The 57042-nt window shown below is 64.8% G+C and carries 52 protein-coding genes (2 of these 52 running past the window's edge); 32 read left to right on the plus strand and 20 right to left on the minus strand.

Translation table 11 applies throughout. The annotated features are described in order from the left end of the window. Both QJT82_RS26405 and QJT82_RS26410 read left to right on the plus strand, forming a co-directional pair. Positions 1–153, plus strand: partial view of a glucose 1-dehydrogenase gene (locus QJT82_RS26405; protein ID WP_028341451.1) — the end only. 690 nt of this gene lie to the left of the window's left edge; 153 of the gene's 843 nt are visible here — the last part of the coding sequence; the start codon falls outside the window, past its left edge; the stop codon is at positions 151–153. Between the two features lie 105 nt (positions 154–258). Then, positions 259–747, plus strand: a complete 489-nt coding sequence (locus QJT82_RS26410; protein ID WP_028341452.1) for an AAA family ATPase — start codon at positions 259–261, stop codon at positions 745–747. Positions 748–919: 172 nt separating this feature from the next. Here QJT82_RS26410 and QJT82_RS26415 read toward each other — a convergent pair whose 3' ends face one another. Both QJT82_RS26415 and QJT82_RS26420 read right to left on the minus strand, forming a co-directional pair. Next, the gene (locus tag QJT82_RS26415) at positions 920–1081 is read right to left on the minus strand and encodes a hypothetical protein (RefSeq protein ID WP_155258551.1); all 162 of its coding nucleotides are present in this window, start codon (positions 1079–1081) and stop codon (positions 920–922) included. Between the two features lie 360 nt (positions 1082–1441). Further along, positions 1442–2683, minus strand: a complete 1242-nt coding sequence (locus QJT82_RS26420; protein ID WP_028341454.1) for an LLM class flavin-dependent oxidoreductase — start codon at positions 2681–2683, stop codon at positions 1442–1444. Positions 2684–2955: 272 nt separating this feature from the next. Here QJT82_RS26420 and QJT82_RS26425 point away from each other — a divergent pair, with 272 nt between their 5' ends. The 3 genes from QJT82_RS26425 to QJT82_RS26435 are packed head-to-tail and all read left to right on the plus strand — an operon-like array spanning position 2956 to position 5747. Beyond that, positions 2956–4362 (plus strand): MFS transporter, encoded by a 1407-nt coding sequence (locus QJT82_RS26425; protein WP_028341455.1) that lies wholly within the window; start codon positions 2956–2958, stop codon positions 4360–4362. 12 nt (positions 4363–4374) lie between these two features. Beyond that, complete coding sequence (locus QJT82_RS26430) at positions 4375–4539, plus strand: hypothetical protein (RefSeq protein ID WP_155258552.1); 165 nt, start codon at positions 4375–4377, stop codon at positions 4537–4539. Between the two features lie 32 nt (positions 4540–4571). Further along, on the plus strand, positions 4572–5747 hold the full coding sequence (locus QJT82_RS26435; protein WP_028341456.1) for a PHB depolymerase family esterase: 1176 nt from the start codon (positions 4572–4574) through the stop codon (positions 5745–5747). On the opposite strand, the gene QJT82_RS26440 is transcribed toward QJT82_RS26435, so the two are convergent. Beyond that, the gene (locus QJT82_RS26440; RefSeq protein WP_028341457.1) at positions 5748–6416 is read right to left on the minus strand and encodes an MBL fold metallo-hydrolase; all 669 of its coding nucleotides are present in this window, start codon (positions 6414–6416) and stop codon (positions 5748–5750) included. It abuts the gene before it with no gap. Positions 6417–6591: 175 nt separating this feature from the next. On the opposite strand from QJT82_RS26440, the gene QJT82_RS26445 reads away from it, so the two are divergent. Both QJT82_RS26445 and QJT82_RS26450 read left to right on the plus strand, forming a co-directional pair. After that, positions 6592–7404: an RMD1 family protein gene (locus QJT82_RS26445; protein ID WP_028341458.1), complete on the plus strand. Its 813-nt coding sequence runs from the start codon at positions 6592–6594 to the stop codon at positions 7402–7404. Positions 7405–7605: 201 nt separating this feature from the next. Beyond that, positions 7606–9213 (plus strand): alpha-amylase family glycosyl hydrolase, encoded by a 1608-nt coding sequence (locus QJT82_RS26450; RefSeq protein ID WP_028341459.1) that lies wholly within the window; start codon positions 7606–7608, stop codon positions 9211–9213. Here QJT82_RS26450 and QJT82_RS26455 read toward each other — a convergent pair. Both QJT82_RS26455 and QJT82_RS26460 read right to left on the minus strand, forming a co-directional pair. After that, positions 9201–10901: an alpha-amylase family protein gene (locus QJT82_RS26455; RefSeq protein ID WP_264641739.1), complete on the minus strand. Its 1701-nt coding sequence runs from the start codon at positions 10899–10901 to the stop codon at positions 9201–9203. The two genes, QJT82_RS26450 and QJT82_RS26455, sit on opposite strands and share 13 nt — an antisense overlap. Positions 10902–11020: 119 nt before the next feature. Next, positions 11021–11449: a hypothetical protein gene (locus QJT82_RS26460; RefSeq protein ID WP_051447919.1), complete on the minus strand. Its 429-nt coding sequence runs from the start codon at positions 11447–11449 to the stop codon at positions 11021–11023. A gap of 259 nt (positions 11450–11708) precedes the next feature. On the opposite strand from QJT82_RS26460, the gene QJT82_RS26465 reads away from it, so the two are divergent. Next, a complete protein-coding gene (locus QJT82_RS26465) occupies positions 11709–12191 on the plus strand; it encodes an MmcB family DNA repair protein (RefSeq protein WP_028341461.1) in 483 nt (160 codons plus the stop codon). A 283-nt stretch (positions 12192–12474) separates the two neighbouring features. Here the strand turns inward: QJT82_RS26465 and QJT82_RS26470 are convergent, their stop codons facing one another. Both QJT82_RS26470 and QJT82_RS26475 read right to left on the minus strand, forming a co-directional pair. Next, positions 12475–13029, minus strand: coding sequence for an ActR/PrrA/RegA family redox response regulator transcription factor (locus QJT82_RS26470; RefSeq protein ID WP_016845514.1), 555 nt, complete (start codon positions 13027–13029; stop codon positions 12475–12477). 134 nt (positions 13030–13163) lie between these two features. Continuing rightward, on the minus strand, positions 13164–14483 hold the full coding sequence (locus tag QJT82_RS26475; protein WP_028341462.1) for an ActS/PrrB/RegB family redox-sensitive histidine kinase: 1320 nt from the start codon (positions 14481–14483) through the stop codon (positions 13164–13166). Between the two features lie 141 nt (positions 14484–14624). Between QJT82_RS26475 and QJT82_RS26480 the strand changes: the two genes are divergently transcribed. The 4 genes from QJT82_RS26480 to QJT82_RS26495 all read left to right on the plus strand — a co-directional run bounded on the left by QJT82_RS26480 (position 14625) and on the right by QJT82_RS26495 (position 18735). Continuing rightward, entirely contained in the window at positions 14625–15419 is a 795-nt protein-coding gene (locus QJT82_RS26480) for an ABC transporter ATP-binding protein (protein WP_035631809.1), read from the plus strand. Then, positions 15416–16240 (plus strand): ABC transporter permease, encoded by an 825-nt coding sequence (locus QJT82_RS26485; protein WP_028341464.1) that lies wholly within the window; start codon positions 15416–15418, stop codon positions 16238–16240. The genes QJT82_RS26480 and QJT82_RS26485 overlap by 4 nt, the downstream gene beginning before the upstream one ends. Before the next feature lie 128 nt (positions 16241–16368). Further along, positions 16369–17697 (plus strand): polyhydroxyalkanoate depolymerase, encoded by a 1329-nt coding sequence (gene phaZ / locus QJT82_RS26490; protein ID WP_028341465.1) that lies wholly within the window; start codon positions 16369–16371, stop codon positions 17695–17697. A gap of 198 nt (positions 17698–17895) precedes the next feature. Beyond that, positions 17896–18735, plus strand: coding sequence for a SprT family zinc-dependent metalloprotease (locus tag QJT82_RS26495; RefSeq protein ID WP_028341466.1), 840 nt, complete (start codon positions 17896–17898; stop codon positions 18733–18735). A gap of 231 nt (positions 18736–18966) precedes the next feature. Here the strand turns inward: QJT82_RS26495 and QJT82_RS26500 are convergent, their stop codons facing one another. Further along, a complete protein-coding gene (locus tag QJT82_RS26500; RefSeq protein ID WP_028341467.1) occupies positions 18967–21225 on the minus strand; it encodes a penicillin-binding protein 1A in 2259 nt (752 codons plus the stop codon). Positions 21226–21473: 248 nt separating this feature from the next. Between QJT82_RS26500 and QJT82_RS26505 the strand changes: the two genes are divergently transcribed. Beyond that, positions 21474–21899 (plus strand): DUF1330 domain-containing protein, encoded by a 426-nt coding sequence (locus tag QJT82_RS26505; protein ID WP_028341468.1) that lies wholly within the window; start codon positions 21474–21476, stop codon positions 21897–21899. A gap of 210 nt (positions 21900–22109) precedes the next feature. Here QJT82_RS26505 and QJT82_RS26510 read toward each other — a convergent pair whose 3' ends face one another. The 3 genes from QJT82_RS26510 to QJT82_RS26520 form a co-directional block, all read right to left on the minus strand. Further along, positions 22110–23336, minus strand: a complete 1227-nt coding sequence (locus QJT82_RS26510; RefSeq protein ID WP_028341469.1) for an ABC transporter substrate-binding protein — start codon at positions 23334–23336, stop codon at positions 22110–22112. Between the two features lie 372 nt (positions 23337–23708). Next, positions 23709–24929, minus strand: coding sequence for an ABC transporter substrate-binding protein (locus tag QJT82_RS26515; protein ID WP_028341470.1), 1221 nt, complete (start codon positions 24927–24929; stop codon positions 23709–23711). Between the two features lie 276 nt (positions 24930–25205). Continuing rightward, positions 25206–25568, minus strand: a complete 363-nt coding sequence (locus QJT82_RS26520; RefSeq protein ID WP_028341472.1) for a DUF1304 domain-containing protein — start codon at positions 25566–25568, stop codon at positions 25206–25208. 184 nt (positions 25569–25752) lie between these two features. Between QJT82_RS26520 and QJT82_RS26525 the strand changes: the two genes are divergently transcribed. Then, a complete protein-coding gene (locus tag QJT82_RS26525; RefSeq protein WP_196238177.1) occupies positions 25753–26277 on the plus strand; it encodes a methylated-DNA--[protein]-cysteine S-methyltransferase in 525 nt (174 codons plus the stop codon). A 365-nt stretch (positions 26278–26642) separates the two neighbouring features. Here the strand turns inward: QJT82_RS26525 and QJT82_RS26530 are convergent, their stop codons facing one another. From QJT82_RS26530 to QJT82_RS26545, 4 genes are all read right to left on the minus strand, one after another. Then, positions 26643–26948 (minus strand): hypothetical protein, encoded by a 306-nt coding sequence (locus tag QJT82_RS26530; protein WP_259266121.1) that lies wholly within the window; start codon positions 26946–26948, stop codon positions 26643–26645. Positions 26949–26988: 40 nt separating this feature from the next. Further along, positions 26989–27363 carry a response regulator gene (locus QJT82_RS26535; RefSeq protein WP_028341475.1) on the minus strand — a complete coding sequence of 125 codons (375 nt, stop codon included), beginning with the start codon at positions 27361–27363 and terminating at the stop codon, positions 26989–26991. A 102-nt stretch (positions 27364–27465) separates the two neighbouring features. Next, positions 27466–28140: a response regulator transcription factor gene (locus QJT82_RS26540; protein WP_035631798.1), complete on the minus strand. Its 675-nt coding sequence runs from the start codon at positions 28138–28140 to the stop codon at positions 27466–27468. After that, entirely contained in the window at positions 28134–29633 is a 1500-nt protein-coding gene (locus QJT82_RS26545; protein WP_281446664.1) for a PAS domain S-box protein, read from the minus strand. The genes QJT82_RS26540 and QJT82_RS26545 overlap by 7 nt, the downstream gene beginning before the upstream one ends. 620 nt (positions 29634–30253) lie before the next feature. On the opposite strand from QJT82_RS26545, the gene QJT82_RS26550 reads away from it, so the two are divergent. From QJT82_RS26550 to QJT82_RS26560, 3 genes are all read left to right on the plus strand, one after another. Further along, positions 30254–30520 carry a hypothetical protein gene (locus QJT82_RS26550; RefSeq protein WP_028341477.1) on the plus strand — a complete coding sequence of 89 codons (267 nt, stop codon included), beginning with the start codon at positions 30254–30256 and terminating at the stop codon, positions 30518–30520. Positions 30521–30897: 377 nt separating this feature from the next. Continuing rightward, positions 30898–32253, plus strand: coding sequence for an HlyD family secretion protein (locus tag QJT82_RS26555; RefSeq protein ID WP_245288749.1), 1356 nt, complete (start codon positions 30898–30900; stop codon positions 32251–32253). Beyond that, positions 32250–34196 carry a glycosyltransferase gene (locus QJT82_RS26560; RefSeq protein WP_259245058.1) on the plus strand — a complete coding sequence of 649 codons (1947 nt, stop codon included), beginning with the start codon at positions 32250–32252 and terminating at the stop codon, positions 34194–34196. Before QJT82_RS26555 ends, QJT82_RS26560 begins: the two co-directional genes overlap by 4 nt. Positions 34197–34411: 215 nt before the next feature. Here QJT82_RS26560 and QJT82_RS26565 read toward each other — a convergent pair whose 3' ends face one another. Next, the gene (locus QJT82_RS26565) at positions 34412–37204 is read right to left on the minus strand and encodes a [protein-PII] uridylyltransferase (protein ID WP_028341480.1); all 2793 of its coding nucleotides are present in this window, start codon (positions 37202–37204) and stop codon (positions 34412–34414) included. Between the two features lie 198 nt (positions 37205–37402). Here QJT82_RS26565 and QJT82_RS26570 point away from each other — a divergent pair, with 198 nt between their 5' ends. The 5 genes from QJT82_RS26570 (at position 37403) to QJT82_RS26590 (ending at position 41618) form a co-directional block, all read left to right on the plus strand. Continuing rightward, positions 37403–38377, plus strand: coding sequence for an aliphatic sulfonate ABC transporter substrate-binding protein (locus QJT82_RS26570; protein ID WP_028341481.1), 975 nt, complete (start codon positions 37403–37405; stop codon positions 38375–38377). Between the two features lie 112 nt (positions 38378–38489). Continuing rightward, positions 38490–39323 (plus strand): ABC transporter permease, encoded by an 834-nt coding sequence (locus tag QJT82_RS26575; RefSeq protein WP_035631813.1) that lies wholly within the window; start codon positions 38490–38492, stop codon positions 39321–39323. After that, positions 39323–40108, plus strand: coding sequence for an ABC transporter ATP-binding protein (locus tag QJT82_RS26580; protein ID WP_028341483.1), 786 nt, complete (start codon positions 39323–39325; stop codon positions 40106–40108). The genes QJT82_RS26575 and QJT82_RS26580 overlap by 1 nt, the downstream gene beginning before the upstream one ends. A gap of 56 nt (positions 40109–40164) precedes the next feature. Beyond that, positions 40165–40674 carry an OsmC family protein gene (locus QJT82_RS26585; RefSeq protein ID WP_028341484.1) on the plus strand — a complete coding sequence of 170 codons (510 nt, stop codon included), beginning with the start codon at positions 40165–40167 and terminating at the stop codon, positions 40672–40674. Positions 40675–40814: 140 nt separating this feature from the next. Then, complete coding sequence (locus QJT82_RS26590) at positions 40815–41618, plus strand: hypothetical protein (RefSeq protein WP_028341485.1); 804 nt, start codon at positions 40815–40817, stop codon at positions 41616–41618. A 260-nt stretch (positions 41619–41878) separates the two neighbouring features. On the opposite strand, the gene mutS is transcribed toward QJT82_RS26590, so the two are convergent. Then, a complete protein-coding gene (gene mutS, locus QJT82_RS26595; protein WP_028341486.1) occupies positions 41879–44608 on the minus strand; it encodes a DNA mismatch repair protein MutS in 2730 nt (909 codons plus the stop codon). A gap of 214 nt (positions 44609–44822) precedes the next feature. Here mutS and pcaF point away from each other — a divergent pair, with 214 nt between their 5' ends. The 3 genes from pcaF (at position 44823) to pcaG (ending at position 47441) form a co-directional block, all read left to right on the plus strand. Then, complete coding sequence (pcaF, locus tag QJT82_RS26600) at positions 44823–46031, plus strand: 3-oxoadipyl-CoA thiolase (protein WP_028341487.1); 1209 nt, start codon at positions 44823–44825, stop codon at positions 46029–46031. A 105-nt stretch (positions 46032–46136) separates the two neighbouring features. Continuing rightward, positions 46137–46838 carry a protocatechuate 3,4-dioxygenase subunit beta gene (gene pcaH / locus QJT82_RS26605; RefSeq protein WP_028341488.1) on the plus strand — a complete coding sequence of 234 codons (702 nt, stop codon included), beginning with the start codon at positions 46137–46139 and terminating at the stop codon, positions 46836–46838. Beyond that, positions 46839–47441 (plus strand): protocatechuate 3,4-dioxygenase subunit alpha, encoded by a 603-nt coding sequence (gene pcaG / locus QJT82_RS26610; RefSeq protein WP_259245057.1) that lies wholly within the window; start codon positions 46839–46841, stop codon positions 47439–47441. Positions 47442–47502: 61 nt separating this feature from the next. On the opposite strand, the gene QJT82_RS26615 is transcribed toward pcaG, so the two are convergent. Continuing rightward, positions 47503–48378 carry an SDR family NAD(P)-dependent oxidoreductase gene (locus QJT82_RS26615; protein ID WP_035633557.1) on the minus strand — a complete coding sequence of 292 codons (876 nt, stop codon included), beginning with the start codon at positions 48376–48378 and terminating at the stop codon, positions 47503–47505. Positions 48379–48481: 103 nt separating this feature from the next. On the opposite strand from QJT82_RS26615, the gene QJT82_RS26620 reads away from it, so the two are divergent. From QJT82_RS26620 to QJT82_RS26630, 3 genes are all read left to right on the plus strand, one after another. After that, on the plus strand, positions 48482–49705 hold the full coding sequence (locus QJT82_RS26620) for a Rieske 2Fe-2S domain-containing protein (RefSeq protein WP_028344379.1): 1224 nt from the start codon (positions 48482–48484) through the stop codon (positions 49703–49705). A gap of 72 nt (positions 49706–49777) precedes the next feature. Next, entirely contained in the window at positions 49778–50134 is a 357-nt protein-coding gene (locus QJT82_RS26625) for a non-heme iron oxygenase ferredoxin subunit (protein WP_051448154.1), read from the plus strand. Continuing rightward, positions 50131–51369 carry an FAD-dependent oxidoreductase gene (locus QJT82_RS26630; RefSeq protein ID WP_028344380.1) on the plus strand — a complete coding sequence of 413 codons (1239 nt, stop codon included), beginning with the start codon at positions 50131–50133 and terminating at the stop codon, positions 51367–51369. Before QJT82_RS26625 ends, QJT82_RS26630 begins: the two co-directional genes overlap by 4 nt. A 17-nt stretch (positions 51370–51386) precedes the next feature. On the opposite strand, the gene QJT82_RS26635 is transcribed toward QJT82_RS26630, so the two are convergent. Continuing rightward, positions 51387–52010: a MarR family winged helix-turn-helix transcriptional regulator gene (locus QJT82_RS26635; RefSeq protein WP_196238248.1), complete on the minus strand. Its 624-nt coding sequence runs from the start codon at positions 52008–52010 to the stop codon at positions 51387–51389. Between the two features lie 184 nt (positions 52011–52194). On the opposite strand from QJT82_RS26635, the gene QJT82_RS26640 reads away from it, so the two are divergent. Beyond that, positions 52195–53376, plus strand: coding sequence for an ABC transporter substrate-binding protein (locus QJT82_RS26640; protein ID WP_028344382.1), 1182 nt, complete (start codon positions 52195–52197; stop codon positions 53374–53376). A 133-nt stretch (positions 53377–53509) separates the two neighbouring features. On the opposite strand, the gene QJT82_RS26645 is transcribed toward QJT82_RS26640, so the two are convergent. Then, positions 53510–54487 (minus strand): LysR family transcriptional regulator, encoded by a 978-nt coding sequence (locus QJT82_RS26645; protein ID WP_028344383.1) that lies wholly within the window; start codon positions 54485–54487, stop codon positions 53510–53512. A gap of 292 nt (positions 54488–54779) precedes the next feature. Between QJT82_RS26645 and QJT82_RS26650 the strand changes: the two genes are divergently transcribed. The 3 genes in view from QJT82_RS26650 to QJT82_RS26660 are tightly spaced (at most 13 nt apart) and all read left to right on the plus strand, a layout consistent with a single transcriptional unit that may run on beyond the window. Further along, positions 54780–55949, plus strand: coding sequence for an ABC transporter substrate-binding protein (locus QJT82_RS26650; RefSeq protein WP_245288919.1), 1170 nt, complete (start codon positions 54780–54782; stop codon positions 55947–55949). Beyond that, complete coding sequence (locus QJT82_RS26655; RefSeq protein WP_259245056.1) at positions 55925–56653, plus strand: nitroreductase; 729 nt, start codon at positions 55925–55927, stop codon at positions 56651–56653. The genes QJT82_RS26650 and QJT82_RS26655 overlap by 25 nt, the downstream gene beginning before the upstream one ends. 13 nt (positions 56654–56666) lie before the next feature. Continuing rightward, positions 56667–57042, plus strand: partial view of a DUF4863 family protein gene (locus QJT82_RS26660; RefSeq protein WP_028344386.1) — the 5' portion only. Its footprint extends 164 nt past the window's final position; the window shows 376 of its 540 coding nt (coding positions 1–376); its start codon is at positions 56667–56669; the stop codon falls past the right edge of the window.

The raw sequence follows: 57042 nt of genomic DNA on the forward strand, positions 1-57042 counted from the left end.
CATGCCGCGGTGTTCCTGGCGAGCGACGAGTCGAGCTTCATCAATGGCCATGACCTCGTGATCGACGGCGCCATCACCGGCGGCCGCAACTGGAGCCAGCAGCAGGCGGGCTACGTCTCGCTACGCAAGGCGTTCGATCAGGGGGCGGGGTAGCGGCATCCGTCATTGCGAGCGACGCGATTTGTCCGCAGAAGCATTGGCGAAGGCGGAAGCAATCCATAACGTGCACGGCAGATTCCTTGAGGGCGAGGAAAATGCATGACGCGCGTCTTGATCACGGGCATGTCTGGAACGGGGAAATCGTCCGCGATCGAAGAGCTGGTTGCGCGAGGTCATCAGGCTTACGACCTTGACACGCCCGAGTGGTCTCAATGGGTCGACACAGATCCCGCAGACACGCTGACGCCAACGCAAGGAAAGGACTGGGTCTGGCGAGAAGATCGCGTTCGCGCGCTCCTGTCCAAGCCAGGAGACGGTACGTTGTTCATTAGCGGCTGTGCCGAGAACATGCGCCGACTTTTTTCCATGATCGATGTCATAGTCCTTCTCTCGGCTCCTATCGCAACAATCATGGAGCGGCTTGCGATGCGATCCGGCGGCTACGGTCAAATCGCGGAGGAGCGGGACAAGGTTTGCCATTTGATCTCGACCATCGAGCCTCTGTTACGGAAGTCTGCTCACTACGAGATCGAAACAGCGAGGTCGGTCACCGCAACCGTCGATGAAATTCTCCGAATATTGCAGTGACGGCGCAGCTGTTGAAGCTGCTGGTCGCGAAGGGTGACAAGCGACACAAGCCGGCGTCGCTGGCATCAGGTGCGGCAAATTAACCCGACGGGCAAATTAGCGCTTCCGTCGTCGGGCAAATCAGATGTTCAATTCCGCCCGTCTCACCCGATCGAGGGGCGCTTCGCGGTCGTCACGAACGCGGCGTGGGATGCGGTGGACGCTGATTGCGCAACTGACGCAGAAGCTGCGGCGTATAGGTCCCGGCCTGCGCCGGGACGACGCGCGGGAAGAATTGTGCACTCACGTCGGTGTCCGGGCGATCCAGCGCGCCGCGGCCTCTCGGCTCAAGCATCGACGTCTCTGGATCACCCGCATGCGCATGCGCGGGTGATGACACCGCGTTGTTTGACGTCTTGAATCGCGACCCATCCTCACCGTCGTCCTGGCGAAGGCCAGGACCCATTATCCCGAATGTTCATTGTCGAGCGACGCTGGGGCCACGATTCCTTTCACAACGAAATGTGGTGGTTATGGGTCCTGGCATTCGCCAGGACGACGCGGGGTCGGAGTCGCGCGCTACCTCATCACCGTCATGCTGAGGTGCGAGCGAAGCGAGCCTCGAAGCACGACGGCCCGACTGTGGCCGTGCATCCCTCGATACGCGCTTCGCGCTCCTCACGATGACGGAACGAACGGTGGCGCCGCGGCGCCCTCACACCTTCTGCTTGGCCGCTGCCTTCGCAAGATCCGGTGCATTCACCGCGGGGATCGCGACGCGGCCGGGGCCGGTTTGTTGAAGCGCGGCGGCGGCCTTGTCGTTCTGCATGATCTTGGCCATGACAGCCTGGCCGGCGCGTTCGAACACGGCGCGGTTGTCGATCAGGAACTGGCGCGACTTGCGCAGGCCGTCGATATAGCCGTTGATCTCGGGCACGACATAGCGCGCGACCATGTCCCAGCTGCGGCGGGTGTTTTCCGGATTGGCCCAGTCGTGCGCGAAGCCGATGATCGAGCCGACACCGCCCGACACATCGACCAGATTCTTGATCATCTTGATCAGATCATCCGGCGTGCCGATGGTGGACGCGGCGCCTTCGACGAAGGCGGTCTTGTCGACGGCCTCGTCCGGCGAAGAGAACGCGGTCAGGCCCGGCCGCATCAGGGTGCCGACATTATATTCGTTGTGCCAGCGCATCAGCCCGGCGCCGGCCTCGCGCCGCGCCTGCTCGCGGGTCTCGGCGATGTGCCAGGACAGCAGCACGCGCCAGTTGGAACGGCTCACGGTGGTGCCGGCCTTCTTGGCGGCGTCCTCGGCGAACTGCCATTGCTGCGGCAGCGCCATCAGGCCCTGGGTCGACATCGAGCCGAGCGAGATGATGCCGATGCCGTATTTGCCGGCGAGCGTCATGCCCGATGGCGAGATCTGCGAGGCCACCACGAACGGCATGTCCTCCTGCAGCGGCAGGATCTGCAACGCGGCGTCGTGCATCTCGAACCAGTCGGTCTTGGCGGTGACGCGCTCGCCGTTGAACAGGCGGCGGATCACCGAGATCGCCTCGTCCTGGCGGTCGCGCTGGGTCATCGGGTCGATGCCGAGCGTATGGGCGTCGGAGGCGAGCGCACCGGGGCCGGAGCCGAAGATGGCGCGGCCGCCGGTCATATGGTCGAGCTGCACCATGCGCTGCGCGACGTTGAAGGGGTGGTGATAGGGCAGCGAGATTACGCCGGTGCCGAGCTTGATGCGCTTGGTGCGCTCGCCGGCGGCGGCCAGGAACATTTCCGGCGAGGCGATGGTCTCCCAGCCCGAGGAGTGGTGCTCGCCGCACCAGAATTCGTCGTAACCGAGCGCGTCGAGCTGCTCGACGAAATCGAGGTCGCGGCGGAATTGCAGCATCGGATGCTCGCCGATCGGGTGATGCGGGGCGAGGAAGGCTCCGAATTTGAGGCGCGCCATGGGTCGTTCTCTCCGGACTATTGTTATCGGGGGCTTTCCGCCAACCTACGGGGTGGCCCGGGGCAAGGCAATGCTCGGGGGTTGCGGCGGTCGCATGGTTGTTGCGCAAATCGGCGGCGATTGCCGCCGTCCGGAATGTTTTCCAGCGCGTCAACGCAAATTGGCAGCCGGGGCTCGAGCGTCCGTGATCCCGGGCTTACCTCGCAGGTAATCGAAGCGATGATCGGAATCTGCTGATGTCCGCCATAACGTCATTTCGGGCAGGACAGGACATGCACCAGATCGTTTCGACGCGAGCGGACACATCGCGCCGCTGGTGGGTGCTGGCGATCGTGGTGTCAGCGCAATTCATGTTCGGTGTCGATGCCTTCATCGTCAACGTCGCGATCCCGACGATCGCGGCGGAGCTGCACGCGACGCCGGCGCAGATCGAGGCCGTGATCGCGATCTACCTGATCGCCTATGCCACGCTGGTGGTCACCGGCGGCCGGCTTGGCGACATCCATGGCACCAGGAACGTGTTCATCGCCGGCGTCGCCGGATTCTCGGTGACCTCGCTGTGGTGCGGTCTCGCGCAGTCCGGGCCCGAGCTCATCGTCGCGCGGCTCGCGCAGGGCGCAACCGCGGCGCTGATGGTGCCGCAGGTGCTGGCGACGCTGCATCTGCTGTTCTCAGACGCCGCCCGCGCGCGGGCGTTCGGCATCTACGGCATCGTGCTGGGGCTCGCGGGCGCCGCCGGCTTCATGCTCGGCGGTGTGCTGGTGACACTCGACCTCGCCGGGCTCGGCTGGCGCGCCGTGTTCTTCGTCAACGTGCCGTGCGGCGTCGTCATCATCGCGGTGGCGCTGAAGATCATGCCGACGGTGCCGCGCCGCGCCGGAACGCGGCTCGATATCCCGGGCGCGATCGTGCTGTTCGCGGGCCTGCTGTGCCTGATCGGTCCGCTGCTGTTCGGCCATGATCTTAACTGGACGGCATGGGTGTGGCTGGTGATGGCAGTGGGCATCGCTGTGATCGCGGCCTTCGTGCGGCTCGAGCGGTCCGTCGCGCGCCGCGGCGGCATGCCGCTGATCGATCTGTCGCTGCTGTCGGATCGCGCCTTCATGCGCGGGCTGGTCGCGGTGTTTTTCTTCTTCTTCGCGAACCTGTCCTTCTACCTCATCATGACCATGTTCATGCAGAGGGGCTTGCAGATTCCGCCGCTGGAGGCCGGGCTGGTGTTCGTGCCGCTGGCGCTGACCTTCGTGGTTGCCTCGCGTCACAGCGGCCTGCGCGCCAGGCATCGCGGCACGCTGGTGCTGATCGAGGGCTGTGCGCTGCAGATCGTCGGTCTCGCCGTGCTGGTCGCGACAATTGAGGCGGTCGCGGCACCGTCGGCACTGCTGCTCGCACTGGTGCTGATGATCTTCGGCTACGGCCAGGGGCTTGTCATGGCGCCACTGTCGAGCGCGGTGCTCGCGAGCGTGCAGCCCGCGAGCGCCGGTGCCGGCTCCGGCATGTATGGCACCACGACGCAGATCGGCAACGCGGCCGGCGTTGCCGCGATCGGCGCAGTCTTCTTCGCGATCGAGAGCACGATGTCAGCACGTCTGGCGCTGTTTGCGGCATGCGCATTGTTTGTGCTGTCGATCACCATTTCAGCCGCATTTTTGTCATGGATGCGCCGCGCCACCACGTGAATCCGGCAGCACGTGGCGCGCATTCCTGAAAAGTTGGTGCTCAAACAAGGTGCTATGGCAACCATTTTGGCCGGTCCGCAGCGCGATCACGCATTAACGCCGATTCTCACAATTCCGCAGGGAAAGACAGCACACGGCCTTTTCATTTTGCAGTGCAGCAATTATCTGATCGGGTGACACAGAAGACTAAATCACCTCAGGAGTTGCTGTTGTCCCTGATCAACAACGTCGAATTTCTGCGTCATCTGCCGAAGATGAACGCGTTCAGCGGCCTTGGCGCACTCGCGCCGGCCGTGCCGACGCCGCTCGTCGAGACGACCGAATTCGGCGTCAACCCCGGCGATCTGAAGATGTATTCGTTCGTGCCCGCGCAGCTGGCGCGGTCGCCCGCGCTCGTCGTGGTCTTGCATGGCTGCGGCCAGACCGCCGCGTCGTACGATCTCGGTGCCGGCTGGTCGGCGCTTGCGGCGCATTACGGCTTCGCGCTGCTGATGCCGGAGCAGCAGGCTTCCAACAACGGCAACACCTGCTTCAACTGGTTCAATCCGCAGGACATCGCGCGCGGGCAGGGCGAGGCCGCGTCGATCAGGCAGATGATCGCGCATCTGGTCGGCGCGCACGAGATCGACCCGCGCCGAATCTATGTGACGGGACTGTCCGCCGGCGGCGCGATGGCGTCGGTCATGCTCGCGGCCTATCCGGATGTGTTCGCGGCCGGCGCCATCATCGCCGGCCTGCCGTTCGGCGTCGCCAACGATCTGCGCGAGGCGCTGCACGCGATGATGCATGGCAGCGCGCTGTCCGCGCTCGAGCTCGGCGGTCTCGTCCGCAACGCCTCGACGCATGGCGGCGCCTGGCCGAGGATTTCAGTGTGGCACGGCAGTGCCGACCGCACCGTGCATCCGGGCAATGCCGATGCGATCGTCCGGCAGTGGCTCGACGTGCACGGCCTGCCGCTTGCTGCGATGTCGAAGGCGGATGTCGACGGCCATCCTCGCGAGGTCTGGTGGAACGCCGATGGCGAAACCCTGGTCGAGTCCTACACCATCGCCGACATGGCGCATGGCACGCCGCTCGGGCTTGCCGACAACGACGAGCGCTATGGCGTGGAGGGTGCGTTCCTGATCGAGGCCGGGATCTCGTCGTCCTATCACATCGCGAGCTTCTTCGGCCTGACCGACAAGATCCGTCAGCCGCATATCGCGCCGACCGGAATCCCGCGCGAGCGCGCCGACACGGTGTCGATGACGGTACCGGTGCCCGCGGCCGAGCCGGAGGTGGCATCCGGCCGCAAGAGCGACCGGCCGCGCAAGCGACGGAGCAAGGGTGTCGATGTCGGCGGCGCCATCACGCGGGCGCTCACCGCCGCGGGGCTGATGAAGTAGCTACATCTCGCCGGTCAGGAACGGATTCGTCATCCGCTCCTGGCCGATGCTCGATCCCGCGCCGTGGCCGCAGATGAAGCCGACATCGTCGCCGAGCGGCAGCAGCTTGTCCTTGATCGACTGGATCAGCGTCGGATGGCTGCCGCCGGGCAGATCGGTGCGCCCGACCGAGCCGGCGAACAACACGTCGCCGACATGGGCGAAGCGCAGCTCCTTGTTGAAGAACACCACACTGCCCGGTGAATGGCCGGGGCAGTGCAGGATGTCGAAGGTGAGATCGCCGATCGAGACCTGATCGCCCTCATCGAGCCAGCGGTCCGGCCCGAAATTGCGCACCCCGGTCATGCCGAAGCGTTCGCCGCTCGAGACAACATTGTCGAGCAGATATTTGTCGGCGATATGCGGGCCCTCGATCTTGACCTGCAGCGCGTCGCGCAGTTCGGCGGCGCCGCCGACATGGTCGATATGACCGTGGGTCAGCCAGATCTTCTCGACCGTCACGCCGGTCTGCTTGATCGCGGCCTGGATCTTCGCCACGTCGCCGCCGGGGTCGATCACCACGGCTTTCTTGGTGGGCTCGTGCCAGATGATGGTGCAGTTCTGCTCGAACAGCGTCACCGGCACGATGATCGCGCCGGCCTTCGGTTTGGTGTCGGTTGTCTCGTTCATGAGGGCACCATAGGCTTCCGGCAAACGCCGTCAACACGCACCGGAAATGCGGCTGCCCCGGCGTGTGATCCCAAAACGGACCGTGATAAGGTCGCCTCCAGCAGAACAAGTTCGCGAGCAGGCCGGTACGCGGCCGCTCTCGATCACGATTCAAGTCCTCGCCGTCCGGAACTTCATGACCCAGGCTCCCAAATCATCGATCGGCGGACCCCGGACCACCGCGCGCGCCTTCTTCGTCGCGGACCGCATCAACACATCGGGCCTCGAGCGCGGCGACGTGCTGGCCACGACGCCGCTGGCGTTTCGCGTCAATGACAATGGTGTGGCGATCCTGTTCCGCTACGGCGTCGTCGTCCTGATCGGCCTCAATGCGTTGGAGGAGGATGAATTCCTGCGCAGCCTGCAGTCGCGCATGACCGGCCTGTTCACGCGGCGCGAGGAGGAGATCGCAATCATCGAGCTCGCCGCCGAGAAGGAGGATCAGATTCCGCCGGGCGGCCCGATCTATCTGCAAGGCCTCTCGCCGGAGCGGCTGATCCTTGTCGGCGAGGCGTTGGCGAAAAGCGTGGTGCTGGCGCGGCACGAGCGCGAGGTCCGGGCGGTCTTCGACACGACCGAGCCGCTTGCACGTGAGCTCGCCAAGGGCGGCCGCGTCCATGGCGGCCGCGTGGCGATCCTCAAGCACATCGGCAACGCGCTGCTGGTGCGGCATCGCGTGGCCGGACCGGTCGAAGTGTCGGAGAAGCCCGATATCCTCTGGGACAAGCCGCAGCTCGAGCGACTCTACGCCAGGCTCGAGGACGAGTATGAATTGAAGGAGCGTGCGGAATCGCTGAACCGCAAGCTCGCGGTCGTCGCCGAGACCGCGCAGGTGCTGACCGACATCATCGACACCAGCCGCTCGCTGCGGCTGGAGCTGATCATCGTCTTTCTGATCCTGTTCGAGGTGTTGATCACCATCTATCAGCTGGCGATCGCCCGGCACTAAGCTACCCGTAGCCCGGATGGAGCGAAGCGAAATCCGGGAATCTCGCCAATTGTGCAAGTGGTCCCGGATTACGCTTTGCTCCATCCGGGCTACGGCGCTACGGCGCCATCTTTCCGTCCCGAATTGTGCGTCATCCCTGAACCGATCGGCCGCTCCGGGCGCGGAGCGGCGTGGGCCGGGCTGCGAGCTTGGGGGGACGGGATGGATCAGGACGACAGGGACTGGTGGCGACGCGGGATTTTCTATCAGGTCTATCCGCGCTCGTTCGGAGATAGCGACGGTGACGGCGTCGGCGATCTCAAGGGGATCATCACGCGGCTGCCCTATCTGACGCGGCTTGGCGTCGACGCGGTGTGGCTGTCGCCGATCTTCCCGTCGCCGATGGCCGATTTCGGCTACGATATCTCCGATTACACCGGCATCGATCCGCTGTTCGGGACGATGGAGGATTTCGACGCGCTGGTCGCGGCCGCGCACGATTCCGGCCTCAAGCTGATCCTCGATCTGGTGCCGAACCACACATCCGACCAGCATCCCTGGTTCATCGAGGCGAAGAGCTCGCGCGACAATCCCAAGCGCGACTGGTACATCTGGCGCGATCCGGCGCCGGACGGCGGCCCGCCCAACAACTGGCTGTCCGAGTTCGGCGGCAGCGCCTGGGCGTATGACGAGGCCTCGGGCCAATACTATTATCACGCCTTCCTTGCGCAGCAGCCCGATCTCAACTGGCGCAATCGCGAGGTCAGGGACGCGATCTACGACGTGATGCGCTTCTGGCTGCGCAAGGGCGTCGACGGCTTTCGCGTCGACGTGATCTGGCACCTGATCAAGGATGCCGACTTCCGCGATAACCCGACGAACCCGCATTATCGCGCGGACCGGCCGCCGCACGAGAAGCTGCTGACGCAGTATTCGACCGATCAGCTCGAGGTGCACAGCGTCATCACCGAGATGCGCGGCGTCACCGAGGAATTCGACAACCGCGTGCTGATCGGCGAGATCTACCTGCCGCTGCACCGGCTGGTTGCCTATTACGGCAACGATCTGCGCGGCGCGCAGATGCCGTTCAACTTCGCGCTGCTGTCGACCTTGTGGAGCGCGCGAGCGGTCGAGATGATCATCGCCGATTACGAAAAGGCGCTGCCCCCGGGTGCGTGGCCGAACTGGGTGCTCGGCAATCACGACCGGCCGCGGGTGGCGAGCCGGGTGGGGCCGGCGCAGGCGCCGGTCGCCGCGATGCTGCTGCTGACGTTGCGCGGCACGCCGACGCTCTATTACGGCGACGAGATCGGCATGCGCCAGGTTGCGATTGCGCCGGATCAGGTGCGCGATCCCTTCGAGAAGAACGTGCCGGACATCGGCGTCGGCCGCGACGGCTGCCGCACGCCGATGCAGTGGAGCGCCGAGCGCAATGCCGGCTTCTCGACAGCTCCGCCGTGGCTGCCGCTGGCGCAGGATTTTGCCAGCGACAATGTCGCAAGTCTCGAGGCGGAGAGGACGTCGATCCTCAACCTCTACAAGGCGCTGATCGCGCTGCGGCGAAGGCTGCCGCAGCTCGTCCATGGCAGCTATGAGCCGGTGGCGGCGCACGGTGATGTGCTACTCTACCGGCGGCGCAGCACTGAGGGCGTCGTCGTGATCGCGCTGAACTTCGGCGCGGCCGCCGCGTCGGTCTCCTCAAGCGCGATCGGCTTCAGCAATGAAGTCTTGCTGTCGACCTTGATGGACCGGCAGGGTGAGAAGGTCGAAGGCGTGCTCGATCTGCGCGCCAATGAGGGCGTCATCCTCGGACCGCATCAGGACGATTGACGCCGTGTGCGGGGCTCGTTGGTATCGATATCGCTGCGCTTGAGCAGATAGTCGAGCCCACCGACCCGGTACCAGCGATAGCCGTAGGCCTCGATCAGAAGCTTGTGGCGACCGGCATCGTCGGCGCGGCTGTGATCCTCGGTCAGGAGATTGACCAGGAGATTGCCGGCGTCGTCGGGCAGCCCGACGTTGAAAGATATCTCGAGCGGCTTTTCCGCGAAATTGTGCGCGAACAGCACCGAGTTGTTACGCCAGTCGTACCGGATGATCAGGACGGCGGGATTTCGGGTTGCGATAACCTTGAAATCTCCCCAGCCGACCTCGGGGACTTCCTTGCGCATGCGGACGATCCGCTCGGTCCAGTTCAGCATCGAATTGGGGGCGCGCCGTTGCTTGGCCGCGTTGACGTGCTCATAGCCATACGGTCCATTGTCGATGATGGGCACACATGGCCGATCGCTTTCGGTGAAGCCAGCGTGCGGCTCGGTCGACCATTGCATCGGCGTGCGCGCGCAACCGCGTTCGGGCAGGTCGAGATTGTCGCCCATGCCGAGTTCATCGCCGTAGCGGATCACGGGCGTGCCGGGAAGCGTGCACATCACGCTGTAAGCGAGCTCGATGCGTCGGCGGTCGCCGCCCAGCATGGGCGCAAGCCGTCGCCGGGTGCCGCGGTCGTAGAGCTGCATGCTCTTGTCGGCACCGAATGCCTCGAACACGGTCTCGCGCTGCGGCTTGGAGAGGCGGCCGAGGTCGAGTTCATCATGATTGCGCAGGAACAAGCCCCATTGCGCGGTCGCGGGCCGTGGCTTGGTCGCCGTGAGGGCCTTCGCCAACGGCTTCGTATCCGCCGACGCCAGCGCGTAGAACAGATGCTGATTGACGTGGAAGTTGAACATCATGTGCATCCGGTCGCCGTCACGCCCGAAATATTCCATGTCGGTCTCGGGCAATACGTTGGCTTCGGCGAGAATGATCGCGTTGCCCTGGCGCCATTGCAGGAATTCCCGAAACGATCGCAGCATGTCGTACTGCTCGACCGGCTTGCGCCTGGAGGCGCCCTTGGTCGCGATCACGAACGGCACGGCGTCCATGCGGAAGCCCGAGACGCCGAGCTGGATCCAGAACCCCATGATCTTGAAGATCTCGGCCTGCACATGCGGGTTCGATGTGTTGAGGTCCGGCTGGAAATCGTAGAAACGATGAAAGTACCAGGCACCGGCTTGCTTGTCGCGCGTCCATGTCGATTTCTGAACGCCGGGAAATACCATGCCGGTATTGGCATTGGCGGGCTTCTTGTCCGACCAGACGTACCAGTCGCGGTACGGCGAATCCTTCGAGCTGCGCGCTGATCGAAACCAGGCGTGCTGATCCGAGGTGTGATTGACGACGAGATCGATGATGACGCGGATGCCGCGCTGCTGGCAGCCATGGGTGAATTCAACGAAATCGCCCAGCGTGCCGTAGCGCGGATCGACGTCGTAATAATCCGAGATGTCGTAGCCGTCGTCCCTGTTGGGCGAAGGCTGAAACGGCATGAGCCAGATCGCGGTGATGCCGAGCCCGTGCAAATAGTCCAGGCGCCGCAGCAGGCCGCTGAAATCACCGATGCCATCGCCGTTGGCATCCATGTAGGTGCCAACCGACAGGCAGTAGATCACTCCGTTCTTGTACCAGAGGTCGTCGATCACAAGGCAATCCTCTCCAGTCCACCCGTGACGGCGGCCGGGAGGATAAGCGGTGAGGCGGCGACGGGTTCCTGCGGAGCGCCGTCCCGCACGGGAGCCGAACGACGCTCCGCGCCGAGTGGCTACCGCTTGATCTGCGCCTTCAGCGTGTCTTCGACCACGCGATCGAACGACGACGCCTTCGGCGCGCTCTTGCGGTGCTCGGCGACGTATTGGTCGCGCTTGGCGACCAGCGTGGCGAGCTTCTCGTTCAACGCCTTGCGCTGGACGATCTGCTTGTCGATCTCGGCGCTGCGTGCTTCCGGCTTCATGGCGCGGAGATTGTCCGGCAGATCCTCGTCCGTGACCTTTGCCACATCGTTGCGGCCGGCCGCGACGTCGGCGACCAGGTCACCGTCGCCGGTGACCGCCTCCGCCGTCACTTTGGCGCGCTTGTTGATGAAGCTTGCCATCTCCGACGCACGGGCCGGCGAAGCCGCGGCGACGCTCGCTAGCTGCTGGGTCTTGGATTCCGTTCGCTCCTGCAGCGGGCGCGGACCGTAGGGGATCACGGTGCTGTTGATCTGGCGCTGGCAGGATGATGATGTCCTCGTCGAACGGCGTCTCGATGGTGACGATCTGGCCGCGTCCCTCGGAACCAGGTTCCGTCGGCTTCGCGGTGCCTTGAGGCCGGAATCAAGGCGCCTTCCTCGCGAATTTGCTGCCGATTCCGGCGCTCCCGCCCTCTATCGGCTGGAGCATGATCTTCGTGGAAAACCGGCTTCCACTTTTCCGGATCATGCTCTCGTGGAATCGGCTAATCTTCGCGCGATGGACTCACCCGCCCGCCAGATCGCGCTTGTGCCCGTGCCCGACCGACGCCAGTCGGAGACCGCGCTTGCGATCGCGCGCGGCACTGCGAGGCTTCTGAGATCGCTGGGATTTTCCTGCATCAGCGAATTGCCGCTGCCGTCCGGCCGAAGAGCCGATCTGGTCGCGCTGAACGAGCGCGGCGAGATCTGGATCGTCGAGATCAAGTCATCGGTCGAGGATCTGCGCGCCGACCAGAAATGGCAGGACTACCGGATGCATTGCGACCGGCTGTTCTTCGCCTTCACGCAGGATCTGCCGTGCGAGATCTTTCCCGTCGACACCGGTTTGATCATCGCCGACGCCTATGGCGCGCATCTGCATTGCGAGGCGCCGGAGCATCGCCTGCCGGCGGCAACCCGCAAGGCGATGACGGTGCGTTTTGCCATGGCGGCGGCGCAGCGGATCAACCGCCTGGTCGATCCGCAGGGGCACGAGTTTTAGGACAGGTGCGGTTGTGATCCGTCATCCTGAGGAGCCGCGAAGCGGCGTCTCGAAGGATGCACGGCCCGGCTGATGGCCGTCGATCCTTCGAGGCTCGCTCCGCTCGCGCCTCAGGATGACGGTGTGAAATCAAGTAGCCCGGATGGAGCGCAGCGCAATCCGGGTGAGTCTTGCCGCCGACTGCGCTGCCCCGGATTTCGCTTGCGCTCCATCCGGGTTACGGGAGATCGAACGGAAATGGCCGGGCAATAACCCGGCCATCGCAAACCAATATGAATCCTGCTTAGCGCGGTGCGCGCTTGGCGAGGATGCGCTGCAAGGTGCGGCGGTGCATGTTGAGACGGCGCGCGGTCTCCGAGACGTTGCGGTTGCACATCTCGTAGATGCGCTGGATGTGCTCCCAGCGCACGCGGTCCGCCGACATCGGATTGGCCGGCAGCTCGGACTTCTCGGTGCCGGTCGCGAGCAGCGCGGCGACGACGTCATCGGCGTCGGCGGGCTTCGAGAGATAATCGACGGCGCCCATCTTCACCGCGGTGACGGCGGTGGCGATGTTACCGTAGCCGGTCAGCACGATCGCGCGCGCCTCGGGGCGCTTGCGCTTCAGCGCCGAAACGACGTCGAGGCCGTTGCCGTCGCCGAGCCGGAGGTCGACGACCGCGAAAGCGGGCGCGGCGCGGCCGATCTCGGCGAGACCATCAGACACCGTGTCGCATGACTTCACTGCGAAGCCGCGCGTCTCCATCGCGCGCGACAGGCGTTCCAGGAACGGCTTGTCGTCCTCAACAATGAGGAGCGAGCGGTCAGCATGGTCATTCAATTCAGTGATGGCGTTCACGGTCCATTTTTCCCTGTGGCAGACACCAACAATATGGGGTCCTACCGTGGCGCTGCCAAGGCAGCCGAAAGTCGCGTGCTCGTCTGGAAAGAGCAATGCATCCGTAATGCCAGAGTTGCGATTAAGAATCGTTCTTAGGATTCGGTTTCGTCGCCCGGCGCGGATTCCTCAAAGCTCTCTCGCGGCCAGACGATCTGCACCACGGCGCCGTGATCGGGGAAGGTGCGATTGGTAAACGACACTTTGGCGCCGGTGCGTTCCAGCAGCGTCCTTGCGATGAAAACGCCCAGACCGAGGCCCCCACGTGGGTTTTGGGCCTCATCCGCACCCCTGCGGCGCGACAGATACGGCTCGCCGATCCGCTTCAGCATGTCGGGCGCGATGCCCGGACCGTCATCGGAGACGACGACCTCAACGGTTTCGGCGTTCCACCATGCGTTCACCTCGACGGTCTGGTGCGCGAAATCGACCGCATTTTCGAGAATGTTTCCGACGCCATAGAGGATCGCCGGATTGCGCGCGGCGACCGGTTCAGGCGTTGCTGCGACAGCAAGCCGCACCTTGATGTTGATACCGAAATCGCGATGCGGCGCCACCGCCTCCTCGATCAAGGTCGACAGCTTCATGGTGTCGAACGGCGCACCGCTCGATGACAATTGCGCGATCTTGCTCAGGATGTCGCGGCAGCGCTGCGCCTGCTCGCGCAAGGTCTTGAGGTCGCCGGCGATCGCCGGGTCATGCACCGTCTTCTCGAGCTCGCGCGAGATCAGAAAGATCGTCGACAGCGGCGTGCCGAGCTCATGCGCGGCGGCGGCAGCGAGGCCGTCGAGTTGGGTCAGGTGCTGTTCGCGCGTCAGCACCAGCTCGGTCGCGGCGAGCGCATCGGAGAGCTGGCGCGCTTCCTCGGTCACCTGGAATGCGTAAAGACTGGTGACACCGATCGCGAGCAGGATCGAAAGCCAGACGCCGATCAGATAGATCGGCGGCAGCACCAAGGGATCGTCGGCGTCCCAGGGCAGCGGTAGATGGTAGAAGAACAGCGCCGAGGCGCAGGCGACCGCAAGGCAGCCGAGCGCGATCGTCAGCCGGATCGGCAGCACGGTGGCCGAGATCAGGACCGGTGCCAGGAACAGGAACGAGAACGGGTTCTGCAATCCGCCGGTGAAGTACAAGAGCCCGCCGAGCTCGACGATGTTGAACGCGAGCAGCGCGGCGGCATAGGCCGGCTCCAGCCGCTGCATCGGGTTGAAGGCGATCTGCAGCGCCAGATTGAGCAGCGCCGAGAACGTCACGATGGTGACGCATGGGACGATCGGAACGTCGAATTCCAGTCCCTGCGCCACGATGAAGATGGCGACGAGCTGGCCGAGCGCGGCGAGCCAGCGCAGCCGCAGGATCGTATCCAGGCGGACGTAACGGCGGGGTTGGCGGAAATCGGAGGCGACATCGGTCATTCCTGGACCTTAGCTGTGCCGTGGGCGGCGCACAAATTCGCGACTTGGCGCAACGATGCAGGGCAAGCCTTTAATTACAGCCAAGCCTTTAATTACCGCCGAGCCTTGCGCTTATTGTCGCAATGGCTCAATGACGGCCATATGCAACAGATCGGGACAGGTCAGGCGCAAACGCCGGCGGTCGATCAGGGCGGATCGGCCGCGATCGACGTCGCGCATCTGGTCAAGGTCTACAAGACCACCCGCGCGGTCGACGATATTTCGTTCCGCATCGCGCGCGGCAGCATCACCGGCCTGCTCGGCGGCAACGGCGCCGGCAAGACCACGACGATCGCGATGATCATGGGCCTGGTGCTGCCGACCTCCGGCAGCGTCGAGGTGCTCGGTGCACGAATCCCCGAGCAGCGCTACGATGTGCTCGGCCGGATGAATTTCGAAAGCCCCTATGTCGACATGCCGATGCGGCTCACGGTGCGGCAGAACCTGACCATTTTCGGCCGCCTCTATGCCGTGCAGCATTTGCGTGAGCGGATCGACCAGCTCGCCGACGATCTCGATCTCAAGGAATTCCTCGACCGCTCCAACGGCAAGCTCTCCGCCGGGCAGAAGACCCGCGTCGCGCTGGCGAAGGCGCTGATCAACGAGCCGGACCTCTTGCTGCTCGACGAGCCGACCGCCTCGCTCGACCCGGATACCGCCGACTGGGTGCGGCAGCATCTCGAGACCTACCGCAAGACCCATAACGCGACCATCCTGCTGGCGTCACACAACATGCTGGAGGTCGAGCGCCTCTGCGACCGCGTCATCATCATGAAGCGCGGCAAGATCGAGGACGACGACAGCCCCGAGCGGATCATGGCGCGCTACAACCGCGACACGCTGGAGGAGGTGTTTCTCGACGTGGCGCGCGGCCGGGTGCGGGAGGGGGCACCATGAGCGAACTCGTCAGCCAGCACCAGCACACCATTTCACTGCAACGCATCAACGCGATGGTGCTGCGCTATTGGTATCTCTTGATGTCGTCATGGCCGCGGCTGCTGGAGCTGGTCTACTGGCCGGCATTGCAGATCATCACCTGGGGCTTCCTGCAGAATTACATCTCGCAGGCATCCGGCTTCTTCGCCAAGGCGGGCGGCACGCTGATCGGCGCCGTGATCCTGTGGGACATCCTGTTCCGAGGGCAGCTCGGCTTCTCGATCTCGTTCCTGGAGGAGATGTGGGCGCGCAATCTCGGCAACCTGATGATGAGCCCGCTCAAGCCGATCGAATTCCTGCTCTCGCTGATGATCATGAGCCTGATCCGGCTCGCCATCGGCGTGATCCCGATGACGCTGCTGGCGCTGTTCTTTTTCGGCTTCAACTTCTACGCCATCGGGCTGCCGCTGATCGCGTTCTTCTGCAATCTGATCTTCACGAGCTGGTCGGTCGGCGTGTTCGCCTCCGGCCTCGTGCTGCGCAACGGGTTAGGGGCGGAAAGCATCGTCTGGACGCTGATGTTCGCGGTGATGCCGCTGGCCTGCATCTATTATCCGGTCGAGGTGCTGCCGGGCTGGCTGCAAGCTGTCGCCTGGACGCTGCCGCCGACTTACGTGTTCGAAGGCATGCGCTCGCTGTTGATCGATCACGTCTTCCGCGCCGACCTGATGGCGTGGGCGCTGGCCATCAACGCCATCCTGTTCGCTGCCTCTTTTGCGATCTTTCTTGCCCTTTTGCAGAGCGCCAAGCGCAACGGCTCGCTGCTCGCCGGTGGTGAATAAATGTCACTTTCTCGTGGATTCTCGGTGTATTAGCCCGATATCGCCCCCAGATTCGGCTCGCGGCGCATTGACGCATTGTTACGCATTGGTCAGTATGCTGCGGCGCAAAACAGGGGTCTGAAAATACTATGCCCATCGGTGAATTTGGCGGTGCCCCGCCACTAGCGGCGGAAGGCAGCCCGGCACTCACGACGCCTTTGTACTGGATGTACGAGATGGCGCATGCGTCGCTCAACCCGGTGCGCGCGGTGACCGACGCCACCAAGATCCTGTTTCAGAATCCGCTCAATCCGTGGACCCACACCGAGTTCGGCAAGTCGATCGCCGCCGGCTGTGAGCTGTTCGAGCGCACCACGCGCCGCTACGGCAAGCCCGAATGGAACCTGCCGACGACCGAGGTCAACGGCATCCGCACCCCGGTCGAGGTCCGTTCGATCTGGGAAAAGCCGTTCTGCCGCCTGCTGCATTTCGATCGCAAGCTGACGCGGCCGTTGCGCTCGCCGCAGCCGCGCGTGCTGATCGTGGCGCCGATGTCGGGCCACTATGCGACGCTGCTGCGTGGCACGGTCGAGGCATTCCTGCCGACGCACGAGGTTTACATCACCGATTGGGCCGATGCGCGCATGGTGCCGCTCGCGGCCGGCCGGTTCGATCTCGAGGATTATGTCGACTACCTGATCGAGATGCTGCACGCACTCGGCGGCAACATGCACGTCATCGCGGTGTGCCAGCCTTCGGTGCCTGTCGTGGCAGCTGTTTCGGTGATGGAAGCCAATAACGACCCGTTCGTGCCGCTGTCGATGACGCTGATGGGCGGGCCGATCGACACCAGACGCAATCCGACCGCGGTCAACAACCTCGCGGAAGAGCGCGGCATCGAGTGGTTCCGCAACAATGTCATCACCAAGGTGCCGTTCCCGCATCCGGGCGTGATGCGTGATGTCTATCCGGGCTTCCTGCAACTCAACGGCTTCATCAGCATGAACCTCGACCGGCACATGGACGCGCACAAGGCGCTGTTCGCCAATCTGGTCAAGGGTGACGGCGATCTCGTCGACAAGCACCGCGAATTCTATGACGAATATCTCGCGGTGATGGACCTCACCGCCGAATATTACCTGCAGACCGTCGATCTCGTCTTCGTCAAGCACGCGCTGCCGAAGGGCGAGATGACCCATCGCGGCAAGCCGGTCGATCCGTCGAAGATCCGCCGCGTCGCGCTGATGACGGTCGAAGGCGAGAAGGACGACATCTCCGGCCTCGGTCAAACCGAGGCGACGCACGCGCTCTGCACCGCGATTCCGAACCATCGCCGCGTGCATTACGTGCAGAAGGGCGTCGGGCACTATGGCGTGTTCAACGGCTCGCGTTTCCGCTCCGAAATCGTGCCGCGAATCTCCGATTTCATGGTTTCGGCGGCCAATACGCGGCTTTCCCTGGTCGCCGCGGCCGAATAGGTATCACCCCGGCCGCGATTGTTGCAGTCGCGCAAGTCACTGATTTAACTAAAAGAATCTCAAATCGGCCAAGGCTCAAGCGATGAATTTTTTTTCATTTCTTGGGCCTTTTTCGTAACCTTGATTCATCGAAAAAATGCCGGTTCCGACCCCAGCCGGTAGAGGTCAATTAACAGCCAACCCCTGTATATTGGGCAAATGATTTGTTTTTGCGCCGAGCGCTTTCCCTGGCGGCGGATATGGCAAAGTTCGGGCGAACTCCTGCTCCCCGGACTCTCAGAAATGGCTACTCGCGCGCTCCTCTATCGGCGGCCTGCCGAACCCGCGACCGTATTGGTCAGACACGGCTCCCAGTTCTTCACCGTCAGATTGCGCCGGCACAGGCGCGCGCGCCGCTACACGCTCAGGATACATCCGACCGATCGCGAGGCGATCCTGACGATGCCGCCGCGCGGCACGATTCCCGAAGCGAAGGAGTTCGCCAATCTCCATGGCGGCTGGATTGCCGCCCGTCTTGGCCGCTTGCCGAAGGCCGCGCCGTTCCAGCCCGGCACCGTGGTGCCGTTGCGCGGCGTGCCGCATCGCCTGGTGCACCGCTCGGGCGAGCGCGGCACGGTTTGGACCGAGACGCGCGACAGCGGCGAGAAGATCATTTGCGTCGCCGGCGGCGTCGAGCACATGGATCGCCGCGTGCACGACTTCCTCAAGCGCGAGGCGCGCAAGGATCTGCAGAAGTCGGCACAGCTTCACGCCGCGGAACTCGGTGTGCGGGTACGCCGGATCTCGATCCGCGATCAGTCGAGCCGCTGGGGCTCGTGCACCTCGGCGGGTTCGCTGTCGTTCTCATGGCGGCTGATCCTGGCGCCGCCCTTCGTGCTCGATTACCTCGCCGCGCATGAGGTCGCCCATCTCGTCGAGATGAACCACTCGGCGCGGTTCTGGCGGGTGGTCGACAAGGTCTGCGCGTCGGTGACGCGTGCCAAGAACTGGCTCGATACCTACGGCAACGACCTGCACCGCTACGGGATTCAGGAGTAGAGCGCGCTCTACGCCCCGAACGTTGCTGTCATCGCCCGCGAAAGCGGGCGATCCAGTATTCCAGAGACAGTTGTATTTCAGCGGATAAACCGCGGCGTACTGGATCCCCGTGCGTAGCCCGGATGGAGCGGAGCGCAATCCGGGGCGGCTCTCAACGCGGCGCGAGCTGTCCCCGGATTTCGCTCCGCTTCATCCGGGCTACGAAGCTACGCGGTTCGTCCGCCCGGCGCCTTACCGAAACAACCGATCCGCCAGCCAGCCGTCCAGTCCTGCTGCCGCCTCCGGCCGCGCGTTCGGGTTGGGTGGTGCCGAGGCGCGGGCCGGGGTCGGCGGGGGCGCGCGATAATAGCCGCCACCGGATGGTGCCGGCACTGGCGGCTGCGGTGCCTGCATCGGCGGCTGAATCTGCATCGGTCCCGCCGGCGCAGACGGCGCGGTGACCTGCGACGAGATCTGCATCAGGTTCGCCGGCCCCCAACTGCCTTGCGAGTTCGGGATCGCCGCGACCGGCACGCCCTGATGCGCCGCCTTCATGAAGCGGGTCCACACTTCGACCGGCAAGCCGCCGCCGGTCGCCTTCTTGGTCGGTGAATTGTCGTCATTGCCGAGCCAGACGCCGGTGACGAGCTTGGCGGTGTAGCCGATGAACCAGGCGTCGCGATAATCCTGGCTGGTGCCGGTCTTGCCGGCGGCGGTCCAGCCCGGGATCTCCGCCTTGCGCGCGGTGCCCGAGATCAGCGTCTCGCGCATCATGCTGTTCATCATCGAATCATAGCGCGGCTCGATCACCTGGTTGGGCGGATCGGTCGGACGGTCATAGAGCAGCTTGCCCGAACTGGTCTTGATTTTGGTCACCACATGCGGCGACACCACGTAGCCGCCATTGGCGAACGGCGCATAGGCGCCGACCAGCTCGATCACGGAGACTTCGGAGGTGCCGAGCGCAATCGAGACGTTGGGCTCAAGCTTGGAGGAGATGCCGAGCCGGTGCGCGGTACGCACCACATTCTTGGCACCGACCTCGACGCCGAGCCGCACCGCGACCGTGTTCAGCGACATCGCCAGCGCCTGGGTCAATGTCACCGAGCCGAAATATTCGTGGGTGTAGTTCTCTGGCTTCCAGCCCTTGATGTCGAGCGGCGCGTCGGTGCGGATGGTGTCCGGCGTCAGCCCTGCTTCGACCGCGGTGAGATAGACGAACGGCTTGAACGCCGAGCCAGGCTGCCGCTTCGCGGTGACTGCGCGATTGTACTGGCTCTCGGAGTAGTTCCGGCCGCCGACCATGGCGCGCACCGCGCCGTCCGGCGTCATCGCCACCAGCGCGCCCTGGCTGACATTGAACTTCACGCTCTTGGCGGCGAGCTCATCGATGATGGCGGCTTCGGCGACGTTCTGCAGCTTCGGATCGATCGTGGTCTGCACCACGATGTCCTGGTCGATCTGGCCGACCAGATCGTCGAGCACTTCGCCGATCCAGTCGGCGACATAGTTCACGGTGCCGGCGCCGGCCGGCTTCACCGCAATCGAGGGCTGGCCGATCGAGGCCTTGGCCTGCGCCTCGGTGATGAACTTGGCGTCGGCCATCGCCGCGAGCACGACCTGCGCGCGCTGCTCGGCGCCTTCCGGGTTGCGGTTTGGCGCCAGCCGCGACGGCGACTTGACGAGCCCGGCCAGCATCGCGGCTTCCGGCAGCGTGACGTTCTTCGCCGACTTGCCGAAATAGCGCTGGGCCGCGGCCTCGACGCCATAGGCGCCGGACCCGAAATAGACCCGGTTGAGATAGAGCTCGAGGATCTCGTTCTTGGAATGCTTGCGCTCCAGCCAGAGCGCGAGCTCGGCCTCCTGCAGCTTGCGCTGCATGGTGCGCTCCTGGGTCAGGAACAGGTTCTTGGCGAGCTGCTGGGTCAGCGTCGAGCCGCCCTGCGAGACGCCGCGATGCAGGATGTTGGTCACCGCCGCGCGCAGGATGCCGACCGGGTCGACGCCAAAATGCGAATAGAAGCGGCGGTCCTCGATCGCGATGAAGGCCTTCGGCAGATAGGGCGGCAGATCCTTCAACGCGATGTTGGCGCCGGCCATTTCGCCGCGTTGCGCCAGCACGCTGCCGTCGATGCCGACGATCTGGATCGTCGGCGGACGCTTGGGAATCTCCAGCGACTGGATCGGCGGCAGATGCGCGCCGACCCACACCACGACACCGATCACCGCAATGCCGGCCCACAGGCCGAGCACCGCGGTCCAATAGAACAGGCGGCCGATGCCGAAGCCGCGCGACTTGCTGCGCCGCTTGCTGCTGCTGCGTGACGGGCGCGGTTTCTCGCTACCGGAATCGCTGCTCTTGTCGCTGCTCTTGGGTTTGGATTTGGCGGGCTTGTCGTCGTCGCCGCCGGGAATGCGATCGGACGGCGACAGTCGGAGGTCGGCAAGCGCGGCCGGAAGCCCGAACAGCGGCTCCTTGCGCGCACCGCCTTTTTTACGTCCCCACGCCATCCGCAACGCTCACACCCTGACAGGGACGCACGCTAGCGTTCCCGGTTTAAGGGGCGGTTACGCAAAGCTTAACGGGGGATTAGGAGGTGAGGCAGCGCGTGCTACATAAGGAGCATGATCAGGAAAAGTGGGCACCGGTTTTCCCTCGCGACAAACGCGGAGCGTTTGCGCGGAGATCATGCTCAAACAGGATGGAAGAGCGCGATCGAGCGATCGCGCTAGGGAACAAGAAAACGAAGGAGCACCGCATGGGCCATATCGATCCGACCAAGGACGTCTTCGCGCAATTCCGGGACAACAACCGGCCGGGCCCGATCCACATGCTCAACCTCGTGCGCCTGCGCGAATGGGCCGCCTATCCCGACGGCCGCAAGGCCACCGGCGCGGAGGCTTATGCGGCCTACGGCCGCGAGAGCGGGCCGGTGTTCGAACGGCTCGGCGGCCGCATCGTCTGGCAAGGCCGCTTCGAGCTGATGCTGATCGGCCCGCAAGAGGAGCGCTGGGATCACTGCTTCATCGCGGAATATCCTGATGTCGCCGCCTTCGTCGAGATGATCCGCGATCCCGTCTATCGCGAGGCCGTGAAACACCGCCAGGCGGGCGTGGAGGATTCGCGCCTGATCCGCCATGCCGTGCTGCCGGTCGGCAAGAATTTCGGCGAGATACCGGAGTAGGCGTCCAAGCAAGAGCGTTCACTATGACCGTCACCCTGAGGAGCGCGTAGCGCGTCTCGAAGGGTGCACGGCCACAGTCGGGCCGTCGACCCTTCGAGACGGCCGCTGCGCGGCCTCCTCAGGGTGACGGTGAGGGGGGCGATGTTCGCACTCCCAAAAACAAATCGGCGGCCCGGAGGCCGCCGATTGCATTTCAAGCCTGCGCGAACACTAACCCGCCGGGCCGGCGTCCTCGAGGATGGGGCCGAACAGCTCCCAGCGCTCGCCGTTAAAGCGCATCATCTGCAGCTGCTTGTTGACGCGATAGTCGTTCGGCGCGGTGTTGCCCTTGATGCCGGGCAGCGCCATGTCGAGCTCGACATTCTTCAGGTTGGTCGCCTGCTTCAGCACGTTGTCGCGGGTCAGGTCGTCGCCGCACTGCTTCAGCACATGCACCATCAGCTGGGCGGTCGAGTAGCCATAGGTGTTGAAGTTCGAGTTCTTGTCGCCGTCGGGATAGTACTTGGCCATGAAGTCGAAATAGCGCTTCATGCCCGGATCGTCCTTCCACTGCGGATCGGCCGGATCCTTGCCGTAATTGGTGCTGATCAGGCCCTTGGAGGCTTCCAGGCCCGCCGGCTGCAGCACGGCGCCGACCGAGGTCGCGTTGATGTCGACGATGTGGATCGGGTGCCAGCCGAGCTCGGCGATCTTCTTGATCGCCTGCGCCGCCTGCTTCGGCGTCGAGGCCGAGAAGAACAGGTCGGCGCCGGCATCCTTGATCTTGATCACCTGGGAATCGATGGTCGGGTCGGAGACCTCGTAGGAGGCTTCGGCCACGATCATCTTGGCGGCCTTGTCGCCGAGGCCGGCCTTGATGCCGTTCAGATAATCCTTTCCGAGGTCGTCGTTCTGATAGAGCACGCCGATCTTGGCGTTGGGATGCTCCTTCAGGATGTACTGGCCGTAGATGCGGCCTTCGACGAAGTAGTTCGGGTTGAAGCCGAGCGTCCAGGGGAAGTTCTTCGGGTCGGTGAACTTCGAGGCGCCGGTGGCGGCAAACAGCTGCGGCACCTTCTTGCCGTTGAGATATTTCTGCACGGCGGCGTTCGACGGCGTGCCGACGATCTGGAAGGTCAAGAGCACCTCGTCGCTCTCGACGAGCTTGCGCACCTGCTCGACGGCCTTGGGCGGCGAATAGGCGTCGTCATACTGGATCAGGTTGATCTTGCGGCCGTTGATGCCGCCCTGATCGTTGATCATCTTGAAATAGGCCGCCTGGGTCTTGCCGATCGAGGCATAGGCGGAGGCCGGTCCGGAGAAGGGGACGGTCTGGCCGATCTTGATCTCGGTGTCGCTTGCGCCGGGATCGTATTTCTTCTGCGCAAAGGCCGGACTTGCGGACAGCGCAATCGCGAGCGCCGTTCCCGTGACCAGGTGGAAAATCCCGTTCCTCATGATGCTGTTTCCCTCACGTGACTGATGGTTGGCCGATGATCTTGTCCGCGGGTTCAAGGTCCCGCGGTCGCCATCGCTGGGCCGGGATACTGGAGGAACCGTTATTGCAACGCAAGACGAGCGCTGCCGAAAGGGTGAGCGATTTCAGTCAACCAAAGTAGGGGGCGGTGCGAAAAGAAGGGTGGAGCGGGCAGTGCCGAGCTCCGCTTCACCTCGCCCCGCCTGCGGGGAGAGGTCGCATCGCATCGAAGATGCGATGCGGGTGAGGGGAGGCTCCGCGGGCGCAGCTACTGGAGCGGTGCACGGAAGCAGCCCCTCACCCCAACCCTCTCCCCGTAAGAACGGGGAGAGGGAGTGGAGTCCCGTCGCGACCTAGCCCGCCGGTCCGGTGTCCTCGATGATCGGGCCGAACAGCTCCCAGCGCTCGCCGTTGAACTTCATCATCTGCATCTGCTTGTTGATGCGGTAGTCGTTCGGTCCCGTCGTGATCGACATGCCCGGCAGCGCGAGGCTCGGCACGAACTTCTTCAGGCTGGTCACCTGCTTCATCAGGTTCTCGCGGGTGAGGTCGTCGCCGCACTGCTTGAGCACCTGGATCAGGAGTTCGGCCGTCGAGTAGCCGTAGGTGTTGACGGTGTTGAGCTTGTCGCCTTCCGGATAATACTTGTCCATGAAGGCGAAATAGGCCTTCACGCCGGGATCGTCCTTCCATTGCGGGTCGGCGGGATCCTTGCCGTAATTGGTCGAGATGATGCCCTTGGAGATGTCGAGACCGGCCGGCTTCAGCGTCGCCGACACCGGGCTCGCATTGATGTCGAGGATGTGCACCGGGTTCCAGTTGAGATCGGCGATCTTGCGGATCGCCTGTGCGGCGAATTTCGGTGTCGAGGCGTCATACACCAAATCGACCCCGGCGGCCTTCAGCTTCACGATCTGGGAATCGACCGTCGGGTCGGTCAGCTCGTAGGACACCTCGGTGACGATCATGCTCGCGGCCTTGTCGCCGAGCCCGCTCTTCAGGCCGGTGATGTAGTCGCGGCCGAGATCGTCGTTCTGGTAGAAGATGCCGATCTTGGCGTTCGGGTGATTGGCCAGGATGTATTTGGCATAGATGCGTCCCTCCGACTGGTAGTTCGGGTTGAACGCGATCGTCCACGGCGCATTCTGCGGATCGGAGAAGCGCGACGCGCCGGTGGAGGCGAGCAGCTGCGGTACCTTCCTGGCATTCAGGTATTTCTGCACGGCGGCATTCGACGGCGTGCCGATGATCTGGAACGTGAACAGCACCTCGTCGCCCTCGACGAGCTTGCGCACCTGCTCGACCGCCTTCGGCGGCGAATAGGCATCGTCATACTGGATCAGGTTGAGCTTGCGGCCGTTGATGCCGCCCTGCTCGTTGATCATCTTGATATAGGCGGCCTGGGTCTTGCCGATGCCGGCATAGGCGGATGCAGGGCCTGAGAACGGCACGGTTTGGCCGATCTTGATCTCGGTGTCGGTCGCGCCGACGTCGTATTTCTTCTGCGCGGTGGCCGATGTAACCGACAACGCGATCGCAAGCGCCGTCGCAGCGAGCAATTGCACGCTTCTCATGTCCGTGACCTCCCATGTTGCCGGTGATCTTGTCCGCAAGCGACGGCCGGCGGATGTCACCGTTGTCAGGGATGATGGAGGAACGTCGGGGGCATTGCAAGACGATGCACCCTGCGCGCGATGTCGCGTCAGCGTACGTCTTCTCCCTCTCCCCGTTCTTACGGGGAGAGGGTTGGGGTGAGGGGCCGAAGCTTCGCTTCGGCGTTCTGGAGGACGGCCGCCGTAGGCGGCCTATGCCTCTCCCCGCAAGCGGGGCGAGGTGAAGCAGAGCCGTCGTCAGGCAAGCCAGAGCAGGATCAGCGCGAGCGCAGCGGGAGCTGCCTGCACATAAAGAATGCGGCGGCTGACAGTGGCGGCGCCATAGGCGCCGGCGACGATCACGCAGAGCAGGAAGAATGTCTTGATCTGGAACGCGAAGCCGGCGTTGCCGTGCACCAGGCCCCAGATCAGTCCGGCGGCGAGGAAGCCGTTATAAAGCCCTTGATTGGCGGCGAGCACCGCAGAATCCGTTGCCTTCTCGATCGAGTTGCGGAAGGTCTTCAGCCCGAGCGGCCTGGTCCACAGGAACATCTCGAGCACAAGGAAATAGATGTGCAGCGCGGCCACCACCGCGACCAGAATATTGGCAAGCAACAGCATATTGCGGTCCCCCCAGAGCTTCGGTTCTGATTGAATCAGAACCGAAGCTCAAGATTCTTGTTTGACGCGTTTTCTTCACGCGAACCGGTGTCCACTTCGCTCAAAAACGCTCTAACCGGAATTCGGGTGGACGCTAGCATGCGGGCGGTGAATTGTATGCCGAGCAACTCCGAGAGTGATGACGATGGCCGACCGCAAGACTGCAACGACTTTCAACCTCGACCGGCTCAAGACCCCGATCGGTACCGCGCTGCTGGTCATCGATCATGACGGCGTGCTGCGCGCGCTCGACTGGGACGACTATGAAGGGCGCATGCTCGACCTGCTGCGGCTGCATTATGGCGCCGTGACGCTGCGGGACGGCCGCGCGCCGGCTGCGATGCGCAAGGCGCTCGGCGATTACTTCAAGGGCGATCTCGATCGGCTCACCGACGTCGAATGGCGCGTCGCCGGCACGCCGTTCCAGCAGAAGGTCTGGCACGCGCTGCCGAAGATTGCGCCGGGCACCACCATGAGCTACGGCGCGCTGGCGGCGAAACTGAACGCGCCGAACGCGATGCGCGCGGTCGGTCATGCCAACGGCTCCAACCCGATCAGCGTTGTCGTGCCCTGCCACCGCCTGATCGGTGCCAACGGCTCGCTGGTCAAATATGGCGGCGGGCTGGAGCGCAAGCGCTGGCTGCTGCGTCACGAGGGCGTGGAGGTATAGCGGCCCACTTCAGCCGCCGGTGCGCCGATCAATCGAGATCTTCGCGGGGCATGTTGCGCAGATCGCGCACGATATAGAGGAAGACAACGAACGAGGGCACCCACGCGAGGATCGCTCCTGCCAGCATCGCATCGACCGTCGTCATGGAGATTCCCTCAGGCGCTGTTGGCACTCGCCGTCAGATCGGCTTTTCGATGCGGCGCCGGTCCTGGGGAAGGGATACAGCCACTTCCAATAGGCCTTGTTGCGCTCCAGCTGCCGCTTGTGGACGTCGCGGCACTTCGTCGAGCAAAACTGCTCAAAATACCAGCTATGTCGGATCAGCCCGAAAGGCCGTTTGCATCCCGGGTTTCCGCAACGGGCTGTCATGACACCGCCTCCGCATTCGAACGCGTGAACCAGCGGATGAAATTCTCCTGACCTTTGTAAAGGCACAGGCGTCCGCAATAGCGTTCACCCGCCGGATTTCGCAAACAGATGATCTTGGGCTCTTCGCTGTCACACTGGGCGCAGCGCGGTTCCGCACGCATGGCGACCTCCCTCCGAGGAATTGCCATCTGCCAATCAAAATGTCTGGTGCTGTCCTTGCCGTCGATCTTCCCGAAGGACGACGATGCGAACTCTCGCGCCGCCGCCATCCATGCGCAACTTGTCCAGATGTTTTGTGGCATCATCCTTGCGTATAGCCGGCCCGGTGATGGCTGATTCAACTCACGCACCCGGCGCTGTGCTGTGCTGCGCGAGGGCGGTATCGAGGCATTTGATCAGGACGTCTCCGTCGCAGGGCTTGCTCAGAAAGCAGATCGCTCCGGCCTTCAGCGCCCGGATGCGATCGCTTTCGACGGAGAACGCCGTGACGAAAATGAACGGAAAGCGGCGTCCGCTGGCAATCAGGTGGCTCTGCAGGTCGAGCCCGCTCATGGCCGGCATCCTGACATCCGCGATCACGCAGGATGTGTCGTTCAGGCGAGGCGAGTGCAGAAATTCCTCGGCCGACGCGTAGGTCTCGACCGCGTAGCCCAGCGACCTGACGAGGTTGTCGGTCGCGGTGCGAACCGACATGTCATCGTCGATGATTGATATCACTGGCGGATTTGGCAAGGAGGTTTTCCCGGCCCGGAGGGGCCCCTGGTGGTGCGATCTTGTGCCGACCACAGTGCGTCGCCAATCGGGGCCGGAGAATCATACTTAGGTTTGCGCCCCGCCGGATGCCTGCCCGATGCCGAGCATCTGTGCCATCCTGACCAGGTCGGGCAACGATTTCGCCGCCATCTTCCGCATGATGTGCCCGCGATGGATCTTGACCGTGATCTCGGCTACGCCGATTTCCGCGGCGACCTGCTTGTTCATGAGCCCCGCGGTGACGAGGCTCATGATCTGGCGTTCACGCGGCGTCAGGGTCGCGAAGGCGGCGCGTAGGTTTGCAAGAACCTTGGCCTCATCGCGACGATTCCGGTCGCGCTCGATCGCCGTCGTGACGGCATCCAGCATGTCCTGATCGCGGAACGGCTTGGTCAGGAAGTCCACCGCGCCGGCCTTCATGGCCCTGACCGTCATCGGGATATCGCCGTGGCCGGTCATGAAGATGATCGGAATGTGGATGCCGACCTTCGCCAGCTCCGCCTGAAAGTCCAGCCCGCTCACCCGCGGCAACCTGATGTCGAGGATCAGGCAGCTCGGGACATCCGGGGGCTTGCGCTGCAGAAATTCATGCGCCGAGCCGAACGCTGCGGTCCGCAAGCCGACGGACCGGAAGAGATTGCTCAGTGCGTCGCGCACGGACGCGTCGTCGTCGACGACGAAGACGATTGGATCTTCGGCGCTTGCCAGACCCGAAGGCGATGCCGCGCGCCCGGTCACCATGCATGATCCTCTTCGCGCAGTGGCAAGGTGAACTGGAACGTCGTGCCGGGGCCGATGTTTGCGGCCACGGACAGGCGGCCTCGGTGGGCCTCGACGATCGATCGGCAGATCGACAAACCCATTCCCATGCCGCTGGCCTTGGTGGTGTAGAAGGCGTCGAACAGCCGTTCGGCATTCTCGGCGGCGATCCCGACACCACAGTCGGTGACCGTGACCACGATCTGCCCGGCCTCGTCATGGCGCGTCCGGATCACGAGTTCCCGCGGCCTGTCCGTGACCGGCTGCATGGCCTCGATACCATTGAGGACCAGGTTGAGGATGACTTGCTGCAGCTGGATACGGTCGGCGACGACAGACGGGAGCACGGGAGCGAGGTCGAGCTGCAAGGATACGAGATGGCTCTGCAGTTCATGCTGCACCAGGCCGATCACCTGGTTGATGACGTCATTGATGTCGAGCGGCGCCCTCTGATCGGTCGTCTTGTTTACCATCGCGCGGACGCGCTGGATGACCTCGCCCGCGCGGTTGCCGTCGCTGATGATCGACCTGACCGCGCCGCGAGCTTCGTTCAGATCGGGGGCCGCCCGGTTGAGCCACCGCAGGCATGCCGCGGCATTGGTGACCACGGCGGCGAGCGGCTGGTTCACTTCATGCGCGATCGACGCGGCGAGCTCGCCGAGCGCGGTCACGCGCGTGACGTGCGCGAGGTTGGTCTGCGCTTCGTGCAATTCCGCCTCGGCTCGCTTGCGGGCGGTCACGTCGGTGACCGCTCCGACAAATTCGGTGTCGCCTGAAAGGTTCGTCACCGCATGCGCCCTGGCATGAACAAACTTGATCGCCCCATTGGGCATCAGCAATCGATAGCCGTGCTCGAAGTCGTTGCCGTCGAGCGAGGCACGGTCGATGGTCCGTTGCACGCGGGCGCGATCATCCGGATGGACGCGCTGCAGCACCGTGGCATGCGTGATGGAAGGAGCCCTGTCGAATTCGAAGATCCTGAACGTCTCTTCGGACCAGATGATCTCGCCGCTGGCGACGCGCCAGCCGAAGCTGCCGGTGTGGCTCAATCGCTGGGCTTCGGTCAGGTACATTTCACTCTGCTGCAGCGCATTTTCGGCGTGCTTGCGCTCGGTAATATCCTCGCATGCGATCAGCACGATCAGCTGATCGCCCAGCCGCCGCACGGCCTTGGCGTTTTCGCGAACCCAAAGCCGTGAACCGTCCTTGCGGACCTTCCGGATTTCCCAATTGTGGGTCTGGCCGATGTTGTCGAGGCATGCCGCGACGTTGCGCTGGACCATATCCCGGTCTTCGGCGGCAAAGACCCGCAGCACGGATTGTCCGAGCAGCTCGTCGACGGTGTAGCCGAGCTGTGCCGCGCCGAACGTGTTGACCGACAGCACGAGGCCCGTTGCGTCGACCATGAAGTACATGACCGGGTTGTGTTCGAATACCTCCTTCCATTGCGCTTCGCTGTTGCGCAGCGCCTCCATCGCGCGCTCCTCGCCGCTGGCCCGGCCGCGCAACATGGCTTCCATCCGCCTTTGCGAACGGCCAACCAGGCGGATCATCAGCAATGCGGCGGTCAGCGACGCGACGAGCAGCGCCAGGGCAATCAGATGGGCGGACGCTGCCGGCTGCGGACCAAGCAACAGCCCGATGCAGGTTGCCGCCAAGGCCAGCACCATGCCGCCGAGCAGACATTGCTCGGCCGACCAGGACTTCGTGGTCGGGTCGCGGATCATCGGCGCACCAGCACTTGGCCATCATCACGGGCCGCGCTGCGTCGCTAGGTGACTGCTACCATCAGCGGCGACAACGTCGCCCTCCCAACAGACTGTATATTAGCAGCTTTCTTGCCGCCCGGACGGGATCACGCCGGCCTTTTTGGCGGTCCACATCCGTGAGATCGCGCAGAAAGCGAAGCCGTCGAGCGCGCTCAGGTCCAGGTTGCGACCTAAACTCAAGTATGAGTCGTCCCCACCGAATGTAACGGTCGGATCAACCTCCGTTCAATGGCCCGTTCCATCCCGGTGACTACGCTTATTGGGTAACTCGATGACGGTAGAGATTTCCGGGGTTCAGCAATCGCCAATCAGAGACGGAGATTGAAATGCCCAGCGCGCGCCTGCATCTGATCGTTTGCTCCGACGACGTCGACCACGAGGCAAGGCCTCGGAGACGCGATCGCAGCTTCCAGCCTTCCGTTATCGATGGTGGCAGGCAAACAGCAAGCACGCTGGCCGACAGCCCGTGGATCGATCTGCTGGACGCATTCGATCTGGGCGTTGTGGTCTGTCAGGCCAGCTATCTGGTCTTGCTGGGAGCGAGCCTGGCGGCGCTGCAGCCGCAATTCGACGTGCCGGATTCAGGGCGGTAGCACACCCTGAATTCCAAGTCCGGCAGGCTGCCGGGACCGAAGCGCTGGCTGCTCACGCCTGGGTCGCGCAAGACGGGTCCGATCACAGCCTCCGTGAGAGCCCGGAATCCATTCCCCGCCTAGCCCCGGCCTGATGGATTCCGGGCTCAGTCCTGCAGGCGCCTCAGCTGCGCAATGGCGCACCGGGAACGACCCGCCGACGGCGCGGCTCCCGCGCGAGGGTCCCGACCACGGCAAATTGCGGCAATTTTTTCGAAAGATGCCCCCTTCGCTTTAGCCGCTTTTGAAGCACCTGATTATTGGATCTGTCCGGCAACGGCATCGCTCTGCAGAGCTGTGCGTTGGTTCGCGCACTGACAGATCAGGGGCCGGTCATCATGAATCAGGCACAGCAGCACAAGCCGTTTCCCGAAGACAACAATTCCGTCGCCAGGGAAGAGGCCGAGGGCGCACGGGGATTGCAGCGCGATCTGCAGGAACGGCTGCAGCCGGAGCATGAGGAGCCGATCAGCGATGGCGGTCCCCATCCCGAAGCGCCCGCAGGCTCGGGCCGGATGGTTCGCCGCCTGCTCAAGGTCGGCATCGGCCTTGCCATCGTCGCCGTCTTCGGATGGCTGCCGCTCAGGGCCGTGTTGCAGACCTCGAGCGTGGAGGCTGTGGTCAATGCCAGGATCGTGACCTTGCGGTCGCCGATCGACGGCACCGTGAGCGCGAAGCCGCAGAAATCCACGCAGCTCAGCGTGGTTCACGAGGGCGATGCGATCCTTCACGTCGTCAACGCGCGCGGCGATCGCGCGCGGCTCGATGATCTCCGCCGACAAATGTCCCGGTTGGAAAATGAGCGCCCGAGTCTGGCCGCCAAGCTTGCGGCCGCCGAGACGGCGCAACAGGATCTTGCCCGCCAGGCCAGCCAGTTCCGTGACGGCCGCATCCTCCAGCTCGAGGCCCGGATCGCCGAAATCCAGACCGCGATCGAGGCCGCCGCCGCGCGGCGGGAGGAGGCCGTGGCCGCCGTCGAGCGGGCGTCGTCGCTGATCAAATCGGGCAGCGTGTCGACGGTCGAAATGGCCCGCCTGACGCGCGAGCAGGCGATCTCGCAGCAGACCGAGATCGGCGCTCGACGGCGTCTCGACGCCGCCAAGGTCGAGCTCACCGCGGCAAGGAACGGCACCTATCTCGGCGACAGCTACAATGACCGGCCGAGCTCCGTGCAGCGCGAGGAGGAGATGCGCCAGCGCGTCAGCGACCTGCGCGCCGATCTGGCGCATGCCGATGCCGAGATCGACTGGCTGACCCACGAGATCGCCGCCGAGCAGCTGCACTACGTCAACCGGGCCGAAGCCGACATCAAGGCCCCGGTCGGCGGCCGGATCTGGGAGATGATGACCTCGCCCGGCGAGGACGTCAGGGCCGGTCAGCCCTTGCTCAAGCTGCTCGACTGCAGCGGCGCGGTGGTCACGGCGAACGTCACCGAGAGCGTCTACAACGGGCTGAAGCTCGGCGAGCAGGCGAGCTTCGAGCCGAACGACGGCAGCGCCGCGCTCCAGGGCGAGATCGTCAATCTCACCGGCGCGTCGGGCGCGCCCGCGAACCTTGCGATCAATCCGGATGCGCTGAACAAGGAACCCTATCGGGTCACTGTCTCGATGCCGGCGCTCGACACCACGGGCAAGGATTGCGCGGTCGGCCGCACCGGACGTGTGGTGTTCAACGCGGACGCGGCAAAGTCATGATGGCGGCATTTGCGCCTGGGCTGGTCGCCTTCGGCGCCTGTCTTGCAATCCTGCCCCTGCTCCACCGCGAGCAGACCCTGGCCCGCGTCATGATGACCGGCATGTCGTTCGTCCTGCTGGTCCACTATTTCGCGTGGCGGGTGACGCACACCTTGCCGCCTCCGGGCCTCACCGCCGACGCGCTGGTCGGCTATCCCTTCGTTGCGGCCGAGGCGGCCTCGATGGTCGCGGTGTGCCTGTCGCTGCTGTTCCTCAGCCGGACCATCGACCGCTCACCCAAGGTCAATGCGATCCTGCGCCGCTCGAAGCTGCCCGCAAGCGCGCCGCTCGTCGATGTCTTCATCTGCACCTACAATGAGGAGAAGGCGATCCTGGAGCGCACCATCATCGGCGCGACCGGGCTGAACTATCCGAACTACCGCGTCTGGGTGCTCGACGACGGGCGGCGGCTCTGGCTGCGCCGGCTCGCCCAGGAGCTCGGCTGCAACTATCTGGCCCGCCCGGACAACCGCCACGCCAAGGCCGGCAACATCAATCATGCGCTCCAGCACGTTTCCGGGCTGGCCGAGCGGCCGGAGTTCATCTCGATCCTCGATGCGGATTTTGTCCCGATGCCTGATTTCCTGACCCGGGCGATGAGCCTGATGCAGGACGGCAGCGTCGGCGTCGTGCAGACGCCGCAGCATTTCATCAACCCGGATCCGATCCAGACCAATCTCGCGGCGACCGATGTGTGGCCCGACGAGCAGCGCTTCTTCTTCGATATCCTGATGCCGGCCAAGGATGCCTGGGACACGGCGTTCTGCTGCGGCACCTCGTCGCTGATCCGCTTCTCCGGCCTGATGCAGATCGGCGGCTTCCCGACCGATTCGGTGACGGAGGATTACCTCGTCACGCTGCGCCTGAAGGAGAAGGGATTGCGCACGGTCTATCTGAACGAGCGCCTGACCATCGGCCTCGCGCCGGAGGGACTGAAGGAATACATCACGCAGCGCGGCCGCTGGTGTCTCGGTTTCATGCAGATCTTCCGGGGCCGCGGCGGGCCGTTCTCGCGGCAATCGAAGCTCGCGTTCATGGACCGGCTGTCGCTGGTCGACGCCTTCATGAGCTGGGCGGCGGTCTACAGCACCAAGGTTTTCGGCCTGATCGTGCCGTGGCTTTATCTGCTGTTCGGGATCAAGGCGGTCCATGCCGACCTGTTCGAGCTGCTGAAATATTTCCTGCCGTTCTATGTCTGGCACGCCTTCACGATGGCCTGGATATCGCGCGGCCGCTCGCTCGCGATCATGACCGACGTGTCGCAATACATCGCGGCGCCCGCGGTGTTGAAGGCGGTCGTGACCGGCCTCGCCAGGCCGCAGGGCCACAAGTTCAAGGTGACGGCCAAGGGCGGCGACCGCAACCGCCGCTTCATCGAATGGCCGCTGCTGCGGCTCTATGGCGCTGCCCTGCTGATCACGCTGCTGGCGATCGCCTATGCCTTCATCCTGCATCTGCGCGGCGACAGCATCGCCTATGGCGGGCTGGCGCTGGCCTGGAGCCTGTACAATTGCGTCGTGCTCGCGATCGTGTGCTTCATCTGCATCGAGCAGCCGCGGCGCCGCAAGGCGGAGCGGTTCGAACGCGACGAGCCGATCCTGATCCATCAGGACAGCGAGATGCGGCTGATCCGGATGGCCGACATCTCGATCTCGGGCGCGCGCTTCATCGATCCCGTCCCGCCCGCCATCGGTTCCTTGATCAAATGCAATGTCTACGGCCAGAACGTCGCCGCGACGGTGGTCCGGCGCACCCGCGACGGCTTCGGCGTCCGCTTCGAGGATGCGGTGGCGACGCGGGTCAATGTCGTGCGCGCATTCTATGCCGGCGAATATGTCCGCGCTTTCCAAGGCGTGCGCGCGGCGCCGGTCGGCAGGGCGTTGCTGATGCGACTGTTCGGTTGATCCGCCGGGATCGGGACTTCGCTCTTTCGGTGGAAACGGCTTTCGATCCCGTCATCCTGAGGAGCGCGGAACGCGCGTCTCGAAGGATCGACAGCCCGGTCGCTTCGGCGTACTCCCACTCTCTTGCGGAAAGAACGTGGCCGTCGATCCTTCGAGACGGCCGCTGCGCGGCCTCCTCAGGATGACGGTGTTGCACGCTCCCCCTACGCCTTGATCTACGCCGCCGGCTTTGCCGCCTGGTCCTCGCTCGCCAGCAGATGCAGCAGCGCGCTCTTGATTGCGGCCTGCCGGGTCGGCGCCGTGATCTGGGCGCCGAGCAGGTCGGTGACATAGAACACGTCGCGGGCGCGTTCGCCGAAGGTCGCGACATGGGCCGAGGCGATGTTGAGGTTGAGCTTCGAGATCGCGGTGGTGAGCTGGTAGAGCAGGCCGGGCCGGTCGAGCCCGGAGACCTCGATCACGGTGTAGCGGTCGGACCACTGGTTGTTGATGGTCACCTCGGGCTCGACGATGAACGGCCGCGCCTTGCTGCGCACCGCCCGCTTCGCCACCGCCTCGGGCAGCCGCAGCTTGCCTTCCAGCACATGCTCGATCATCTCGCCGATCCGCGTCGCGCGGCGGCCCTCGTCCTCGTCGCGGTCGTATTCGCGTGAGATCGAGATGGTGTCGAGCGCGCGGCCGTCGGTCGTGGTGTAGATCTGGGCGTCGACGATGTTGGCGCCGGCAGAGGCGCAGGCGCCGGCGATGATCGATAACAGCCAGGGATGGTCGGTCGCCAGGATCGTCAGCTCGGTGACGGCGCGGACCTCGTCGAAGCCGACATTGATCGCGAGCTTGTGGCCGGCCTGCTCGCTGGCGCGGATGAAGCGGGCCTGGCGGATCTTGCGCGGCAGCTCGACCTTGAGCCAGTAGGCCGGATAATGCCGGCCGATATAGGCGTTGAGCTCGGACTCCGGCCATTCGGTGAAGGCGCGGCGGAATTCGGCTTGCGCCACCGCGATGCGCTGGGCGCGGTTGACCTCGGAGAAGCCGCCGGTCAGCACCGGTTCGGTCTCGTAATACAGCGTACGCAACAGCTGTGCCTTCCAGCCGTTCCACACGCCCGGGCCGACGCCGCGGATGTCGGCCGTGGTCAGGATCGTCAGCAGCTTCATCTGCTCGACCGACTGCACCACGGCGGCGAAATTCTCGATCGTCTTGCGGTCCGACAGGTCGCGCGATTGCGCCACCGTCGACATCGTCAAATGCTCCTCGATCAGCCACGCCACCAGCTCGGTGTCGGCCGCCGAGAAGCCGAGCCGCGGGCACAGCCGCCGCGCCACCTTGGCGCCGGCGATCGAATGGTCTTCCGGCCGGCCCTTGGCGATGTCGTGCAAGAGCGTGGCGATATAGATCACCGGGCGGTGCTCGGGGCGGATCTTGCGGAACAGGTCGCTGGCGACCGTGAATTCCTCGTTGCCGCCGCGCTCGATGTCCTGCAGGAAGCCGATGCAGCGGAGCAGATGCTCGTCCACCGTGTAGTGGTGATACATGTTGAACTGCATCATCGACACGATCTTGCCGAAGGCGCGGATGAAGTGGCCGAGCACGCCGGTCTCGTTCATCCGCCGCAGCACGATCTCCGCGTTGTCGGAGGTCAGGATCTCCATGAACAGGCGGTTGGCTTCGTCGTTCTCGCGCAGCTGGGTGTTGATCAGCTTGAGCGAGCGCGTCACCGTGCGCATCGCATCGGGATGGAAGGCGAGGTTGTTCTGCTGCGCGAGGCGGAAGATCCGGATCAGATTGACCGGATCGTGCTTGAACACGTCGGGCGCGGCGAGATTGATGCGGTTGTTGTCGACGATGAAGTCGTCGCTGCCGTTAACCCGCCGCCGCTTGGTGCCGGGCCGCAGCCGCGCCACCATCCGGCTCAGCACCGGCGCCGGCTTGTTGTGCTCTTCCTCGAGCTTGGCGCACAGGATCGCGGTGAGGTCGCCGACGTCCTTGGCGATCAGGAAGTAGTGCTTCATGAAGCGCTCGACGTCCTGCATGCCGGGATGCGAGGTATAGCCGAGGCGGACCGCGATCTCGCGCTGCATGTCGAACGACAGCCGTTCCTCGGCGCGTCCGGCGAAGAAGTGCAGATTGCAGCGCACCGACCACAGGAAGTCGGCGCAGCGGCGGAAGGTGCGGTATTCCTGCGCGTCGAACACGCCGCGTTCCAGCAGCTCGTCGGTCTCGCGCACGCGGTAGACGTATTTGGCGATCCAGAACAGCGTATGCAGGTCGCGCAGGCCGCCCTTGCCGTCTTTGACATTGGGCTCGACGAGGTAGCGCGACTGGCCGGCGCGGCGATGCCGCTCCTCGCGCTCGGCGAGCTTGGCGGTGACGAATTCCGACGCGGTGCCCTGCACCACTTCCTTGTCGAAGCGCTCGACCAGCTCGTCATAAAGCGGTTGGTCCCCGGTCAGGAAGCGCGTCTCCAGGATCGCGGTGCGGATCGTCATGTCGCCGCGCGCCTGACGGATCGATTCATCGACCGAGCGCGTGGCGTGGCCGACCTTCAGCCCCATGTCCCAGAGGCAATAGAGAATGGCTTCGGCAACCTGTTCGCCCCAGGCGGTCTGCTTGTAGGGCAGGATGAACAACAGATCGATGTCGGATTCCGGCGCCATCAGCCCGCGGCCATAGCCGCCGGTCGCCACCACGGCCATGCGTTCGGCGCCCGAGGGGATCGGCGAGTGGTAGAGATGACGGGTCGCCGCCGCGTAGAGGATGCGGATGATCTCGTCCTGCACGAAGCAGAGCCGTTCGGCGCAGCGGCGGCCGTGACGGTCCTTCAGCAGCAGCGCCTGCGCCGTGGCGCGTGCCGCGATCAGCTCGGCCTTGAGCAGCTGCGCCATCGCGGCGCGGAACTGGTCCTCGCGGCCGGCGTGCTGTTCGGCAAGTGCATTGACCGCCGCGGTGATCCGAACGGTCTCGAAACGATCATCCGCTTCAGGGCGGGCCTCGGCTACGACGCTGTCCATAGGTTCATCCGATATCGGACAGAGCTGTTGCTGTCACTGACCAAAGTATAAGGACAGCGGCTCCATGCTCTCTCCACGACGCTTTGAGTAAGATCGTTCTCGCGCCATCCCGTAAAGGGTAGAGATTTTCTCGTTGACCGCAAGGCTAACTCATTGAAATAAAAGATTGTTTCATAATCTGATCGAGGGGGTCAACGAATGCAAAAATTTTCCCGGCGCATGTTCGCAGCGCTGCTCGCGGTCTCGGCCTTGCTGCCTGGCGCGGCGCGCGCCGCCGACGCGCTGAAGGAGATCCGGATCGACTGGGCGACCTACAATCCGGTGTCGATGGTCCTGAAGCAGAAGGGCCTCCTGGAAAAGGAGTTCGCCAAGGACGGCATCAACATCGTCTGGGTGCAGTCGGCCGGCTCCAACAAGGCGCTCGAATTCCTCAACGCCGGTTCGATCGATCTCGGCTCGACCGCGGGCTCGGCCGCGCTGGTCGCGAAGATCAACGGCAACCCGATCAAGTCGATCTATGTCTATTCGCGCCCCGAATGGACCGCACTGGTCACAACCAAGGATTCCAAGATCGCGTCCGTCGCCGATCTCAAGGGCAAGCGCGTCGCGGTGACGCGTGGCACCGATCCGCACATCTTCCTGGTTCGTGCGCTGCTCGGCGCCGGCCTCACCGAAAAGGACATCACGCCGGTGCTGCTGCAGCACGCCGACGGCAAGACCGCGCTGATCCGCGGTGACGTCGACGCCTGGGCCGGCCTCGATCCGATGATGGCGCAGGCGGAAGTCGAGGACGGCGCAAAGCTGTTCTACCGCAAGGCGGAAGCCAACACCTGGGGCATCCTCAATGTCCGCGAGGAGTTCCTGAAGGCGCATCCGGATATCGTCCGCCGCGTGCTCGCGACTTACGAGGAAGCGCGGAAATATTCGCTGGCCAACTATGACGAGCTGAAGAAGACCTTCATCGCGGTGACCAAGCTGCCGGATGCCGTGGTCGACAAGCAGCTCAAGGAGCGCACCGAGCTGACCCACAGCCGGATCGGTAGCCCCCAGCGCGAATCGATCCTCGCCGCCGGCCTCGCCTTGCAGCAGGCCGGCGTGATCGACGCCAAGACCGATGTGAAGGCCGCGCTGGATTCCTTGATCGACGATCAGGTCCCGCTGCCGACCAACTAACCACCGCCGTCAAACTAACCACCGTCGTCCCGGCGAAAGCCGGGACGACGTGGATGGAGTTGGGCGGGCGCCACCTTGCAATCCCGCCGGAAGAATAGTTCTTGCTATGGCCATGACCGTTGACCGGCCCGCGCTGGAACAGACGGCCCCGCCTAGTGCGCCGGCGCGGTGGTCGCGCCATGCGCGCCCGGTGCTTGGGCTCGCGCTGCCGGTCGCACTCGCGCTGGGCTGGGAACTCGTCGTCTCTCTCGGCTATTCCAACGGCCGCCTGGTGCCGCCGCCGTCGAAGGTGTTCGAAACCATCGTTGAGCTCGCCAGGAGCGGCGAGCTGTCGCGCCATATACTCGCGACGCTGTGGCGCGTCGGCGCGGGCTTTGCGCTCGGCGTTGTCGCCGGCACCATCATGGGTGCGATCTCCGGCTACTGGGATTTCGCCAAGCGGCTGCTTGACCCGACGGTGCAGGCCTTGCGCGCGATCCCCTCGCTCGCCTGGGTCCCGTTGTTCGTGCTCTGGCTCGGCATTTTCGAGACCTCGAAGGTCGCGCTGATCGCGGTCGGCGTGTTCTTTCCGATCTATCTCGGCGTGATGGGCGCCATCCTCTCGGTCGATCGCAAGGTGGTCGAGGTTGGCCGCGTGTTCCGTCTCTCCGGACCCGCCATGATCCGCCGCATCCTGTTGCCCGCCGTGCTTCCGGCCTATGTGGTGGCGCTGCGGGTCGGGCTTGGTTTGGGGTGGATGTTCGTGGTCGCCGCCGAACTGATCGGCGCCTCCGAAGGCCTCGGCTACCTTCTGCTCGATGGCCAGCAGCTCGGCAAGCCGGCGCAGATCCTCGCCGCGATCGTGATCTTCGCGGTCCTCGGCAAGACCACCGACTGGCTGATCGAGGTTGCGGCCGCGCCGCTGCTGCGCTGGCAGGACGCGTTCGGCGCGCGGGGAGGGCAATGATGCTGGCGCTGAAGGAAGTCGGCAAGACCTATCCGAACGGCGTCCACGCGCTGGAGCGCTTCTCGGCCGAGATTGCGCCCGGCGAGATCATCGCGATCATCGGCGGCTCCGGTTGCGGCAAGTCGACGCTGCTGCGCGCCATCGCTGGCCTCGATCGTGCCAGCACGGGCAGCGTGACGCTCGACAATGCGGTGATCACCTCGCCGCACGCCAAGATAGGGATCATCTTCCAGGAGCCGCGGCTGCTGCCCTGGCTCAGCGTCGCCGACAATATCGGCTTCGGCCTCGCCGACCTTCCGGCCGAGGCCAGGCGCGCGCGCGTCGCGGCGGCGCTCGCCCGCGTCGGCCTTGCCGACAAGGCCGCGGCCTGGCCGCGCGAACTGTCGGGCGGTCAGGCGCAGCGGGTCGCGATCGCCCGCGCGCTGGTGCCGCAGCCCGAAGTGCTGCTGCTCGACGAGCCGTTCTCGGCGCTCGATGCCTTCACGCGGCGCGATCTGCAGGATCATCTGCTCGATCTGTGGGCCGACACGCGGCCGACCCTGATCCTGGTCACCCACGACGTCGACGAGGCCGTGGTGCTGGCCGACCGCGTGCTGGTGATGCGGCCGCGGCCGGGCCGGCTGTTCGAGGAGATCACCATCAATTTGGCGCGGCCGCGTGACCGCAAATCGGAGCTGTTCGGCACCTTCAAGCGCCGCGTGCTGACCGCGCTCGACCGCTCGCTCGACCGTTCGGTGCGGGACGTCACGGACAAATCGAGCGCCGGCGAGGCGATGTGGTGGTGACATCTGCTCGTTAAGGCCTTACATCGGCATAAAGAAGAATAGCCGGGAGCAGACCCATGGACTCCGCCGAACTCCGCGCAATGCAGGCTCCGATCAAGGAGCGCTACAAGACCGACCCCCAAGCCGCCGTGATCACGCTGAAGGCCAAGGGCTCGATCGACAATGAGAGCATCGCCTGCAAGGTCGAGACCGGCCGTGCGCTCGCGATCGCCGGCCTCCACCCCGCTACCGGCGGCTCCGGGCTCGAGCTGTGCTCCGGCGACATGCTGCTGGAAGCGCTGGTCGCCTGTGCCGGCGTCACGCTGAAATCGGTTGCGACCGCCGTCGAGGTGCCGCTGAAGGTCGGCAACGTCTTCGCCGAAGGCGATCTCGATTTCCGCGGCACGCTCGGCGTCGACAAGGAGACCCCGGTCGGCTTCCGCGAAATCCGCCTGCGCTTCGAGATCGGCACCGACGCGCCGCAGGACAAGCTCGACCTCTTGCTGAAACTCACCGAACGCTATTGCGTGGTCTATCAGACCATCAAGAATGGCCCGAAGGTGACCGTCACGATGCAGCGGGTGTAGCCGCTTTCAACGGTGTCGTCCCGGCGAAAGCCGGGACCCATACGCCGTGTCATCTCGATTCAAGCCCCGCTGCCTGACGGCTTTCGCTCCATACGAATAGTCGTGGTTATGGATCCCGGCCTTCGCCGGGACGACACTCAATGTCCCCCGAACTCCACTTCGTCCTGATTCTCGTGCTGCGCATGGCGGTTGCGGCCGCATTCGTGGTGAGCGCGTCCATCATCACGGAGCGTTCGGGACCGGTGATCGGCGCGCTGATCGCAACCCTGCCGATCTCGGCCGGGCCGTCCTACACCTTCCTCGCGCTCGACCATGACGCCGCCTTCATCGCCGAGGGCGCGCTGGCGAGCCTGCCGGTCAACGCCGCCACGATCTATATGGGCCTGACCTACGCCGTGCTGGCGCAGCGCTTCAGCATGTGGATCAGCGCGGGCAGCGCGATCGCGGTGTGGCTGGTGCTCGCCACCATCATCCGCCAGTTCGAGTGGTCGCTCGCCGCCGGGCTGATCGTCAATGCCATCACCTTTGCGATCTGCATCCCGCTGCTCCGGCCCTATCGGCACGTCGCGAAAATGCCGCTGATCGCGCGGCGCTGGTACGACATTCCGCTGCGCGCCGCGCTGGTCGCAAGCCTGGTCGGCACCGTGGTCACGGCGTCAGGCTGGGTCGGCCCGCGCGTCACCGGTGTGATGGCGCTGTTTCCGATCGTGTTCTCCTCGATGATGCTGATCCTGCATCCGCGCATCGGCGGCCCCGCAACCGCCGCCGTGCTCGCCAACAGCGCCTGGGGCCTGATGGGCTTTGGCCTCGGGGTTGCGGTGCTGCACATCGCGGTGCTGCAATTCGGCTCGCCAATCGGCCTCTGCTGCGCGCTCGCCACCTGCATCGTCTGGAATCTGGTGCTGTGGCAGATCGGGCGGAGGAAGAGTGGGAAGACGTCTTGACCTCCCCTTGAAAAGGGGAGGTCGCTTTGCTCGGCAGAGCAAAGCGGGTGGGGATCTGCTCTCTCCGCAAACAGCGTCGTCTGCGGCTGACCCCCATCCCGACCTTCCCCCTTTCAGAAGGAGAAGGATGATCCGTGGCCCGGATGAAGCCAACGGGTCGCGCGAACGCGCGCCCGATGACGGGCTCCGCGCAATCCGGGGCGGTCGTGCAACGGAGAGCGCGTTCCCGGATTTCGCTTCGCTGCATCCGGGCTACGGGGCTACTGCTTCGGCAGCTTCGCCCTTAGCGCATACAGTGCGTCCAGCGCCTCGCGCGGCGACATCTCGTCGGGGTGCAGCGCCTTCACCGCCTCGACCAGCAGATCGGCCTCGCTCGGCGGCTTGTCCTCGCTGGCGGCGCGGGAGGGGACGGCGAACAGCGGCAGATCGTCGACCAAAGCGCGCGCGGTCTGGCCGCGGTCCTGCGCCTCGAGTTTGGCCAGCACCGATTTGGCGCGCGTGATCACGGCCGGCGGCAGGCCGGCGAGTTTTGCGACCTGGATGCCGTAGGAGCGGTCGGCGGAGCCCGGCAGTACCTCGTGCAGGAACACGACGTCGCCCTGCCACTCCTTGACCCGCACCGTGGCGTTGAACATCCGCGGCAGTTTCGCCGAAAGCGCGGTCAACTCGTGATAATGCGTCGCGAACAGCGTGCGGCAGCGGTTGCCCTCATGCAGATGCTCGATCGCGGCCCAGGCGATCGACAACCCGTCGAAGGTCGCCGTGCCGCGGCCGATCTCGTCGAGGATCACCAGCGACCGCTCGCTGGCCTGGTTCAGGATCACTGCGGTCTCGACCATCTCGACCATGAAGGTCGAGCGTCCCCGCGCCAGGTCGTCGGCGGCGCCGACCCGCGAGAACAGCCGGTCGACGATGCCGAGCCGCGCCCGCGACGCCGGCACGTAAGAGCCGATCTGTGCCAAGAGCGCGATCAGCGCATTCTGGCGCAGGAAGGTCGACTTACCCGCCATGTTCGGACCGGTGATCAGCCAGAGCTGGCCGGATTTTTGTGCGGGCGCCGGCGACAGGTCGCAGGCATTGGCAATGAACGGCTGGCCATCGCGCTTCAGCGCCTGCTCGACCACCGGGTGCCGTCCGCCCTCGATCGCAAATCCGAGCGAGCCGTCAACGTCGGGCCGCACGTAATTGTCGTCGATCGCAAGTTTGGCCAATGACGTCGCGACGTCGAGCATCGCAAAGGCATGCGCGGCGTTGCGCAGATCGTCGCTGGCGGCGAGCGCCATTGCGCTGAGCCGCTCGAAGATCTCGAGTTCGAGATTGAGCGCGCGCTCGCCGGCATTGGCGATCTTGGCTTCGGTCTCGCCGAGCTCTGCGGTGGTGAAGCGGACCTGCCCGGCCAGCGTCTGGCGATGGATGAAGGTCGCATTCAGCGGCGGCGCGAACAGCTTGTCGCCGTGCTGCGCGGTGACCTCGACGAAATATCCGAGCACATTGTTGTGCCGGATCTTCAGCGTCTTGATGCCGGTGTCCTCGGCGTAGCGCGCCTGCATCGCGGCGACGACGAGGCGCGAGGCGTCGCGCAAATTGCGGCTTTCGTCGAGCGCGGCCTCATAGCCCTCGCGGACGAAGCCGCCGTCGCGCTTGATCAGCGGAAGCTGCTCGGAGAGCGCGCGGGAAAATTCCTGCGCCAGATCGCGCGAGGGACGCTGCAAGGCCGCCATCACGGTGGAGACCTCGGCCGGCGGATTGGACAGCTGCGCCAGCAGCTCCAGCGCCTGGTCGGCGGCGAGGATGCCGTCGCGGAGGTTCGCGAGATCGCGCGGGCCGCCGCGGCCGACCGAGAGCCGCGCCAGCGCGCGCGACATGTCGGGCGCCGCGCGCAGCACGGTCCTGATGTCCTCGCGCGCCGCGGAATCCTCAACGAAGGCCGAGACCGCATCGAGCCGCCGCGCGATCACGGCGACATCGGTCAGCGGCGCGGCAAGGCGCTGCGCCAAGAGGCGCGAGCCCGCCGCGGTGACGGTGCAGTCGATCGCATCGAGCAGCGAGCCGCGGCGCTCGCCGGCCAGCGTGCGCGTCAGTTCGAGGTTGGCGCGGGTCGCCGGGTCGATCGCCATCGTGGTTCCGGCGGCCTCACGCGCCGGCGGCGACAGCGGCGGACGCTTGCCGACCTGGGTGCGGTCGATATAGGTGACGGCCGCGGCGGCGGCGGTCGCTTCCAGCCGCGACATCGCCGACAGGCCGTCCATGGTCGCGACCGCGAAATAGTCGCACAGCCGCCGCTCGGCGGTGGCGCTGTCGAACACGTCGCGGGTCAGCGGCGTCACCGAGGGCAGCTCGCGCAAGGTCGGCGCCAGCTCGCTGTCGCTGTAGAGCGCATCGGTGACGATGGCCTCGTTCGGATTGATGCGCGCCAGCGTCGCCGCGAGCTCCGCGGTCGTGCACTCCGTCACCATGAATTCGGAGGTCGAGATGTCGATCCAGGCGAGCCCGAGCCGGTCGGCGCCGGCCGAGCCGCGGGCGCGCGCGATCGCGATCAGGTAATTGTTGGTGCGGGCGTCGAGCAGCGTGTCTTCGGTCAGCGTGCCCGGCGTCACCAGCCGCACCACGCCGCGGCGGACCACGCTCTTGTTGCCGCGGGCTTTGGCCTCCGCGGGATTTTCCGTCTGCTCGCACACCGCGACGCGATGCCCGGCGCCGATCAGGCGATGCAGGTAATCCTCGGAGCGCTCGACCGGCACGCCGCACATCGGGATGTCCATGCCCTGATGCTTGCCGCGCTTGGTCAGCACGATGCCGAGCGTCCTGGAGGCGATCTCGGCATCCTCGAAGAACAACTCATAGAAGTCGCCCATCCGGTAGAACAGCAGCAGGCCGGGATGAGCGGCCTTGATTTCCAGATACTGTTCCATCATCGGCGTGACGCGCGACGGCGCCTCGGCGGCGGGAGCGGGCTCGGGCGGAACGGGGATCGGCTGCTGAATGGTCATGAGGTGGCGGAAACTACAAAATTTCGTCGCGCGGTCCTATCCGCGAGGAGGGGGTTTTCCACCCTCTCCACGGCCTGAAATATGACGAGGCCTCACGGGAATGCGCTGATGCCACGCAGCCACGTCAATTGACCTGTCGCGGGCACGCTCCTAAAACCGATCTCAAGTTCCAGCCGATCCAGCGCCTAAGTCGCGGCATTCAGGGAGAGATTCAATGCGTGATGTGTTCATTTGCGATGCCGTCCGGACCCCGATCGGCCGTTTCGGCGGCTCGCTCGCCAAGGTGCGCGCCGACGATCTCGCCGCGGCCCCGATCAAGGCGCTGATGGCCAAACACCCGACACTCAATTGGAACGAGGTCGACGAGGTGTATTTCGGCTGCGCCAACCAGGCCGGCGAAGACAACCGCAACGTCGCGCGCATGGCGCTGTTGCTCGCCGGCATGCCGGAGTCGGTTCCCGGCCAGACCCTGAACCGGCTCTGCGCCTCCGGCCTCGATGCGGTCGGCGCCGCGGGCCGCGCCATCCGCGCCGGCGAGATCGATTTCGCGATTGCGGGCGGCGTCGAATCGATGACGCGTGCGCCGTTCGTGATGGGCAAGGCCGCGGAAGCCTTCTCGCGCTCGTCCGAGATCTACGACACCACGATCGGCTGGCGCTTCATCAATCCGCTGATGAAGGCGCAGTACGGCGTCGATGCGATGCCTGAGACCGGCGAGAACGTCGCCGAGGAATTCCAGGTGTCGCGCGCCGATCAGGATGCGATGGCGATCCGCTCGCAGCAGCGCGCGGGCGCGGCGATCGCGTCGGGCTATTTCGCCGAGGAGATCATTCCGATCCAGGTGCCCGGCGGCAAGGCCGGCCCGATCACCGTCGACAAGGACGAGCATCCGCGTCCGGAGACCACACTCGAAGGGCTCGCCAAGCTGAAGCCGATCGTGCGCAATCCGGGCACGGTGACCGCGGGCAATGCGTCCGGCGTCAATGACGGCGCCGCCGCGATGATCCTCGCTTCCGAAGCCGCGGTGAAGAAGCACGGCCTGACGCCGCGCGCAAAAATCCTCGGCCTTGCCTCGGCCGCGGTGCCGCCGCGCATCATGGGCATCGGTCCGGTGCCGGCGACCAAGAAACTGGTCGAGCGTCTCGGCATCAAGGTGTCGGACTTCGATCTGATCGAGCTCAACGAGGCCTTCGCCTCGCAGGGCATCGCCTGCCTGCGCCAGCTCGGCGTCAAGGAAGACGCCGATTTCGTCAATCCGCATGGCGGCGCGATCGCGCTCGGCCACCCGCTCGGCATGAGCGGCGCGCGGCTGGTCCTAACCGCCGTGCACGGCATGGAGAAGCGGGGCGGGAAGCTTGCCTTGGCAACTATGTGCGTCGGGGTCGGTCAGGGCGTTGCGGTCGCGATCGAAAAGCTGAATTAAGCCAATGGCTTGGAGGGGCTGAAAACAGCCCTTCCCCAATTTGGTTATGCATTATAATGATCTGACGTGAGCCCACCGGGCGCGTGGGCCGCGGAGGAATTCGCCATGACCTTGTTGTACCCGCTGCAATCGCTTGCGGCCCATCCGGCGCGGCTGTCGCCGGACTATCGCTCCACCGTGAAGCGCTCGCCGCAGAAGCCGCTGATCCCGATGCGGCACACGCTCTCGGAACTGACCGGGCCGGTCTATGGTCATGAGACCGTGCGCGCGCACGACAACGATCTCACCATCCAGGCCAAGGGCGAGCCGCTTGGCGAGCGCATCATCGTGCATGGTTACGTGCTCGACGAGGATGGTCGCGGCGTGCCCAACACCTTGGTCGAGCTGTGGCAGGCCAATGCCTGCGGCCGCTACATCCATGTCGTCGACCAGCACCCGGCGCCGCTCGATCCCAACTTCACCGGCGCCGGCCGCACGCAATCCGATGCCAAGGGCTATTACAAGTTCATCACCATCAAGCCCGGCGCCTATCCCTGGGGCAATCACCACAATGCCTGGCGACCCGCGCATATCCACTTCTCGGTGTTCGGGCACTCCTTCGTCTCGCGGCTGGTGACCCAGATGTATTTCCCCGGCGACCCGCTGTTCCCGTTCGACCCGATCTTCAACTCGGTGACGGATGAGAAGGCGCGGGCGCGGATGATCTCCGCCTTCGATCTCGAGAACACCAAGCCGGAATGGGCGCTGTGCTACCGCTTCGATATCGTGCTGCGCGGGCAGAGTGCCACGCCGATGGAGACCAGGTAAGTGTCGAACCCGCGTCCTGATGGAATCACGCCCTCGCAGACCGTCGGTCCCTATTTCAAGTATGGCCTGACGCCGAACGGCGAGTATGAGTGGAACGACGCCTTCACCAACAATTTGCTGACGGGCGACGTCTCGGGCGAGCGCATCCGCGTCGAGGGCAAGGTCTATGACGGCGACGGCGCCGTGATCCCGGACTGCATGCTGGAGATCTGGCAGGCCGATGCGCAGGGCCGCTTCTCGGATCCGCAGGATGCGCGCGCGTTGCCGAACTCAAGCTTCAAGGGCTTTGGCCGCTGCGGCACCGACAAGAGCGGTGGTTATGCATTCGACACCATCAAGCCGGGCTCAGTGCCGGATGCCGACGGCAAGCCGCAGGCGCCGCATATTCTGCTCGCGGTGTTCGCGCGCGGCATGCTGCTGCATCTCTACACCCGGATCTATTTCGACGGCGAAGCCGGCAACGCCGCCGATTCCACGCTGGCGCTGGTGCCGGCCGATCGCCGCGCGACGCTGATCGCAAAGCGCAAGGCCGGCGCGGGCAGCGCCTACACGTTCGACGTCCATCTGCAGGGCGACAACGAGACCGTGTTCTTCGACGTCTAGCGAAAACCGGTGTCTCCGTGCGCGGCGACCACGCGATGCGTGCTCGCCCTCCGGGCCGATCTCAAGTCGTGACGCCTGGCTTGAACACGGCGAGCGGCGCGGGATCGCGGCTCGGCGGCGGCGGGACCTTGCCGTCGACATCGGTGAAGCCGTATTCGGCCGCCAGCTCCGAGGCGAGCACGATCTGGCCGCTCTTGGCCATCACGTCGGGATCGCCGGCGAGTGCCGCCACCGCGCGTCCGGCGAACACCGGGCTCTCGCCGCGCTCTGCAATCAGTTTGGCGAGCGCCGGCGGCACGCGATCGGGCTGTGCCGCCAGCTTCTCGCTCTTGATGTAGCCGGGCCAGATCGAGACGGCGGCAATGCCGAACGGCTGCAGCTCATGCGCCATGTCGCGCGCCATCCGGTCGACGCCTGATTTCTGCACGCCGAACGGAACGTTGAACGTGTATCTGACGCCACCGCCCGACGACGTGTTGACGATCAGGCCGCGCTTTTGCGGCAGCATCAGCGGCACGGCGAACTGGCTGGCGATGAAATGCGAGCGCAGCCCGACGCGATGCATGGAGTCCCATAGCGAGGCCGGCACCTGCCAGAACGGGACATTCACCGGCATCACATTCGGCGCCGCAAACACATTGTTGACGAGCACGTCGAGCCGGCCGTGGTCGCGCCGGATCAGATCGAAGATCTCCTGCACCGAGCCGTCGTCGGAGTGATCGCATAGCAGGCCGATGCCGCGGCCGCCGGCCTCGTCGATCGCGGCGATGGTCTCGTCGAGCGAACCCGGCCATTCCGATCCGCCACTGTTGCGCGTCCGCGCCGTCACGATCACCGTCGCGCCGGCCTCGGCAAGGCCGATCGCCACGCCCTTGCCGACCCCGCGGCTTCCTCCCGTCACCAGCGCGATGCGATCCTTGAGGCGTCCCTTGGTCATGATGTCTCCCAACATGGCTTCTTTGGAAGATAACTTGACAATAATCTTCCTAGGAAGATATTAAGCCCAGAACGGCAAAGGCGTCAATCAGGGAGGTTTCGCGATGGTCACGAGGGAAGAGAACGAATTGCTGTGCCGCGTCACGGGTGACGCGCCGATGGGACGGATGCTGCGGCAGCATTACTGGCTGCCGGCCGTTCTCTCGGTGCGCGTCCGCAAGGGAGAGGCACCGGTTCGCGTCAAGCTGTTCGGCCGCAACTTCGTGGCGTTCAGGGGCAAGGACGGTTCGGTCGGTTTCCTCGACGAAGCCTGTCCGCACCGCGGCGCGTCGCTGGCGCTGGCGCGGGTCGACGACTGTTCGCTGACCTGCCTGTTTCACGGCTGGAAGATCAATGCACAGGGCGAGGTGCTCGACGTTCCCAACGAGCCGAACAATCCAAAGGAATTCGCCAGGACCGTGAAAGCGAAAGCCTATCCGGTGCGCGAAGGCGCCGGGCTGATCTGGGTCTGGCTCGGCGAGGGTGCGGCGCCGCCCGCGCCCGACTTCGAGTGGATGGATCTGCCGCCGGATCAGGTTTACGCGGCCGGCATCGAGCTCAAAGCCAATTGGCTGCAGGGCGTCGAGGCCACCATCGATTCCTCGCACGTCGCGCTGTTGCACCAGAGCTGGACCGCGACGTCGTCGACCGACTTCGGCGCGACCCGCGTCAACACCGAAGTCGCTTACGAATTCGATAAGAAGTCCTATGGCTTCCGTGCCGCGGCGTTGCGCACCGCACCGGACGGATCATGCCTTGCCCGCGTCACCGAGTTCGTGATGCCCTACTATGGCCTGATCGCGCCGATCTTCTCCGGACCGCAGCAGGATCGCACCGCGATCATCGCGGTGCCGATCGACGACGAGAACCTGATCCAGTGGTACATCTTCTACAATCCCGAGAAGCCGGTGGATTCCTGGCGCAAGGTGCAGCGCGCCAACCAGTGGCCGATGGCCGGCGGCCTGCCGGGCGATCAAAGCAACAATTGGGGGCAGAACCGCCAGATCATGGATGCCGGCAACAGCACCGGCTTCCATGAGATCGTCATCGAGGATTTCGTTGTCATGGTCAGCATGGGGCCGATCGTCGACCGTTCGCAGGAATATCTCTGCTCGGCGGACCAGGCGATTGTTAGGGTGCGCCGCCAGCTGCTCGACGAGGTGCGCGGCTTCATGAACGGCAAGGCGCCGAAAAGCGGCCAGAGCGAAGCCATGTCCTACAAGGACATCCGCGCCGTCGGCGGCCGGCTCGCCTCCGCTGCCGAGGATTGGCGGCAGATTCCCCGCTGATCGGATCGTACGCGCAGGACGTGGGCAGCGTGCCCGCGTCCCGTCTCAGCTTCAGCGCAGGAGATTCACCTCATGACCTGGCACCATCTATGCGCCGCCGCGAAACTGTCGGAAGGGGAGCCGCTGGGCTTCAGGGTCGGCGAGCGTCGCGTTGCGCTTTACAAGGTCGACGACGACGTCTTCGCGACCGACGACGTCTGCTCGCACGCGTTCGCGCTGTTGTCGACAGGGTTTCTCGAAGGACATGTGATCGAATGCCCGCTGCACGGCGCGATGTTCGATGTCCGCGACGGCAAATGCCGGTCGAGCGCCTACAGCGATATCGAGGCGTTCGAGGTCGAGATCCGCGACGGCGAGGTCTATGTGCAGCTCGGCGGCGGCGCTGCCCTGGAAACTGCCGGTGATGGCGGTGCGGACGTCAAGCCGTGAGCGGCCTCGTCGTCATCGGCGCCTCCTATGCCGGCATTCAGGCGGCCCTCACCGCGCGTGCAGCCGGCTATGCCGAGCCGGTGACCGTGATCGCCGATGAGAGCGCGCTGCCGTATCAGCGGCCGCCGCTGTCAAAGGATTTTCTGCTCGACGAGGTCAGCGCGCAGGGTCTGCTGATGCACGACGAGGCTATTTTCTCCGACAACAGGATCGAGCTGTGTCTTGGCCACCGCGTTGTCGGGATCGATCGCGATGCCGGCCGGGTCGTGTTGGCCGACGGCGCGGTCCTCGACTTCGAGCGCCTCGTCATCGCCACCGGCTCGCGCGCGCGGAGGATCGCGGTCCGCGGCGCCGAACTCGACGGGGTCTGTTATCTCAGGTCGATCGCCGACGCGGTCGAGCTCAAGGCGCGGCTCGGCGAGGCCAGCGAGATCGCGATCGTCGGCGGCGGCTTCATCGGGCTCGAGGTAGCGTCCTCTGCGGCCAGGCTCGGCAAGAAGGTGACGGTGATCGAGGCCGCGTCGCGGTTGCTCGAGCGGGCGGTCTCTCCGGTGGTGTCGCGCGTCCTGCTCGATCGTCACGTTCGAGCGGGCGTTACGGTGAAGTTCGGCACGGCCGTCTCGGCAATGATTGGTGATGGCGGACGGGTTGCGGCGGTCGAGCTGAACGGAGGCGTGCGTCTCGGCGCCGATCTCGTCGTGGTCGGCATTGGCGGCATCGCCAATGATGAACTCGCCGTTGCCGCGGGGCTCGATTGCGTCAATGGCATTGTGGTGGATGAGCACGGCCGGACGGCATGCCCGGGCATCTACGCCGCCGGCGACTGCGCCAATCACTACAGCCGCTTCGCGGGCGGATGGATCAGGCTGGAGTCGGTTCAGCACGCGCAGGATCAGGGACGGTCCGCGGGGCTTGCGATCGCGGAAAGCCATGAGCCCTATGACAGCGTGCCGCGGTTCTGGTCGGATCAACACGATCTCAAGCTTCAGATCGTCGGGCACTCGGCGCGCAGCGACCGGATCGTGATCCGCGGCGCGATCGAAGCCGGCCGGTTCTCTGTGTTCAACTACCGGCAGGGCAAGCTCGTCGCAGTCGACAGCATCAACCATCCCGGCGACCAGATAGTGGCGCGGCGGCTGATCGCGGCGGGCATTTCGCCGACGCCGGAGCAGGCAGCAGACAGCTCATGCGATCTCAAGTCGCTGCTGAAGGCCGGTAACAAGGCTGTCGCATGAAGTTGCCGGCGGCAGGGCTAATCCGCCGCCGCAAGCCGGCCGGATTTCTTCGGTGCTTTCACGGCTCTGACCGCGAGCAGCTTGCGCAGGCAGCGGTCCAGCATGGCGAGCTCTGCCTTGGTCAGTCCGCTCGCCTCGGTCACGCCCTCGACAACCCTCGCCACCTCGGCAATGCCGCGGTCGGCGGTTGCAAGACCCTTGGCGGTGAGACGGACCAGTTCCGAACGGCCGTCGTCGCTGGCCGAAACGCGCAGGACGAAGCCGCCTTCCTGGAGCCGGGCCACGCGCTTGGTCATGGCACCCGACGTGACGAGGAGGGCGCGGAACAGGTCGGTCGGGCGCAACTCATACGGCTTGCCCGAGCGCCGGAGCGCCAGCAGGACGTAGAGCTCGCCGGTTTGCAGGCCGACGGCCTTCGCTATGTCCTGCAGGCGCATTTCGTGCAGCTGGTTGACGCGCTCCAGCCGTAGCAAGGTGCAGGCCGCGGCAAGATCGAGGTCGGGGCGCTGCGCGAGCCAGGCCGCCTCGATGTCGTCGTAAAGGGTGCTGTCGGGCGTAGGCGGCTGCTTGATCGCAGCTTCGGCGCGGCGTGACACGCTGCTCTTCTTCATTCCCTTCCAGTCCCCTTCGTCCTGCGCCAAGGGCGCCGGCACCATGCATCGCAGCAATCTAACACCGTCGAATTGGCGTGTCGCCTCGCAAGTTCTTGCGATTGCCTTACACAAGCGCATCGCTCCGCGGAGCGGCCATTTGCCGCTCTTCGTCGAGGGTTGACAATTATCTTCCTAGGAAGAATATTCCGGGTAAGAAACAGGGGAGGAGCACATGCGCGGACTTCGCGCTGTCATATCCGCGGCCTTGGTTGCGGCCTGCGGCTCGGCCGGCGCTGCAGAGACCGAATTGATCCTTGGCCAGACCATGCCCTATAGCGGGCCGGCGTCGGCCCTGAGCGCGGTCGGCAAGGTGCAGACCCGCTACTTCCAGATGATCAACGATCGCGGCGGCATCAATGGCCACAAGGTCAAGCTGATCTCGCTCGACGACGGCTACAGCCCGCCGAAGGCGGTGGAGCAGACGCGCAGGCTGATCGAGAATGACGAGGCGGTCGCGATCTTCGGCAGCATGGGAACGGCGCAGAACGCCGCGGTGCAGAAATATCTCAACGCCAAGAAGATCCCTCAGCTGTTCGTGTTCGCGGCCAGCGAACGCTTTGCCGACCCGAAGACCAGTCCCTACACGATCTCGGGGATGACGTTGTTCAGCACCGAGGCTGCGATCTATGCGCGGCTGGTGGCCGAGCACACGCCCGGTGCGCGCGTCGCCGTGTTGTACCAGAACGACGACTACGGCCGCGAATATCTCCGCAGCTTCAAGGCCGAACTGGCCCGCCTCGATCCCAAGGCCGAGATTGTCGCGGCGTCGCCCTACGAAGTCACGTCGCCCACGGTCGATTCGCAGATCGTGGCGCTGGCGAGCACCAATGCCAACGTCTTTCTCAATGCGTCGACCGGCAAATTCACATCGCAGGCGATCCGCAAGGCGGGCGAGCTCGGCTGGCGCGCGCAGCAGTTCCTCCCGATCGGCAGCAACTTCGTGCCGACGATCCTCAAGCCTGCCGGCCTCGACAACGCCAGGGGAGCGATCTCGGCGACGCCGACCAAGTCGGTCGGCGATCCCGAATGGGCCAACGATCCCGCCTATCTGGAATGGTTGGCCTTCATGAAAAAATACTATCCCGAGGGCGATATCGAGGATCAGCTCAACTTCACCGGATGGAACGTCGCTGTGCTCATGACCAAGGTCATCGAGGCCTGCGGCGATGATCTGTCCCGGCAGAACATCATGAAGCAGGCCACCGCGCTGAAAAACCTGGCGCTGCCGGGCCTGATCCCGGGCATCACCGTCAACACCAGCCCGGATGATTATCGCCTGATCACGTCGCTGCGGCCGCAGCGTTTCGACGGCGAGCGCTGGGTTCCGATGTCCGGTACCATGGCCGCGCAATGAAGGCCGCGAATTGTGGTGAAGCGTGGCCAGCCGCTAGAGCATGATCCGGAAAAGTGCGAAGCGGTTTTCCGAAAGATCATGCTCAAACAACAAGCTAGAGCGCGATGATGATTCACTCCAATCTCATCGCGCTTTAGCGGCCGCGCCTGAGTTCTTCGGTGGCGCGCCGGAGCACCTCGTGAAGCCATTCGTGCGAAGGCTCGTCCTCGACGCGTTCGTGCCAGAGCAGCCGAACCTCCACCGGCGTCGTGGTGTAAGGCAGTTCGTAGGTCGTGATCGCATGCGCCTGCTCGAGCGCACGCGCCAGCGGCCGCGGGACGATGGCAGCAAGTTCGGAATCGATCAGCAGTGCGGGCAGGGCAAGGAAGTGCGGCAGCGAGACCGCGATCCGTGGCGGCCGGTCGCTGTCGGACAGCGCCCGTTCGAGCGCGGGGCGGTCGTACATCTCCGAACGCCTGGCGAGCCCGCGCTCGGAGATGAAGCCGCCGATCGCGCCCTCCTGCTCGCCGCCAAAGGACACCACGACCAGCGGCAAGGTCGCGAGCTTTGCCTTGTCGAGCCGGCCAAGCTTGCGTTTCTTGCCGACAATCAGCACGTCGTCATATTCGAACAGCAGTGCCGTGCGGAAGCGGCTCGGCGGCGACGAGAACACGCCGATCGCAACGTCGATGCGGCCGAGGTCGATCTGCTCGGCAAGATCGATCCGCGTCACCGGCTTGATGGTGAGGTCGATCGCCGGAGCTTCCCGACCCAGGATCTTCAGCAGCGGCGGCGCCAGCACCATCGTCGTGAAGTCGTTGGCGGCCAGCGTGAACGGTTTTGTGGAGGCCGCCGGCGCGAAGGTCGGCAGCTCGACCGCGGCCTCCAGCGATCGCAGCGCCTGGCGGACCTGCGGCGCCATCGTCAACGCGCGCGCCGTCGGCTGCATGCCGGTGGCCGTGCGCACGAACAGGTCGTCGTCCAGCATTTCGCGCAGTCGCGCCAGCGAGTGGCTGACGGCGGACTGGCTCAGCGCGACCTTCTGGCTGGCCCGCAGCACGCTGCGCTCCTCCATGACTGCGTCGAACACCTTGAGCAGATTGAGATCCAGGGTCTTGAAGGAAACGGACACGCTGCGAGTCCTGTCTGTAGCGGATCGCTCGCCTCGGCAAAATTCCACGATCGACGGCAGTTAAGGCCAGCCGTCTGGCGGATGCAACCGAGCGGATTCTCCACGAGCGTATTGCCGTGTCGTCACCACCAGCCATCTGAAGCCGGTTCAGGATCACTCTGCAAGACTTTCACTTCCGCAACGCGGCGTTCTGGCCAAGATTGCCGGCACCGGGTTGGGAGGAGAAAAAGCGATGAAGGCCTGGGTGATGTCGGCCCGAAGTGGCGCGCGTAAATCGATCGGACTGGCGTTGATGCTGGTGGCGACAGGGACGTCGGCGATTGCACAGAGCGGGCCGGTCAGGCTCGGCGTGCTGACCGACATGTCGTCGCTCTACGCCGACAATGGCGGCCAGGGCTCGGTGGTCGCGGCGCAGATGGCGGTGGACGATTTCAAGGGCAAGGTGCTGGGCCGTCCGATCGAGATCGTCGGCGGCGATCACCAGAACAAGGCGGATATCGGCTCGGCGATTGCCCGGCGCTGGCTGGAGAACGACAATGTTGAGGCCATCCTCGACGTCCCGAATTCCGCGGTCGCACTGGCGGTGCAGGGCATCACGCGCGACAAGAAGAAGCTGTTCCTCGCCACCGGCGCGGCAACGTCCCGGCTGACCGGCGACGAGTGCTCGCCGACCGGCATTCACTGGACCTACGATACTTACGCGCTGTCGCAGGGAACGACGAAGGCGATTTCGCGCCTCGGCGCCAGGTCCTGGTTCTTTCTTTCGGCCGACTACTCGCTCGGTGCGCAGCTCGAGGCCGACAGCCGCAAGGTGATCGACGCCACCGGCGGCAGGGTCGTCGGCGCCGTGAAACACCCGATCAACACGCCCGACTTCTCGTCCTTCCTGCTGCAGGCGCAAGCTTCCAAAGCGGACGTGATCGCGCTCGCCGATGCCGGCGGCGACTTCATCAACGCCGTGAAGCAGGCCGGCGAGTTCGGCGTGACGCGCGGGCAGAAGCTTGCCGGCCTGATCGTCTTCATCGCCGACATTCACAGCCTCGGGCTGCAGAGCGCGCAAGGCCTGATGCTGAGCTCGGCGTTCTACTGGGACCTCAACGACGAGACGCGCGCGTGGTCGAAGCGCTTCATCGAGAAGACGAAGAAGGTGCCCACCATGATCCACGCCGGCACCTATGGTGCGGTCATGCACTACCTCAAGGCGGTCGAAGCCGCCGGCACGCTCGATGGGCCGACTGTCGCCGCCAAGATGCGCGAATTGCCGGTCAACGATTTCATGACCCGCAACGGCAGGATCCGTCCGGACGGCCGGCTGGTCCGCGACATGTATCTGTTCCGCGTCAAGTCGCCGGAGGAGTCGAAATACCAGTTCGACTACTACCAGCTGCTGGCCACGATCCCGGGGGAAGAGGCCTTCAGACCGATGGAGGACGGCGGATGCTCGCTCGTGAAGAAGTCGTGATCGACCGGGACGCGGCGTGCGGAGTTGCGCGCAACCCGATCGACGAGGTGATCGCCGGCCGGCTGTCGTGCCGCGAGTTCTCCGGCAGTCCGGTCTCGCGCTGGACGGTCGAGCAGATCCTGCGCGTGGCGCGGTTCGCGCCGAGCGGCGCGAACATCCAGCCCTGGCACGTCTACGTGCTCGCCGGCGCCGCCAAAACCGAGGTGTCGGCTGCGCTTCTGCATGCCTACGAGAACGAGCCGAGCGAGCACGTCTCCGAATATCAATACTACGCCAGCGCGTTCCCCGAACCGTATCTCGGTCGTCGCCAGGAGTTCGGGCGATTGTTCTATGACTCGCTCGGGATCGCGCAAAGCGACGCAGCGGCGAGGAGCCGGCAGACCGCAAAGAACTTCATGTTCTTCGGCGCGCCGGTTGGATTGATCGTCACCATCGATCGGCGCCTGGCGATGGGAAGCTGGCTCGATCTCGGCATGTTCATCCAGAACGTGATGCTGGCGGCGGTCGGACGCGGGCTGCAATCCTGTCCGCAGGAAACCTTCGCCAGATTCCACCGGATCTTGCGTCCGCTGTTGTCGATCCCCGCCGAGCAGATGGTGGCCTGCGGGATCTCGATGGGCCACCCCAGGGAGCGGTCGCGCACGCGGCTGATGCCGCGCGCGGAACTGGAGGCATTCGCCTCCTTCAAGGGTTTCGAGGATTAGACAGGAGAAAGTCATGGGAAGCCGTGAACAGCTTATCGAACGCAGCATTCCGTTTCTGCGTGAGGTCAAGGACATGACACCGAGCGCGGCGATGGAGCGATGGCTCAACGAGACCTATGGAGAGGACAGCGCGCTGTACCAGGATCTGGCCCGCCTCATCAAAATGGGAGTCGAGGAGGGCTGGGCCGCAAACCAGGAGGTGGAAGGCCCGAACTATCGGCGCAGCCGCATCCTCGAGCCGGTCCCCGAGACGTTCCAGTTCAGCATCACCGCGGTCTACATGAACAGCACCGATCCGCGCCGCTTCAAGGACGAGGACGATCACGACGTGCTGCGCGGGCAATATCACGGCCATCCCTATGGCGAGCTCAACCTCGTCGTTCCCCTCG

The sequence above is a fragment of the Bradyrhizobium sp. Mp19 genome (assembly GCF_029952935.1).
Lineage (GTDB): Bacteria > Pseudomonadota > Alphaproteobacteria > Rhizobiales > Xanthobacteraceae > Bradyrhizobium > Bradyrhizobium elkanii.

Coding starts and splice junctions, on each gene's coding strand:
- phaZ (WP_028341465.1), top strand. CDS start 16,369: ATGCCCATCGGTGAATTTGGCGGTGCCCCGCCACTAGCGGCGGAAGGC.
- QJT82_RS26410 (WP_028341452.1), top strand. CDS start 259: ATGACGCGCGTCTTGATCACGGGCATGTCTGGAACGGGGAAATCGTCC.
- QJT82_RS26650 (WP_245288919.1), top strand. CDS start 54,780: ATGCTGGTGGCGACAGGGACGTCGGCGATTGCACAGAGCGGGCCGGTC.
- QJT82_RS26495 (WP_028341466.1), top strand. CDS start 17,896: ATGATTTGTTTTTGCGCCGAGCGCTTTCCCTGGCGGCGGATATGGCAA.
- QJT82_RS26530 (WP_259266121.1), bottom strand. CDS start 26,948: ATGCCACAAAACATCTGGACAAGTTGCGCATGGATGGCGGCGGCGCGA.
- QJT82_RS26475 (WP_028341462.1), bottom strand. CDS start 14,483: ATGACCGATGTCGCCTCCGATTTCCGCCAACCCCGCCGTTACGTCCGC.
- QJT82_RS26420 (WP_028341454.1), bottom strand. CDS start 2,683: ATGGCGCGCCTCAAATTCGGAGCCTTCCTCGCCCCGCATCACCCGATC.
- QJT82_RS26445 (WP_028341458.1), top strand. CDS start 6,592: ATGACCCAGGCTCCCAAATCATCGATCGGCGGACCCCGGACCACCGCG.
- QJT82_RS26505 (WP_028341468.1), top strand. CDS start 21,474: ATGGGCCATATCGATCCGACCAAGGACGTCTTCGCGCAATTCCGGGAC.
- QJT82_RS26520 (WP_028341472.1), bottom strand. CDS start 25,568: ATGCTGTTGCTTGCCAATATTCTGGTCGCGGTGGTGGCCGCGCTGCAC.
- QJT82_RS26465 (WP_028341461.1), top strand. CDS start 11,709: ATGGACTCACCCGCCCGCCAGATCGCGCTTGTGCCCGTGCCCGACCGA.
- QJT82_RS26510 (WP_028341469.1), bottom strand. CDS start 23,336: ATGAGGAACGGGATTTTCCACCTGGTCACGGGAACGGCGCTCGCGATT.
- QJT82_RS26580 (WP_028341483.1), top strand. CDS start 39,323: ATGCTGGCGCTGAAGGAAGTCGGCAAGACCTATCCGAACGGCGTCCAC.
- QJT82_RS26565 (WP_028341480.1), bottom strand. CDS start 37,204: ATGGACAGCGTCGTAGCCGAGGCCCGCCCTGAAGCGGATGATCGTTTC.
- QJT82_RS26625 (WP_051448154.1), top strand. CDS start 49,778: ATGACCTGGCACCATCTATGCGCCGCCGCGAAACTGTCGGAAGGGGAG.
- QJT82_RS26480 (WP_035631809.1), top strand. CDS start 14,625: ATGCAACAGATCGGGACAGGTCAGGCGCAAACGCCGGCGGTCGATCAG.
- QJT82_RS26655 (WP_259245056.1), top strand. CDS start 55,925: ATGCTCGCTCGTGAAGAAGTCGTGATCGACCGGGACGCGGCGTGCGGA.
- QJT82_RS26620 (WP_028344379.1), top strand. CDS start 48,482: ATGGTCACGAGGGAAGAGAACGAATTGCTGTGCCGCGTCACGGGTGAC.
- QJT82_RS26550 (WP_028341477.1), top strand. CDS start 30,254: ATGCCCAGCGCGCGCCTGCATCTGATCGTTTGCTCCGACGACGTCGAC.
- QJT82_RS26615 (WP_035633557.1), bottom strand. CDS start 48,378: ATGACCAAGGGACGCCTCAAGGATCGCATCGCGCTGGTGACGGGAGGA.
- QJT82_RS26500 (WP_028341467.1), bottom strand. CDS start 21,225: ATGGCGTGGGGACGTAAAAAAGGCGGTGCGCGCAAGGAGCCGCTGTTC.
- QJT82_RS26545 (WP_281446664.1), bottom strand. CDS start 29,633: ATGGAGGCGCTGCGCAACAGCGAAGCGCAATGGAAGGAGGTATTCGAA.
- QJT82_RS26555 (WP_245288749.1), top strand. CDS start 30,898: ATGAATCAGGCACAGCAGCACAAGCCGTTTCCCGAAGACAACAATTCC.
- QJT82_RS26570 (WP_028341481.1), top strand. CDS start 37,403: ATGCAAAAATTTTCCCGGCGCATGTTCGCAGCGCTGCTCGCGGTCTCG.
- QJT82_RS26560 (WP_259245058.1), top strand. CDS start 32,250: ATGATGGCGGCATTTGCGCCTGGGCTGGTCGCCTTCGGCGCCTGTCTT.
- QJT82_RS26640 (WP_028344382.1), top strand. CDS start 52,195: ATGCGCGGACTTCGCGCTGTCATATCCGCGGCCTTGGTTGCGGCCTGC.
- QJT82_RS26485 (WP_028341464.1), top strand. CDS start 15,416: ATGAGCGAACTCGTCAGCCAGCACCAGCACACCATTTCACTGCAACGC.
- mutS (WP_028341486.1), bottom strand. CDS start 44,608: ATGACCATTCAGCAGCCGATCCCCGTTCCGCCCGAGCCCGCTCCCGCC.
- QJT82_RS26585 (WP_028341484.1), top strand. CDS start 40,165: ATGGACTCCGCCGAACTCCGCGCAATGCAGGCTCCGATCAAGGAGCGC.
- QJT82_RS26525 (WP_196238177.1), top strand. CDS start 25,753: ATGGCCGACCGCAAGACTGCAACGACTTTCAACCTCGACCGGCTCAAG.
- QJT82_RS26540 (WP_035631798.1), bottom strand. CDS start 28,140: ATGGTGACCGGGCGCGCGGCATCGCCTTCGGGTCTGGCAAGCGCCGAA.
- pcaH (WP_028341488.1), top strand. CDS start 46,137: ATGACCTTGTTGTACCCGCTGCAATCGCTTGCGGCCCATCCGGCGCGG.
- QJT82_RS26440 (WP_028341457.1), bottom strand. CDS start 6,416: ATGAACGAGACAACCGACACCAAACCGAAGGCCGGCGCGATCATCGTG.
- QJT82_RS26415 (WP_155258551.1), bottom strand. CDS start 1,081: ATGCTTGAGCCGAGAGGCCGCGGCGCGCTGGATCGCCCGGACACCGAC.
- pcaF (WP_028341487.1), top strand. CDS start 44,823: ATGCGTGATGTGTTCATTTGCGATGCCGTCCGGACCCCGATCGGCCGT.
- QJT82_RS26590 (WP_028341485.1), top strand. CDS start 40,815: ATGTCCCCCGAACTCCACTTCGTCCTGATTCTCGTGCTGCGCATGGCG.
- QJT82_RS26450 (WP_028341459.1), top strand. CDS start 7,606: ATGGATCAGGACGACAGGGACTGGTGGCGACGCGGGATTTTCTATCAG.
- QJT82_RS26515 (WP_028341470.1), bottom strand. CDS start 24,929: ATGAGAAGCGTGCAATTGCTCGCTGCGACGGCGCTTGCGATCGCGTTG.
- QJT82_RS26425 (WP_028341455.1), top strand. CDS start 2,956: ATGCACCAGATCGTTTCGACGCGAGCGGACACATCGCGCCGCTGGTGG.
- QJT82_RS26575 (WP_035631813.1), top strand. CDS start 38,490: ATGACCGTTGACCGGCCCGCGCTGGAACAGACGGCCCCGCCTAGTGCG.